The 52,225-nt window shown below is 42.1% G+C and carries 39 protein-coding genes; 13 read left to right on the top strand and 26 right to left on the bottom strand.

Going from position 1 to position 52,225, the window contains the following annotated elements; genetic code table 11:
* Positions 1-333: 333 nt before the first annotated feature.
* The 3 genes from ygfZ to gap form a co-directional block, all read right to left on the bottom strand.
* A complete protein-coding gene (ygfZ, locus tag IM462_RS07510; protein ID WP_287701510.1) occupies positions 334-1,347 on the bottom strand; it encodes a CAF17-like 4Fe-4S cluster assembly/insertion protein YgfZ in 1,014 nt (337 codons plus the stop codon).
* Complete coding sequence (locus tag IM462_RS07505; protein WP_008200332.1) at positions 1,344-1,712, bottom strand: hypothetical protein; 369 nt, start codon at positions 1,710-1,712, stop codon at positions 1,344-1,346. Before IM462_RS07505 ends, ygfZ begins: the two co-directional genes overlap by 4 nt.
* Before the next feature lie 260 nt (positions 1,713-1,972).
* The gene (gene gap, locus IM462_RS07500) at positions 1,973-3,007 is read right to left on the bottom strand and encodes a type I glyceraldehyde-3-phosphate dehydrogenase (protein ID WP_002739710.1); all 1,035 of its coding nucleotides are present in this window, start codon (positions 3,005-3,007) and stop codon (positions 1,973-1,975) included.
* 550 nt (positions 3,008-3,557) lie between these two features.
* Here gap and IM462_RS07495 point away from each other — a divergent pair.
* A complete protein-coding gene (locus tag IM462_RS07495) occupies positions 3,558-5,978 on the top strand; it encodes a phosphoketolase family protein (RefSeq protein ID WP_287701508.1) in 2,421 nt (806 codons plus the stop codon).
* A gap of 372 nt (positions 5,979-6,350) precedes the next feature.
* On the opposite strand, the gene IM462_RS07490 is transcribed toward IM462_RS07495, so the two are convergent.
* The 3 genes from IM462_RS07490 to dnaB all read right to left on the bottom strand — a co-directional run bounded on the left by IM462_RS07490 (position 6,351) and on the right by dnaB (position 11,096).
* Positions 6,351-7,667: a family 10 glycosylhydrolase gene (locus tag IM462_RS07490; protein ID WP_287701506.1), complete on the bottom strand. Its 1,317-nt coding sequence runs from the start codon at positions 7,665-7,667 to the stop codon at positions 6,351-6,353.
* Positions 7,668-7,759: 92 nt separating this feature from the next.
* Positions 7,760-9,337, bottom strand: coding sequence for a glycosyltransferase family 39 protein (locus IM462_RS07485; protein ID WP_287701504.1), 1,578 nt, complete (start codon positions 9,335-9,337; stop codon positions 7,760-7,762).
* 1 nt (position 9,338) lies between these two features.
* Positions 9,339-11,096: a replicative DNA helicase gene (gene dnaB / locus IM462_RS07480; protein WP_287701502.1), complete on the bottom strand. Its 1,758-nt coding sequence runs from the start codon at positions 11,094-11,096 to the stop codon at positions 9,339-9,341.
* A gap of 239 nt (positions 11,097-11,335) precedes the next feature.
* Here dnaB and cobM point away from each other — a divergent pair, with 239 nt between their 5' ends.
* On the top strand, positions 11,336-12,124 hold the full coding sequence (gene cobM, locus IM462_RS07475) for a precorrin-4 C(11)-methyltransferase (RefSeq protein WP_287701500.1): 789 nt from the start codon (positions 11,336-11,338) through the stop codon (positions 12,122-12,124).
* A gap of 371 nt (positions 12,125-12,495) precedes the next feature.
* Here the strand turns inward: cobM and IM462_RS07470 are convergent, their stop codons facing one another.
* The 6 genes from IM462_RS07470 to IM462_RS07445 all read right to left on the bottom strand — a co-directional run bounded on the left by IM462_RS07470 (position 12,496) and on the right by IM462_RS07445 (position 16,893).
* On the bottom strand, positions 12,496-12,963 hold the full coding sequence (locus IM462_RS07470) for a TspO/MBR family protein (RefSeq protein WP_046661703.1): 468 nt from the start codon (positions 12,961-12,963) through the stop codon (positions 12,496-12,498).
* A gap of 9 nt (positions 12,964-12,972) precedes the next feature.
* Positions 12,973-13,314, bottom strand: coding sequence for a translation initiation factor (locus tag IM462_RS07465; protein WP_287701496.1), 342 nt, complete (start codon positions 13,312-13,314; stop codon positions 12,973-12,975).
* Between the two features lie 115 nt (positions 13,315-13,429).
* Positions 13,430-14,944: a cryptochrome/photolyase family protein gene (locus IM462_RS07460; RefSeq protein ID WP_287701494.1), complete on the bottom strand. Its 1,515-nt coding sequence runs from the start codon at positions 14,942-14,944 to the stop codon at positions 13,430-13,432.
* Between the two features lie 2 nt (positions 14,945-14,946).
* A complete protein-coding gene (locus IM462_RS07455; protein ID WP_287701492.1) occupies positions 14,947-15,105 on the bottom strand; it encodes a hypothetical protein in 159 nt (52 codons plus the stop codon).
* Between the two features lie 161 nt (positions 15,106-15,266).
* Positions 15,267-16,400 (bottom strand): HetZ-related protein 2, encoded by a 1,134-nt coding sequence (locus tag IM462_RS07450; protein WP_287701490.1) that lies wholly within the window; start codon positions 16,398-16,400, stop codon positions 15,267-15,269.
* A gap of 352 nt (positions 16,401-16,752) precedes the next feature.
* Positions 16,753-16,893 carry a hypothetical protein gene (locus IM462_RS07445; protein ID WP_002740097.1) on the bottom strand — a complete coding sequence of 47 codons (141 nt, stop codon included), beginning with the start codon at positions 16,891-16,893 and terminating at the stop codon, positions 16,753-16,755.
* A gap of 373 nt (positions 16,894-17,266) precedes the next feature.
* Here IM462_RS07445 and IM462_RS07440 point away from each other — a divergent pair, with 373 nt between their 5' ends.
* Positions 17,267-18,478, top strand: a complete 1,212-nt coding sequence (locus tag IM462_RS07440) for a hypothetical protein (RefSeq protein ID WP_287701488.1) — start codon at positions 17,267-17,269, stop codon at positions 18,476-18,478.
* 72 nt (positions 18,479-18,550) lie between these two features.
* Positions 18,551-20,110 carry a GUN4 domain-containing protein gene (locus IM462_RS07435; protein WP_287715021.1) on the top strand — a complete coding sequence of 520 codons (1,560 nt, stop codon included), beginning with the start codon at positions 18,551-18,553 and terminating at the stop codon, positions 20,108-20,110.
* A gap of 67 nt (positions 20,111-20,177) precedes the next feature.
* On the opposite strand, the gene IM462_RS07430 is transcribed toward IM462_RS07435, so the two are convergent.
* The 3 genes from IM462_RS07430 to IM462_RS07420 form a co-directional block, all read right to left on the bottom strand.
* Positions 20,178-21,176: a hypothetical protein gene (locus IM462_RS07430; RefSeq protein WP_287701485.1), complete on the bottom strand. Its 999-nt coding sequence runs from the start codon at positions 21,174-21,176 to the stop codon at positions 20,178-20,180.
* Between the two features lie 549 nt (positions 21,177-21,725).
* Positions 21,726-22,835, bottom strand: coding sequence for an iron-containing alcohol dehydrogenase family protein (locus IM462_RS07425; RefSeq protein WP_287701483.1), 1,110 nt, complete (start codon positions 22,833-22,835; stop codon positions 21,726-21,728).
* 19 nt (positions 22,836-22,854) lie between these two features.
* Complete coding sequence (locus tag IM462_RS07420) at positions 22,855-23,412, bottom strand: Ycf51 family protein (RefSeq protein WP_287701481.1); 558 nt, start codon at positions 23,410-23,412, stop codon at positions 22,855-22,857.
* Between IM462_RS07420 and IM462_RS07415 the strand changes: the two genes are divergently transcribed.
* Positions 23,389-24,006, top strand: coding sequence for a 7-carboxy-7-deazaguanine synthase QueE (locus tag IM462_RS07415; protein ID WP_287701479.1), 618 nt, complete (start codon positions 23,389-23,391; stop codon positions 24,004-24,006). The two genes, IM462_RS07420 and IM462_RS07415, sit on opposite strands and share 24 nt — an antisense overlap.
* 24 nt (positions 24,007-24,030) lie before the next feature.
* Here the strand turns inward: IM462_RS07415 and IM462_RS07410 are convergent, their stop codons facing one another.
* Positions 24,031-26,667, bottom strand: coding sequence for a M1 family metallopeptidase (locus tag IM462_RS07410; protein WP_287701477.1), 2,637 nt, complete (start codon positions 26,665-26,667; stop codon positions 24,031-24,033).
* A 4-nt stretch (positions 26,668-26,671) separates the two neighbouring features.
* Between IM462_RS07410 and IM462_RS07405 the strand changes: the two genes are divergently transcribed.
* Positions 26,672-27,109 (top strand): DUF4079 domain-containing protein, encoded by a 438-nt coding sequence (locus IM462_RS07405; RefSeq protein WP_194015147.1) that lies wholly within the window; start codon positions 26,672-26,674, stop codon positions 27,107-27,109.
* 102 nt (positions 27,110-27,211) lie between these two features.
* Positions 27,212-28,315, top strand: a complete 1,104-nt coding sequence (locus IM462_RS07400) for a CobW family GTP-binding protein (protein WP_287701475.1) — start codon at positions 27,212-27,214, stop codon at positions 28,313-28,315.
* A gap of 270 nt (positions 28,316-28,585) precedes the next feature.
* Here IM462_RS07400 and IM462_RS07395 read toward each other — a convergent pair whose 3' ends face one another.
* Positions 28,586-29,506 carry a metal ABC transporter solute-binding protein, Zn/Mn family gene (locus IM462_RS07395; RefSeq protein ID WP_287701473.1) on the bottom strand — a complete coding sequence of 307 codons (921 nt, stop codon included), beginning with the start codon at positions 29,504-29,506 and terminating at the stop codon, positions 28,586-28,588.
* A gap of 134 nt (positions 29,507-29,640) precedes the next feature.
* On the opposite strand from IM462_RS07395, the gene thrS reads away from it, so the two are divergent.
* Entirely contained in the window at positions 29,641-31,440 is a 1,800-nt protein-coding gene (thrS, locus tag IM462_RS07390; protein ID WP_287701471.1) for a threonine--tRNA ligase, read from the top strand.
* Between the two features lie 190 nt (positions 31,441-31,630).
* Here the strand turns inward: thrS and IM462_RS07385 are convergent, their stop codons facing one another.
* A complete protein-coding gene (locus IM462_RS07385; protein ID WP_002776576.1) occupies positions 31,631-31,927 on the bottom strand; it encodes a DUF7219 family protein in 297 nt (98 codons plus the stop codon).
* Positions 31,928-32,265: 338 nt separating this feature from the next.
* Between IM462_RS07385 and purC the strand changes: the two genes are divergently transcribed.
* Both purC and coaE read left to right on the top strand, forming a co-directional pair.
* A complete protein-coding gene (purC, locus tag IM462_RS07380) occupies positions 32,266-32,991 on the top strand; it encodes a phosphoribosylaminoimidazolesuccinocarboxamide synthase (RefSeq protein ID WP_277882335.1) in 726 nt (241 codons plus the stop codon).
* Between the two features lie 61 nt (positions 32,992-33,052).
* Positions 33,053-33,634: a dephospho-CoA kinase gene (gene coaE / locus IM462_RS07375; protein WP_287701467.1), complete on the top strand. Its 582-nt coding sequence runs from the start codon at positions 33,053-33,055 to the stop codon at positions 33,632-33,634.
* Between the two features lie 9 nt (positions 33,635-33,643).
* Here the strand turns inward: coaE and IM462_RS07370 are convergent, their stop codons facing one another.
* Positions 33,644-34,474 carry an energy-coupling factor transporter transmembrane component T family protein gene (locus IM462_RS07370; RefSeq protein ID WP_158201088.1) on the bottom strand — a complete coding sequence of 277 codons (831 nt, stop codon included), beginning with the start codon at positions 34,472-34,474 and terminating at the stop codon, positions 33,644-33,646.
* 200 nt (positions 34,475-34,674) lie between these two features.
* Positions 34,675-36,843: a lytic transglycosylase domain-containing protein gene (locus IM462_RS07365; protein WP_287701464.1), complete on the bottom strand. Its 2,169-nt coding sequence runs from the start codon at positions 36,841-36,843 to the stop codon at positions 34,675-34,677.
* Between the two features lie 211 nt (positions 36,844-37,054).
* Between IM462_RS07365 and cysC the strand changes: the two genes are divergently transcribed.
* Positions 37,055-37,600 (top strand): adenylyl-sulfate kinase, encoded by a 546-nt coding sequence (gene cysC, locus IM462_RS07360; protein WP_287701462.1) that lies wholly within the window; start codon positions 37,055-37,057, stop codon positions 37,598-37,600.
* A 330-nt stretch (positions 37,601-37,930) separates the two neighbouring features.
* On the top strand, positions 37,931-39,658 hold the full coding sequence (locus IM462_RS07355) for an ABC transporter ATP-binding protein (protein WP_287701460.1): 1,728 nt from the start codon (positions 37,931-37,933) through the stop codon (positions 39,656-39,658).
* A gap of 442 nt (positions 39,659-40,100) precedes the next feature.
* Here IM462_RS07355 and IM462_RS07350 read toward each other — a convergent pair whose 3' ends face one another.
* The 5 genes from IM462_RS07350 to IM462_RS07330 all read right to left on the bottom strand — a co-directional run bounded on the left by IM462_RS07350 (position 40,101) and on the right by IM462_RS07330 (position 47,709).
* Positions 40,101-41,048, bottom strand: a complete 948-nt coding sequence (locus tag IM462_RS07350) for an NAD-dependent epimerase/dehydratase family protein (RefSeq protein ID WP_287701458.1) — start codon at positions 41,046-41,048, stop codon at positions 40,101-40,103.
* Between the two features lie 419 nt (positions 41,049-41,467).
* Positions 41,468-42,532, bottom strand: coding sequence for a uroporphyrinogen decarboxylase (gene hemE, locus IM462_RS07345; protein ID WP_149973305.1), 1,065 nt, complete (start codon positions 42,530-42,532; stop codon positions 41,468-41,470).
* Positions 42,533-42,622: 90 nt separating this feature from the next.
* Positions 42,623-44,842 carry a heavy metal translocating P-type ATPase gene (locus tag IM462_RS07340; RefSeq protein ID WP_287701456.1) on the bottom strand — a complete coding sequence of 740 codons (2,220 nt, stop codon included), beginning with the start codon at positions 44,840-44,842 and terminating at the stop codon, positions 42,623-42,625.
* Positions 44,843-45,252: 410 nt separating this feature from the next.
* Positions 45,253-46,455, bottom strand: a complete 1,203-nt coding sequence (locus IM462_RS07335) for an S-layer homology domain-containing protein (RefSeq protein ID WP_287701454.1) — start codon at positions 46,453-46,455, stop codon at positions 45,253-45,255.
* Positions 46,456-46,485: 30 nt separating this feature from the next.
* Entirely contained in the window at positions 46,486-47,709 is a 1,224-nt protein-coding gene (locus IM462_RS07330) for an NAD(P)/FAD-dependent oxidoreductase (protein ID WP_287701452.1), read from the bottom strand.
* Between the two features lie 151 nt (positions 47,710-47,860).
* Here IM462_RS07330 and IM462_RS07325 point away from each other — a divergent pair, with 151 nt between their 5' ends.
* On the top strand, positions 47,861-49,048 hold the full coding sequence (locus tag IM462_RS07325; protein WP_287701450.1) for a glycosyltransferase: 1,188 nt from the start codon (positions 47,861-47,863) through the stop codon (positions 49,046-49,048).
* A 162-nt stretch (positions 49,049-49,210) separates the two neighbouring features.
* Here IM462_RS07325 and IM462_RS07320 read toward each other — a convergent pair whose 3' ends face one another.
* The gene (locus tag IM462_RS07320) at positions 49,211-51,892 is read right to left on the bottom strand and encodes a CHAT domain-containing protein (protein WP_287715018.1); all 2,682 of its coding nucleotides are present in this window, start codon (positions 51,890-51,892) and stop codon (positions 49,211-49,213) included.
* Positions 51,893-52,225: the final 333 nt, after the last annotated feature.

Genomic DNA, 52,225 nt, shown 5'->3' with positions numbered 1-52,225 from the left:
TATCAGTTATCAGTTATCAGTTATCAGTTATCAGTTATCAGTTATCAGTTATCAGTTATCAGTTATCAGTTATCAGTTATCAGTTATCAGTTATCAGTTATCAGTTATCAGTTATCAGTTATCAGTTATCAGTTATTAGTTAAGTATCTAAGCAAAATTAATTACACATTTCGATAAAGCTTTTGCCTTTTGCCTCCTGCCTTTTGCCTATCCTAACCAATAAATTAATTTTGCACAACTACTTATAAGATGTGAGTTATCAGTTATCGTTGATTGGTGATTGGTCACTGATTACTGATTACTGATTACTGATCACTGTTTACTGATTACTGTTCACTGAAAGGGGTATTCGTGAGAGAGGAAGGGTAAGGGGATTAATTCTCCTGTTGCCTCGCCGATTTGTACTTTTAAACCCTCTCCTCCCGCTTTTGTTTTCACATAACCCAAGCCAAAATCCTCCAGCACACTGGTGAGTAAACCGACTTTTTGCGCTTCTAAAATAATCGGGGTATTGCTGGGGACGGGTTGGCTAAGTTTTATGCCCCAAAGTCTTTGTTTTACGCCTTTATAGGTGTTGAGACGGGCGATAGTTTCTTGACCAATATAACAGCCCTTATCAAAAACGATCGCTCGCCATAAACCGGCCTCTAAAGGGTTATAATCTTCAGTTAATTCTCGATCGACTGCCGGTCGTCCCTGATGGATTCTCAGGTATTCCCACACCTGTTCATCGGCGGGGGTAACGCCATTTTTAATTAAATTTTCCCAGAGAGAACCCGCTTCGGCGGCGGCAACGATTAAAGTGTATCCGGGTAGGTCTAAGCCGGTGCCGACGGCCACTCTCAGGGGGGGGTCAGAAAGGAGATAATGACTATGCTGCACCCCCGTTAAAATCTGCTCTGGAATGGCGATTTTTTGCAGGTATTGCCCGCTTTCAGTACCAATTAGGGTGAAAATGGCAAAATTATCGGTTAAGTCGCTAATTTCCACCTTATCGAAGGGGAAAATATAGCGATCAATCAATTCCAGTAAAAATTGACGACGTTGGGGAGAAACGAGGATGAGGAGGGAATCATCGCTGGCGTAAACTGTGACAAAATCGAGAGTACGACCGGTAGAGTTAAGGAAAATTGTCTCACAACCCTGACCCGGTTTCAGGCGATCGATCGCGTTACTGGTTTGATTGTGGAGAAAACGCAGTCGATCCTGGCCTTTTAATTCTAATAAACCCCAATCGGAGCGATCGATTAAAATTGTTTGGGATGCTAAACTTTGGGGATCATTGTGGTAATCTTTGAGAAAATTAGCGGCATACTCTGCCTTGATCGTGTCTAAATCTGCTTTCATTGGGGTAAATTAGCGAATAATCGGTTAATAATGCGCTCGGTTTTCGTTTCCAAACTCTGCCAATCTAGTTCACCGGTGGGGTCGAGGAGACTGGTATCGATGGTGACGCTCTCTCCTTCATCGGTGGGATAATCGAGAAAACAGACTTGAAAACAAAGTTCCCAAATATTTACAGTAACGGAGCGATCGAGATAAGTCAAACAGAGCAGATAACTGGGATAGGGATCTTGAATTTCTGTATAAGTTCCTTTCCAGAGGGAATTTTCTAACTGTTTACGCAGATTATCCAGCACCCGAATAAATGCCGGCTGCATTAATAATTGTGCCTGTTCCCAAGCGGTAATATCTTTAAATTTTGGATTCATCTTATCAGTTATCAGTTATCAGTTATCAGATTTGAGTATTAAGTGGGTATATCCCCCCTGCCCCCCTTGATAAGGGGGGATCTGACAATTTTTAACACCCACCTACTTATTAAGTGAGCAGTATTAAATAGACAAAGACATACATTTCAGCCATAGAACTATTTTGTTTAACTCTTGGAGATGTCTAATGGCATTAACAGTGCTGTCTTTTTACTGTTCACTGGTTACTGATAACTGGTTACTGATAACTGATAACTGATTTAGGCTGTTACTAGGGTTGCTTCCTTAGCTGCCATCATTTTCATCAGGTCTAACATCCGGCAGGAGTAACCCCACTCGTTATCGTACCAAGAGACGACCTTAAAGAAATTGGCATTAAGTTGAATGCCAGCTTTAGCATCAAAGATACTGGAACGGGGGTCAGTGATAAAGTCACTCGATACCACTTCCTCATCGGTATAACCGAGGATACCTTTCATCGGACCTTCGCTGGCGGCTTTCATAGCGGCGCAGATTTCCTCGTAACTGGTGGCTTTTTCGGTTTTAAAGGTTAAATCCACCGCCGAAACGTTGGGAGTTGGCACACGGAAGGCCATACCGGTTAATTTGCCTTTTAGGGAAGGAATAACTAGGGTTACTGCTTTGGCTGCTCCCGTGGAGGAGGGGATAATATTTTGACCGGCGCCGCGACCACCGCGCCAATCTTTTTTCGATGGACCATCGACGGTGGGTTGAGTGGCGGTCATCGAGTGTACCGTGGTCATTAATCCTTCCGCTAGTCCGAAGTTATCGTTAATAACTTTGGTGATCGGGGCTAAACAATTGGTGGTACAACTAGCGTTAGAGACGATCAGATCCTTAGCGGGATCGTACTCATTGTCGTTAACGCCTAGTACAATGGTACGAATTTTGTCGGGATCTTTGGTGGGTGCGGAGATAACCACCCGTTTGGCCCCGGCTTCTAGGTGTTTTCCTGCCCCTTCCGCGGTGGTAAATAAACCAGTGGACTCGACCACATAATCGGCCCCGGTTGCACCCCAGGGCAGTTGAGCGGGGTCTTTAATGGAGTAACAGGGGATAAACTTACCATCCACGACGATGCCATCTTCTTTTGCTTCTACCGTACCCTGAAAACGTCCGTGGGTGGAGTCGTATTTGAGCAGATAGGCAATATTATCGGAGGGAACCAGATCATTTATACCAACAAACTCGAAATCAGGATTTTGGATACCCGCCCTAAAAACGAGGCGACCGATACGACCGAATCCGTTGATGGCGACTCTTACTTTTGTCATGAAAAAAACTCCTTTGCAGCTGCGATAAGCTTAGGCACGATCAAGAAAAAACAATCCGAGAATTGATTAGCCTGTAGAGAATCACTATATATGCTAATCAGCTTTTATCGATCGCTAGATGAAGTATAGAAAGATTTTAAGTTTCAGTGCTTCCAAGATAAAAAATAATAAATTTGCTACCCTAGTCGTCCCCGCCACCGGCATCGAGAAAACCTGATTAGGCCTTTGTCAAAAAAGTAAAATATGATTATATAGCCTTTTGGGAAAAGTTGACATTAAAAAATCATTAAAAGCTTTCTGAGAATTTGTGGATCCCTAAGTTAAGAACATATTAATATGCCTTTAAAAGCCATTTAAAAACCCCGCCCGACTGACATAAATTCCCCTAGCCGGATTGGCAAAATATAGCTTATTTTAATAGTTTTTTACCCTCCGAAAGGTTAGACTCTTGATTACAGTTTGAAAACTGACCGAGGGTTAACCCTCTCGATGGAGAAATTGTCTATCAACTCTCTTAATCTCATCCTTCATAGATATTGGAGAAATATTCATGGTATCCGCACCAGAAAGACCCTTAACAGAACAAAATCCCCTTTCTCAAGACGAACTCTACAAAACCCATGCCTATTGGCGCACTTGTAACTATTTAGCTGTAGGTATGATTTATCTGCGCGATAATCCCCTGCTTAAAGAACATCTTAAACCCGAACACGTTAAGTATCGTTTACTTGGTCACTGGGGAGCAAGTCCGGCCTTAAGTTTTACCTACGTTCACCTCAACCGTTTAATCAAAAAATACGACCTCGATATGATTTTTATGGCCGGTCCCGGCCATGGGGCGCCGGGGGTACTCGGTCCGGTTTATCTAGAAGGAACCTATTCGGAAATTTACCCCGATAAAAGTGAAGACGAGGAAGGATTACAAAAATTCTTTAAACAATTTTCTTTTCCCGGTCACATCGGCAGTCACGTCACCCCCGAAACCCCTGGTTCTATCCATGAGGGCGGCGAACTAGGTTATAGTGTTTCCCATGCCTACGGTTCTGTTTTTGACAATCCCGACCTAATTACGGCCGTGGTGGTGGGTGATGGGGAAGCAGAAACCGGCCCCCTTGCCACCGCATGGCACTCGAATAAATTCCTTAACCCGATTCGCGATGGTGCGGTACTGCCAATTTTAAACTTAAACGGTTATAAAATCGCTAATCCCACCATTCTCTCCCGTATTTCGACGCACGAGTTAGAAAGTCTCTTTGTCGGTTACGGTTACACTCCCTACATCGTCGAATGTAAGGAAGATGAAGACCTGCTGCACTGCCATCAAAAAATGGCCGCTACCCTAGAACACTGTATCAATCAGATTCGCTCCTATCAACAGGAAGCTCGCAGCACGGGTATTGCTAAACGTTACCCCTGGCCGATGATTATCCTCCGGTCTCCCAAGGGTTGGACGGGCCCGAAAAATGTTGATGGTCATAAAGTAGAAGGATTCTGGCGCGCTCACCAAGTCCCCATGGGTGCTATGCAGGAAAACCCCGAACACTTGAGAAAATTAGAGGAGTGGATGAAAAGCTATAACCCGGAGGAATTATTTGACTATACCACGGGTAAATTTAAGCCAGAATTTAAAGAACTGGCTCCTAGGGGTCATCGTCGCATGAGTGCTAACCCGCACGCTAACGGCGGATTGGTGCGTAAAGACCTAAAAATGCCCGATTTTCGTCAATATGCCGTAGATGTCACCCACCCGGGCCAGGTGGAAGCGGAAAACACGGGAGTGATGGGGGTATTTTTGCGGGATGTAATGCGAAATAATATGACTAATTTTCGCGTTTTTGGTCCCGATGAAACTGCTTCTAATCGTTTAGCGGCTCTCTATGAAGTGACTAAAAAAGCTTGGTTAGCCGATACCTATCCGGAGGATTTAGATGGTAGCCAATTATCTCCCGATGGTCGGGTGATGGAGATGCTGAGTGAACATACTTTAGTCGGTTGGTTAGAGGGTTATTTATTATCCGGTCGTCACGGTTTATTTCACTCCTACGAGGCTTTTGCTCATGTTATTGATTCCATGTTCAACCAACACGCTAAATGGCTCGATATCTGCAAAAATCATGTGCCTTGGCGTGCTTCTGTTTCCTCTTGGAATCTGTTATTATCCTCGGTGGTTTGGCGGCAGGATCATAATGGTTTTAGTCACCAAGACCCCGGTTTTATCGATTTAGTAACCAATAAAAGTGCCGACGTGGTGCGGGTTTATCTTCCCCCCGATGGTAACTGTTTATTAAGTGTGGCTAACCACTGTCTCAAGAGCAAGGATTACACTAATATTATCGTTGCTGATAAACAGAAACACCTGCAATACTTGACCATTGAAGAAGCAATTAAGCACTGCACCAAAGGTATCGGTATTTGGGATTGGGCTAGTAACGATGATGACGGAATCAATCCCGATGAACCAGATGTAATTATGGCTTGCTGTGGGGATATTATCACTAAAGAATCTTTAGCAGCAACGGCAATTCTGCGGGAGGAATTCCCTTACTTAAAAGTTCGCTTTATCAATGTGGTTGATCTGTTTAAATTACAGTCTGAAAGTGAACATCCTCATGGTTTATCAGAACGGGATTTTGATAGTTTATTTACCCCTGATAAGCCAATTATCTTTAATTTCCACGGTTATCCTTGGCTGATTCATAAACTTACCTACCGTCGCAGTAATCAAGAACGTATTCATGTGCGCGGTTACAAAGAAGAAGGGAATATTAATACTCCCCTAGAATTAGCGATTCGTAACCAAGTTGATCGTTTTCATCTAGTAATTGATGTGATTGATCGCGTGCCAAAATTAGGTTCTGCTGCCGGTCATGTGAAAGAACGAATGAAAAATGCCATTATCGATAATCTCGATTATGCTTTTACCAATGGCATCGATAAGGACGAGATTACTAACTGGAAATGGCCCTATTAATTAGGCTAGAAAGTGGTTTAGGTGATGATAATTTATTAGTTTATCGATAAATTTCATCTTCCTATTCCACCTAAATAAAATATTATTTGAGTTTAATTATGGTGCAATTAATAGAGTTTGTATATAGCGGTTTTCACAGAAGTGAGTCCCGATTGAAACACTGAAATGCCTATCTATCAAGGGATTTACCATAGCAATTCAGTTTGAGATGTCAATGCGGAGAATGAGTAAGTCTAACTCATACCAATTCTCCAAAATCTGACTAAAAAAATTTTCATCCCCCCAGCATCTCCATCCCTGTTAAAAAAAAGGGAAAAAGGGGGACTTAAATTCGATGATTTGATCTGTAATTTCTCTGGGCAAAAATTGCTATTAACTACCCGGAGGGGGAATTACAGGAATTTCGATACCGTCCGGCGCTAAGGGGGGAGGTGTGGGGGTTAGTTCTGGCTGGTCAACAGGTTCAGGTGTACTAACTAAGGGGATATTTTCCACCACGGGAAGACGGGGAGTGATTGGTTGGGAAAACAGCGCTTGAATTGCCGCTTTTCTGGTTTCTGGAGGTTCCAAAGCTTGCTGCCAGAGACTTTCATAAAAGAAGAAAATCACCCCTAAACCCCGTTGACGAGCAGCCAATACCTTTTCTTCAATAAAGGGTAGGGCAATCGGTCGATTGCGTAAACCGGTTAAAACCCCCACACCGGTGGGGATAGTTTGCTGGGTTTCTTGAATTTCGGGACGCTCTAATTGTTTGAGAAAACTGGGCAGATCGGGACGATAAACCTGTACGATTAACTCATCGACTAATCCTTGCCGCACCCAAGCGAGCCAATCCTGTAAATGACCATTATAGGCGAATTCGTAGGGATTAGGGGCGATCGAAAGCAGTATATTCGGTTTAATTGCCTGAATTGATTCTTTGAGATTAGCCAGAAAAGCGGTGATTTTATCGGCCCGCCATTTTGTCCATTCGGGATCCCGGGGGTTAGCCGGGGGCGTTTTTTCGGTTTCCTGTTGATAAAGGGCGATAGTATAGGGATCATAGCCGAATTCGTTGGGTAAACTCAGATGATCGTCGAATTGGATGCCGTTAATATCGTATTGTCCCACTACTTCCAAGACTAATTCCCGCAGAAAATTCTGCACCTCGGGACGGAAAGGGTTCAACCACACCACCTCACCGGCTGCCCCCACCCAAGTGGTCCCTCCGTCGCGTTTTTGGGTTAACCAGTCTTGATGTTTTAAAGCTAATTCTGAGGTGGGAGGAGCCATAAATCCGAATTCAAACCAAGGAATGACTAATAATCCCCTGCCACGGGTTTGTTCCACCATTTCTGCCAAGATATCTTGTCCCTGCGCTCCCGTAGGCACAAAAGGCTGTATTCCTTCCCGTTGAGCAATCGCACTCGGATAGAGAGCATAACCGGAATTCCAGACCACGGGATAGATAGCATTAAAATTAAGATTAACTAATTGCTCGATCGCCTGTTGTCGTTTATCCCTGTCCATCAGCATGGCTGTGTCGTTGGTGGTAATCCAAACACCGCGGATATCGCCATCCCGACTTTGAGAGAAAGCAGCAGAAAAATAGCCTAAGAGTAGGACTATTAGAAAAGATGCTAAAAATAGTAGTATGGGGAGCTTTTTAAGAATTTGCCGCCAAGCACTGGTCGGAATTAGAAAAGTCATTTCTTTAAGGTGAAGATTAACGGTTTTAACTGGCTATAATACCAGCTTTGCTCAACTCTTTCAGGCTAGATTGACCCAAAATATATATTTACCTATTTCTTCACTCGCGACAATTGACCTTGACGATAGAAATCATCACGACGAACATCGAATTGCTTTAAGGCAAGTAATAACCGATTGGAAGGACGAAAAAGAAATAAGTTGACCCCTGGAATTTCTAGGACTTCTTTTAACTTATCGGTATCGGGGTTAGTGGTAGTCAGAAAGTATTGTACATCAGCATTAAGACGATAATTAAGGGAAAGCAAATCACCTAAGTTAGTCCAGTCATTACCTTCGTCGCTGATAATAATGGCATTGGGTACAGCATTGATTTTTCTGGCAACTTCGCCATTCCAATAACTAGGAACTTTTGCCCAACTGGTTTCGGAAAGAGCATTATTAAAGTTCGATATTATACTAGCAGTTAACAAAAAAGTCAAGATAATTTTACCTAAAATTTTACCTTGATTAAGCAATTGTGACAAGAAAAAAGCCACAGTTATATAGATAGTGGGAAAGGTGGCAATTAGATAACGGGTGACAGTTGATCTAGTGGTGGTCAAAATTAGATCGGGAATGACTAAAGCTAGGAAAGGTACTAGGGTTGAGGTAATCAGAAAAGTAAAAGCTATGGGGTTATTGTAGCGATAAACTCGATAAAAAGCATAGATAGTTAAGATTAAAAAAAACAGTCTATATATATAGGTGAAGATGTTATTAAAACCAAAATCGCTATCGCTAAATGGAGAAGTAAAAGTTAAGAGCCATAATTTACCGAACAATCCCCAATCGAGATAGTTAACGGCAGCCCAACTGGTGGAGTTAAAGGCCCTTTGAGAGTTAGTTAAAAAAACCCGTAACCAGGGTATATATAAAATTATCATTGTTAACCCAGATAACAGGAAAAATATCAAGTTATTTTTTCGCTCTGGTTTCATAACAAGATACCAAATTATCAAGGTTGCTTGAGCAAATAAGTTGAGAATAAAAAAGAGATGGGTGTAGAGTCCGAGAGTATTAGATAAGGTATATAAAGACCAATTAACAAGAGTTCTTTTTTTGAGGCATTTTAACAGCATTAATTGACTGATTATCGTTAACAAAACTAAAAGACTATACTGACGAGACATTTGAGCAAATATTATATCAACTGGAGAGAGTGCCAATAAAATTACTGCTAAAATTGCCGTTAACTTTGACGCAAATAATTCTAGGGATAGATAGTAAATAAATGGCAGGGAGAGAAGACTAAAAACAATCGCTAAACTGCGGGAAGAAACGGGAGAAAAACCGAATATTTTTTCCCAATAGCGAGAGATCATAAAGTATAAAGGTGGGTGTTGAGGGTCTTCTTTAGCGAGAGATTTAATCGTATCAAAAACATTGCTTTCGGGTTTCAGTTGTTGAAATTTTCCTAATTCTGTGGTAGATAAAAGACGGTTTTGAAAGATAGTATCGGCGATTTCCTTTGCTTGATAACCAGTGGTTCTAATGGTGGTGTAGGATTCATCATGCCAATAGATTTTTTTATCGATATTTGCGAAACGAAAAACCACACCGAGAGTTAGGATAATTGCCAAAAGTATTAAGAGCCAATTGGGAGTTTTATAATTAATATTTGCTTTCATTTTAATAATTAGAGCGACTTTGTTTAAGATTGAGAAACTTGGTAAATTCCGGTTGAAAAAGTAGCTTAATTGTGCCGGTGGGACCGTTACGGTGTTTAGTAATAATTACTTCGGCCACACCTCGATCGGGACTATCGGGGTTATAATATTCATCTCGGTATAACATCATAATTAAATCCGCATCCTGTTCGATACTATTATGGACGATGATATTATTGGCAATAAAGTTATGCAATTTATCTACTGTTAAATCATACACTTCTGTCTCTCCATCCGCTTGAATTGCCATAACTTCATCCCAATTAAAAGTTAGGTCTGAATTACTCAGAGAGCGAGGTAAAGCGATATAATTACCAATATTTAATTCATCTAATCTTTGCCAACCGTGGACAGTCAAAAATTTATGATTGGCTGTAGTTCTAATCGTGCGACCTAAACGAGTTGTTAATCGAAAAACTGGCTTAAATCCTGTGGAAAAGACCTTAGTTACCAGTGCTTTTTCTAATTTCATTGTTTCCTCATTAAGAGCAAAAACCGTAAAATTAGAGCAATTCACTAACTCACAAATTGGCACTTTAGCACGAGGATCGGCTAACTCAACTAAACTATCACCCGCTAAACATCCCGACTCGCGTAAATCGGACATCATCGGTCTTTTATTATTGCGAGATTCCACAGCGCGACTTAACTGAGAAAGAGCAATTACTGGAGCATGAATTTCTCTCGCTAAACCCTTAAGACTGCGGGTGATTTTAGAAATTTCCTGAACGCGATTATCACCTCCACCTTCCATTAATTGCAGATAATCGATTAAAACTAAGCCCATTTGTCCCTTTTTTTCTGCCTGTAAACGCCGCACTTGGGAACGCATTTGAAGCACACTTAAATTGGCACTATCATCGATATACATGGGCAAATTTAATAACTTTTCTAGTCCCCCAAGAACCTTCTCTAAATCATTTTGTCCTAAACGGCCCGAGCGAATCCGATTACTTTCGATTTTAGCCTCATTCGATAACAAACGTTGGGCTAATTGTTCCTTGGACATCTCCAAACTAAAGACAGCCACAGGTAAATTCTGTTGAGCGATATTATAGGCAATATTAAGAGCAAAAGAAGTTTTTCCCATGGAAGGCCTACCGGCGATAATAACTAAATCCGAGGGTTGTAAACCACTGGTCATCGCATCGAGATCATAAAATTGAGTTTCGATACCGGGTAGAGTGGTCGTCTCCTGCATTTTCTCAATTTCATTAAAAGTTTCAATTAAAGTATCCCCCAGAAAAATTAAACCCTCCTGGGGTCGTTTTTGGGTGAGACGAAAAATCTTTTGTTCCGATTCATCGAAAACATTTTCTAATTCTAGCGTCGTATCCCTGGCTAACTCGATAATTTCTCCCCCCGTGGAAATTAACTGACGACGCATATATTTATCCATCACTAATTCAGCATAGCGATCGATGTTGGCAGCCGAGACAGTGCGCTCAATTAATTGTAACAATCGCGGCATTCCCCCGATTTCTTCCAGCAGATGATTATCCTGTAACCAACTGCTAACCGTCATTAAATCCGTCGGTTTTCCCTTCCCTTGTAAGGCAAGTGCCGCACGATAAATATCTTGATGGGTTTTCACATAGAAAGCTTCTGGAATTAAAAAATCACTGATTCTACCTAACGCTTTTGGATCTAGTAAAATACCACCTAAGATAGATTCTTCCGCTTCAATATTTTGGGGGGGGAGGGATTGATCGCTAATCATTGTCAATGCTGACCGTGCTTTATCATTAATTATAGTCAGTTTCACCCTAATTAAATACAAATGTTCAGGTTAATGATAGGATTCAGTATTCAGGAGTCAGGAGATTGTTTTTATTTATTCTCCCCACATCCCCACATCCCCACATCCCCACACCCCACACCCGTTCGGACCTCGGCGTGAGCTCGGTCGAACGCTGAGCTCACGGCCGAAGCCCACACCCCTTTTAAACAGGATTTAGTATGACTTTAATTGACTCCTCGGCGCTCTCCCCGGCCGTTTACTTTATTGGTGCGGGTCCCGGAGATCCCGAATTATTGACGGTAAAAGCCTATAAAATTCTCCAAAAAGCCGATGTTATCCTCTTTGCTGATTCCCTCGTCCCCAAACAGATTCTTGAGGATACCCGTAAAGATGCCGAGTTAATTCCCACCAGTAGCATCACCCTAGAGGAAATTATCCCTTTAATGATCGATCGCGTGCGTCGGGGTTTAGCGGTGGTGCGACTGCAATCGGGGGATTTAAGTCTCTATAGTGCCATCCAAGAACAAATTGAGCTTTTGACAGCAGCAGATATCCCCTTTCAGCTAATCCCCGGAATTAGTGCCTTTCAAGGATTAGCGGCCAAATTGGCCCTAGAATTAACGATTCCGGAATTAGTCCAGACAATTATTCTAACCCGGGTGGAAGGAAAAGCCTCTCCCATGCCAGAAAGTGAAGAATTAGCCTCTTTAGCCGCTCATAAAGCCAGTTTATGCCTATATTTAGCCGCCCGTCACGTTGACAAAGCCCAGGAAAAACTCCTAAGATACTATCCGGCAGAGCAACAGGTGGCCGTTTGTTTCCGTCTCGGTTGGCCCGACGAAAAAATCTGGGTTGTCCCCCTGTCAGAGATGGCCCAACTAACCCATCGAGAAAATTTAACTAGAACTACCCTTTATCTCATTAGTCCCGCTTTAAACCAGATTACAGGAACTCGATCGCAACTTTATCACCCGCAACACTCCCATCTTTTCCGTCCTCATTCTTAGGTATTTTCTGGGAAGTCTATCGAAAGAAACACTAGGTTTCTACCTAAAGATAGATTTAAAGAGCGGCGATTTTGTTTAAAATCGCAGTAGGAGGTAGGACAATTTTAAAAACGTTTAAAATTCGTCTAACAATCCATGCACAGCTGCCCTATGTGTTCGGGAATTACCCTTCGTCACCTTGTGGTTGGTCGTGCCTACTGGTATTGTCCTCACTGTCGTCAGGAGGTTCCTAACTTCCTTGATTGCTCTAGTCCTGCCAAGGTAAAGGTAGAGCGAGTTAGAGCGAGAAAAACAGTCTAGATTTTCAAGTTGGTAGATGGCAATAAGACCTGTGGGATGTGTTAATTTTTAACCCATCCCACTTTACCTATCTATACATCCCGAGGATTGAGATGGCTCATTTCCCAAGTCACATAGGTACCGATCGGACTCCAAATCAGGTAGGGTAAGAGTAGGATGCCCGCCCAAGAAGAAACAGGGAAAACCAATAGCGCCAGAAGACAACCCAAGAAAAAACCCGTACCTCCGATAATCGTTCCCGCTTTGAGACTGCGTAGTTTACAGGTGACGGGAGTATAGGCAGTAATAGTCAATTCCACCAACAGATAAAAAGCCATCAAAAACCAGCGATTAGCCGGTTGAGCTTCCCAGACTAAATAAGCAGAAATTGCCCCACAAATATAGATAATTGTCCAGATAAGAGGGATTAATCCTTCAAAGGTTAACCAATCGGGACGACGCAATCGCGCAAACCAACGCACATCGCGAGAATTGAGTAATCCCCCAGCTAACGCTACCAAAAATCCGACGACACCGATAAGCAACCAAGAGGGAATCATCATTTTTAGCTATCCTCCGCTAATTTTGGCTTTGTAACCCGATTCAACGAGAATTTGTAGGATCTTTTGGCGATGATCTCCTTGGATCTCAATGGTATTTTCTTTAACTGTACCACCCGTCCCGCAAGCAGTTTTTAACTGTTTTAACAATTTCGTCAGAGTTTCGGTTTGGCATTGAAAACCTGTAACTATGGTAACGGTTTTTCCCGCCCGACCAGATCGGGAGGTTTGTACTCGCAAATTCTGCTGATTTGGGGGTAATTCGGGAATGGAACGCTCAAAAGCTTGAGAATTGCTTTTATCTCCAAATTCCTGATAGGCAATCCGGTTTTTTTCTTTTGATTTACTCATATAGCAATTATCATACTGGGTTTGGGGTTTGGGGGTTGGGGGTTTTTCAGTGATCAGTAAACAGTAATCAGTGAACTGAAAACCAGCATCTGATAACTGATAACTGATAACTGATTCAAAGCTGACTGCTGATAGCTCTTAATTGGTTGGACTGGCAGCGCATTTGATTAAGTTCAGCTGCCGACATTCGATCGAGATGACCTAAAATCATATTAACTCGACCTTGGAATTTTAATTTTTCTCGATGTCGTGCCAAAAAATCCCAGTAAAGAAAGTTAAAAGGACAGGCAAACTCCCCGACTCGTTCATTTTTTTTATACAGACAACCCCGACAATAATCACTCATTTTATCAATATAGTTGGCCGAGGCGGCGTAGGGTTTGGAAGCGAGAATTCCCCCATCGGCAAATTGTCCCATTCCCAGTACATTAGTCTGCATTACCCAATCGTAGGCATCGATAAAAACACTATGAAACCAGTTTTCAATCTCTTGGGGAGAGCAACCAAAAATTAAGGCAAAATTGCTCAAAATCATTAATCTTTGAATATGATGGGCATAACCGGTATTTTCCACCTGTGATAATACTTGTTTGAGGCAATTCATCTCGGTTTGGTTACTATCCCAAAAGAAAGCCGGTAAGGGTTGTTGATGCTCAAACCAATTATGATTAGCGTAATCTTCTCCCAGATAATGATAAATACCCTGCATATATTCCCGCCATCCCAACACCTGACGGATAAATCCTTCGATGCTATTTAGGGCTAAATTATCTTTTTTATAGGCAATTTCTGCCCTTTGAATCACTTCCAACGGCGTTAGTAATCCTAGATTCAGATAGGGGGATAATAGGGAATGCCAGAGGGTTTCTTCTCCCGTTACCATCGCATCTTGGTAGGGGCCAAAGTTGGGCAGACAATTAGTAATAAAATGCTCCAAAACCTGTAAAGCTTGTCTGCGGTTTACTGCCCAGCGAAAAGGTTTGATTTTTCCATATTTAGGAATATCTAAAGCTTCCACATCAGCGATAACCTGAAGGGTAATTTCATCGGGTTCAAACCAAAGAGGAGCAGTAGTTTTTAATCCATCTTTGGGCGGTTTGCGGTTTTGTTTATCAAAGTTCCATTGTCCTCCTATGGGTTGATTATCCTCGATTAAAATCTGCCATTTTTTGCGACTTTCTCGATAGAAATCCTCTAGTAATAGTCTTTTACGAGATTTAGCCCAATTATTAAAATCTGTCCTTGTCCAGAGAAAGTGATTATTATCAATTAGGGTTATAACACAGTCTAAATTAAGATTTTTGATTAATCTAAGAAAAGGTAAATCATTAGGCATCATAATCTGTAATTCTTTAATGCCTAATCGTTTAATCCAAGCAGATAAAATCGGTTCAAAATCTTCAGCAACTTCGTAGGTGACAGACCATCCTAAAGTTTTTAATTCTTCGGCAAAATGACGCATCGCCGACCAGATTAAAACTAATTTTTGCTGATGATAGGGTCTTTGTCGAATATGATTGTGGGATTCAATTAAAATAACTGGTGTTTCCTGTGAATAGGCTTGACGATTAGCTAAAGCCGCTTGTCCTGTCCATAATTGATCCCCTAAAATCCAAATACCAATGGTCATAATTATCTCATGGCCTCTACTATTCCGCCGTATTTTTTAGCCATAATATCCGCCATTTCCCGAGCAGAAAATTTACTGGCTTTGTCGATGCTGGGGGTAAATATACCCGTAGGGGTTAAATAATGGGTAAATACCCCGACTTTTTTGCTAATAATCCACATATTTCTGGAAGTCAAAAATCAAAAAGGGGATGGGAAGTGGGGTGTGGGCTTCGGCCGTGAGCTCAGCGTTCGACCGAGCTCACGCCGAGGTCCGAACGGGTGTGGGGTGTGGGGAGTTTTCTCAGTGAACTGATAACTGATAACTGATAACTGATAACTGATTAGGTTTTTGTCCTGAGACTTTGGGCGCTTAGATAAAGTTGCGTCCATTCTTTGACCACTTGTGTGCGTTTACAGTTTAATTCGCCAGCGATTTCCTCAAGGGTTTTACCCGCTTTTAAGCCATCGATAACGCTTTTACCCGTGGGAGAAAGGCCAGCATAGTAACTTTGCCATTGACTGAGAGTTAAGCCAAAATTATGCTCTTTCGGGCTGATTTGTAACCATTCAGCGATTAATTCTGTCCCTTCCTTGAGGGCAAAAACCTTAATCGCATGATAGCCAACTTTTTCCCGGATACGATAAATCCGTTGGACGGGAATATTCATCGCTTTGGCGATCGCATCTTGGCTTTCGCCCCCTAGATAGAGGTTAAACCAAGTCACCGCCTCCGGACTAACATTTTCCTCTAAATACTTAGCAAAACTCTCTTGAACTTTTACCCGGAGAATTTGCGCTTCTTGGGAAGTGCGTTGATCTTCGTAGGTAGCGATCGCATTTTGATCCAGTAAACTTAAGCTAGTTTCCCCCTCATCGCCACTAATTTCATCGGAGAGAATCCTGATCATTTCTTGCCGCGGCACATTAGTGATACCGCTCCTCGATTGACGACGGAGATAATTAACAAAACGATAGGCTAACAGGGGTTGATTGCGGATCGGACGCAGAGCGTATTCCTCTAGGGTGGCTAACAGCAGCTGATCACGAGTAGCTTGATCGTTGGTACAACGAGCGATCCATGCTAACTGGGATTGCAGATAGCGATCGCTATTTAACATCTCTTGAATAATTTCCTGCAAGACATCGGCCACCGCTTGCTGACGATCGCGACTTAAGGAAACCCAAGTGCGAATTTTTTGCCGGAGAGTGACACAAGCACCGAGACGATCAATCAGGTTACGATAGGCGCGGGTGGGATTAACTTTCAGATAGCGTTGCCGCAGAATTTGCCAAAGATAGACTAATCCCCGTTTAGCGATTTCTAAATCTCTCTCGTCTAAATTTTCCCAACGTTGGCTATCTTCACCGAGTAACCAATTGATAATGGTATCCCGTTGGCGATCGGTTAAGGAATCCTCTGTTTGAGAGAGGCGATCTTGCCATTGTTGCCTTAACTCGTCGATTATTGTCGTCATCGAAAAATTGAGTTCCAAACCCCGTCTTTTTAGGACGGCTTTAGTTTGAATATTAGCGCATTTACACGATATATGCTAAAACCTGAGCCATGGAGAAAGCCGATCGCACCGATTTTACCCAACACCCGACTAGAACGAACTAATCAATTAAGTCTTTTGCCAGATAAGGATTTAGTCGATTTATGCCCCCCGATCAAACCATACCAAGTAACGAAGAGCCACCCTAAAGCAAGCCCTGCAAACCTCGAACTCGGCAATCTAACATCCGAAATGGGATTTCCTCCTTTGGCAACGTTTGGAACTGGATGTGAAGAATAGAATCCTCGGATTAGAGTACAATCATCGCATCGGCTCAAATCGGATCGAGGGAAAGTTCCGATGGTTTGAGTTTCGCCATCATGACAGTCTCTTTCAGCAGCCAACTGGCGAAGTTGCCTGAGAAATGTTCGGCGAGGAATCGGCAAGTGTTATATAAGAAGCGAATTATAGTCATTTCAGATAAGTCTGATACACTCTAGACCAGTTAAACCCTTATGAACTCTGGCATTAATATTCTCAATCTTAATTGAAATGACTATAGAACACAATCTTCGGTGTAAGGACTTGATCGCTTAGGGGGTGATGGAATATTATAAGGATAGGTTTTTTCAGTGAGCCATTCATGCGGATGCGGAGGTTAAGTCCTTAAGTTTGATTACGGTTCGACCGAACGCTCAGTAACGTTCTTCTCGGCGATTTGTGACAAAGGGTATTGTGAACAGTTTCTTGGGTAACTAAGCCATGAAAGCCTTGTCCAGACTCCATTTGAAAAGCTATAGATCACAAGAAACCCAAGAAAGCTAAATTGATTCGCATCTGGCTTAAATATGAAAAAAACACTAAGATTACTGACTATTTTATTCATCTTCATACTGTCGCTAGTTATAACTGCGTACCCTGCTTTTGGACAACTAAAGGAAGGTAATTTAATTTGGACGACGAAAAAAGAAGACATATTTTATATTTTAAGAAGTAATAACACTGAACCATCTATATTTCTTGATATTCCAAAAACATTTAATATTGAGGAGAAATATGAGACAGGAATCAATCTGGTTAGTAGTGGGAAATCTATTTTTTGGCTGGATTATGATTATGAGTTTAAAGAAGGTAATGACAATAACATTTCCATGTATGTTTATAAGATGGACATTGATAGTTCTAAACCATCTGTTGTTCTTGATCTTTCTCAAAAAGCCGGGTCTCAAATAGTACGATGGCTTCCTAGTTCTTTAACGACAGACGGGAAGTTTCTTTTTTGGTTAGGACAAAATTTAGAGGGAAAGCCTTTTATTTATAGATCAGATATCAACGGGGAGAATTTTTCCATGCTTTTTGAATTTCCCGATAAATCTACAAAGCAATCTACAATACCAAAACGTTTAACAACCGATGGGAAATTTATTTATATGCATATTGATGATGGTGTTATACGTAATGAATCTGGAGGGATAAAAACATTAACGGAATTGCTCGTAAAAATAGAAATAAGCAATCCCGTTTTATTAGCCATTGATGCACTGTCGATTTTACGAAACTGGACAGGTGAAGGAGTTTTGTCCATTAATAATTATGAGGATACTTTATTAACAGATGGTAAGTTTTTATACTTTACTATTGGTTTACTTAATCCTAATTATGGCGACGGAATTGTTCGTTCTGATTTTGATGGACAAAATCCATCAATGATTGCTGAGCCTAAATATGGGACTGGTGTAACCAGTATGACTAATAATAAGAATTCACTTTTTTGGGTATTGCGATATTCTAAATTTTTCCAAATTAATCAATCAGCTTTTGATGGCTCATCAAAGTCTGTTTTAATTGAGGTTCCTGTTGAGGATAGTCTCTCTCATCATAGAAGTTATAACATACCATCAAGTATTGCTTTTGTCTCGAATAATTATCTAAGCTCACAACTAATAATGGGAGTCGTCATTTTCTTGATAAGTTTGGCAATAATCTTAGGTTTATTATGGATTTTCTCAAAAAACCTATCAAACTCTGACAGAAAACAGGAGGCTGAATCAGAAGCTTAAAGTAATCTAATTCGTTATCTGTTAACAATTCTTTTCTAATTAAGTCATCCAGAATCATTTATGAAAGAGACTATGAAAGACGTATTTATTTGTCATGCTAGTGAAGACAAACTCCTGATTGTGGAACCTTTAGTTTCAGGCTTAGAAAAAGCTGACATTACTTTTTGGTATGATCGGGCTGAAATTAAATGGGGAGATAGTATTACAGCCAAAGTAAATGAGGGTTTAAGAATCTCTCGTTTTGTAATCGTTGTCTTGAGCGAAGCTTTTTTAAACAAAAATTTTCCTAAGCGAGAGCTTTTTGCCGTCCTCAATCAGGAAATTTATTCCGACCAAACTAAGGTACTTCCCTTATTTTCAGATAATAAACAAAAACAAAAGGTATTAGAAAGTTTACCGTTACTCAATGATAAACTATACCAAACTTGGAACGGCAATGCAGATACAATTATTGAAGCTCTTTTACCTCACTTGTCAGAAAAAACAACGCTTAAATTTAAAGATCAAAAAAGCGTAGATGATTTTTTAAACAGAGATAAGTTGATTTCTGATAAAGGGGTTAGCTATAGCAAACTTCGCCAACTCCTAGAAGCACAAAGTTGGCTAGAAGCTGATCAGGAAACGATCAGGCTTCTTTATAAAGCTACCGATAAACCAGAATTTACATCAACCTCTCATTTTTCTGTTGTAAAAATTCCCAATGAGGCCTTATCATCAACTGAACTTAAAAGAATATCTGATAATGACTTAATTATTCTTGATAATCTTTGGAAAAAGTATAGCCACAACAAATTTGGTTTGTCCACTCAAGCTCGTATCTATGAACAAGAAGGGGAAGATTACTATGCTTTTGCGAATCGTGTCGGATGGCGAAAAAATGGGCGGTGGTTAGGTTACAATGATCTGACTTGGCATTTGGACGCTCCAATCGGTCATTTACCTTGGCTACAGGGGAAAAAAGCATATCCCACAGAAAAGCAAATGAGAGACTTCCATTTTAGTGCTTGGACATTGAATTTAGGTGACAAACATTTTGCCGAAGATACTTTTATTTCAGTTCTCCACCAAAAAGTAATCAGTGATCGCATCACTAAATACTTAGTAAAAGTCAACCCAAAACTTATCAGTCAAGGTTGCTCATCCATTTACAATGATATTATCTATGATGGCAAAGTTTTTAAACAAGTAGCTAAGGCAGCTAGTTTTAAAACATCAATTGGTGGTCTGCCAATGAGAGGAGAAGCTTTTTTTATCTTTTCCTATTTTTCTTCTGTTAATGATAACTCATTAAGAGAGTTTGCAACGAATTGTTTCAATTACGCCAAAAAAAACTCTAACTTTTCTGGTATTTCACAAACTGTTTTTAACTTGAAGATACCTACAAATATTTGTTTTTCTATCTCTATGACAACCTTCATAGATGAGAAAACAAAACAACAAATTACAGAGACAAATCCCTTTGAAGAAACGGTAGATATTCTATGGTATATCGTACCAATTGTTTACACTCTTAATGAAAAGCAAGTTTATTTTTACGAAGAAGTGTTAGAGTCTAAACCTTGGGAGTTTTTGAGAGGTGAAATGGTATGGAAAGAACTCAGGAAAATTATCGAACAAACTTTAAGTGACTGAGATAAACAGTTAAACCATAATAAGGTAGAGAACTGGAGTTTCACTGGCACGATGGACTCCAGTACACTTATTGAGAACTTGATAACGTTTTATTATAAAATTCGGCCTTAACATTATCATTAAATTCAGGACTTTCTAGATAAGAACTAACTTCAATTACCCCAACTTTATTAATACTTTGTGGAACGTTTTCAAAAGTAATAATAACCTCAATTGGAGTATCTTTAATCAAAATATTGTCGGCTTGATAAGTGCCAGAATTACTGCCAAAATCCACTTTGTTTGCAATTAGTTCTTTACCATCCTCAATGATTCGACTTCTATTGTTAGAATTATAATTTCCGTGTATATAGAGCTTGTTTTTATCTTGTGTACTTGTCACCAAAAGAGAACACTTAATATTTTGAAGTGTTGAAGAAATTGCTGATCTTTGACATTCTTTGAACTGAAAAATTAAAGATTGGACTTTAACAATCTTATCCGTATTAAAAGAAGACGGCTCTGACACAGTTTCATTATCAGGTGCGAATGAAGCCGAGGGACTGGGTACATTTGAACCTTTTAAAGATTGATTTTCATCTTCAAGCTCTTTTATTTTTCTTTGCAAATCTTTGTTTTCCGACTCAAGTGTATTTAATTTTTCTGATAACTGAACTAAATCGGAATTGCTAGATTGCTGAAAAAAACTGGAAATCCATTCCTTAAATTTATAGCCGCCAAAAGCAGATAAGGGAATAGTTAAAACTAATAAAACAGAAGCAAATATTAGGTAATTTTTTCTTTGTTGTTTGTTAAATTCTTTATTCACTTGTCTGCGAACCTCCTCAATGTCATTATCCATTAATAAGTCAGATAATCCTAGTTCTTGAAGACTCTCTTTAACAGCATCAAGAGTGATAACCTCTTGATTATACTGTTTTCTATAGGAAAGTCGTTCAATCAATTTTTTAAACTCATCATCACTTAAACCATCCTTCAAAACCATAAGTTTTACCCTAAATTGTAATAAAAATAAATGTCCGTCATTATTTTGTATAACACTTTCTACGGTAACGATATGGGTCAACTTTCTGTATATCCATCTATTTTAGTGCAATCGCAAGAAAAATTTCCCCATATCATACCCAAAAGCGTGTTAGCCATAGCACATTGCCAAAAACCTTGTTTAACTAAATTCCTGACAATAGGCTGAAATAACACGAGTTTTCTGGTGTTATAACAACTATTCTTCAATCTGACCGCACCTCTTGACAAAAATTTACAATTATTCAACTCTTAGCGATCGCTATCGGGAGATAGAATGTGCGTGGTGCGTTACCCAAAATCGATCGGTGGAGCAGTAGGACTTGCATTAGGGAACGCACCCTACGGCTGCAATTCAGAGAGTTGATTTTCATTGGATGCCAAGCAAACAGTCTTCAAGGCCCGCACACCGGCATTTGCAATTTCTTGTGGTACTGGTTTTAGTTCCATAGATAGGTCTTCTTAAAAATACTTAATAGGGTGGGTTTTCTATACCACTACAATCGTAGCACAAAGCCGTCCTAAAAGGACGGGGTTTTAAACCCAAATTTTCGATAACCTTCATTATCAATAAATCCCGAAAATATTCCCGTTAATTAGCTTTAACTTTCTGCCCCATTGTATCGGCAGTGGTAGTGGAAACCATGGCCGCCATAACTTGTTCGGGGGAAACCGTAAAAGGCAGACGATGAATGTCCGAATTAGGCTGACAGGCAATTGCCGCCGCGTGGCGCAACTGGGATAGGGAAACATCTCTTAATCCTAAATCCTCTAGAGATTTCGGTAAACCAATTTGTTCATAAAACTGGATTAGTTGCCCCCGGGCCGATACTGCCAATTGATTGCCCAAAACTATTTCCTCTAGACGCAATTGGGCGAGAATGCCGTAGGCGACTTTTTCCCCGTGCAGGGCATGATGGCAAGCGGGAATATGGGTTAAACCATTATGAATTGCATGGGCGGCCACGGTACGACAATTAGCGCCCCCTAAACCACCAATTACTCCGGCTAATAAAACGGTGGCATCTACCACCTGTTTCCAGTCTTCCCCGCCGATATTTTCCAGAGCCTGCGGGGATTTTTGGAAAAGGATATCCCGCAAAACCCGGGCCTGTTGGACAGCGGCAATGATCAGGGTTTCTGTGGAATGACCGCTACTGACGGAGGCCTCGTACCATTTAGCGATCGCATCGCCAATACCGGCGATTAAGGTTCTTTTCGGGGCAGTTTGGATAATACCGTAATCGAGAATTAATAAATCCGGGCAACGGGCTAGGGACAGATCGTAAAGAAACGCCCCCGCATCGGAATAAACGTTAGATAGGGCTGTCCAAGCGGCACAGGTAGCGGCGGAGGTGGGAATCGTGGCGATCGGCAAATGGCACTGATGGGCGAGTAATTTGGCCGTATCGAGGGCCTTGCCGCCACCCACACCGATGATAAAATCTGCCTCATGACTCTTGACAGATGCCTTTAAATATGCTAAGGAATTTTCCGAACAATCGGGGGCGTAACTGTGATAGCTAGGAGTGAGATTTTTCAGGGGAGATGACAAAAAAGCTAAATTGCGATCGCCGCCAACCACGAGGGGACGTTTACCCAAATCCCCTAACTTGCCGGTGGATTCTTCTAGGGCATTGTCACCCCGAATCACTTGTGCGGGGGCGATTAACAGGGGCAAAACAGCGACAGCATTGGACATTTTTTGACAACCTCAAGGATTATTGGCTAAGTTTAGCGAAACTTTCGGGAAAAAGCTGTAGTTCAGGAGTATTATCCCCCGGGGCGGAGAAGGATTTTTTAATCTGTCCTAAGTACAAAGGAGCAGATAAACCGGGCTGAGGATGAACGAGAGTGCGAGCGCTAATGATAAATTGATTATTACCGCCAGCACCGGCGCGACCGGAGGAAAACAAGTCACTAGCGGCTTGTTTTAGGGTTGCTTCCACCTGCTCGGGAGTAACAGTATTGGGCAGGGAGATAACAGCTTGATTAGCTCCGTTATCATAGACAAGGGAGAATCTCACCGCCCCCGGAATTTCGGTACGGGTAAATAATCCTAACCCAAGACCGAAAATCCCCACCGTCAACACAGCCATAAAGCTAGTGATACCGACGAGACGAAAGCGGATTCCCCAACCGACGAGAAAAGCGATAATCGTAAGTACCAAAAAAACCAGCGTGGCAATGCCAGACCATTGGATGTATTTGGCAAAGTTCAGGGGAATGTCCATATTTTCTATAATACTGATTCTATGAAAACGGTTAGCATAAACCATTGTACCTATCCTGTGGTCGAAACTTTCCATTCCGTCCAGGGCGAGGGCTTTTGGACGGGAAGCAATGCTTTTTTCCTCCGTTTGGGAGGTTGCGATGTCTATTGTCCTTGGTGCGACCAAAAAGAGTCTTGGAATGCCCACCGTTATCCCCAACAATCCCTGGGGGAATTGGTAGAGATGGCAAAAGGGGCTAACCCCGCTATGGTGGTGATTACCGGCGGTGAACCTTTAATGCACAATCTTGATCCTTTAACCAAGGAATTAAAAAATCAGGGTTTACGGGTACATTTAGAAACTTCTGGCGCTCATCCTTTTACGGGGGTTTTTGATTGGGTGACTTTTTCTCCTAAAACTTATAAAATGCCCGATCCTAGTATTTATACACGGGTGAATGAGTTAAAAATTGTCGTGGCTAATCCAGAGGATTTAGAATGGGCAGCTATGCAGGAAAGTAAGTTATCGGAAGGGGTGATCAAATATCTACAACCCGAATGGAATACAGCAGAAAGCAAAGAGTTAGTCTTTAATTATGTTCTTCGGCATCCCCAATGGCGTCTCAGTCTCCAAACCCATAAGTTTTTAGGAGTCCGCTAACTGATAACTGATAACTCAGGTTAACTAACTATTTTTCGCCTCTAATTTGGTCAAACGACTTTTAAGTTCCTGATTTTCCTGTTTCATTTTTTCTAATTCCTCGCGAATTTCCTGAATTGCTTTGTCGGAACCTAATTTTTTCTGGACTTTTTGTACTGCTTCCTCGGCTACACGACGGACACGACCATCGGGAGTTCGATCGCTCAAAGCTTGTAAAATAGCGATAGCTTTGGCATTTTCTATCTGTCCTAAAGCGTTACACACTGCCACCTGCGTCAAGAAAAAAGTTTCCTTGGCAATAGTTTCTAAACGTTCCAAAATTACGGTTAATTTGTCGGTGGTTTGTCCCGAAGAAATCGCTCCCAGGGCGCGGATAGCCCCTAATCTCAGGGGTTGAGGCGTGCCTAAAGCCGTGTAGGTCAAAATTGACTCCAAAGCCGCCGGCGAGGTTTTTAACTGGCTTAAACCGCCAATTGCGCCCGCTCTTACTACCTCATTCCACCCCTTTCTTGACTGTAAAATCTGATTGAGCAGGTCAATAATTTCCCCTTCTTGATTTTGCAATTGTCCCACGGCCATGCAGCCTAATCCTCGTGCCGCGGCCGCTTCCACATAATAACTAGCATCTCCAGTTTCTAATAGGGATTTAAGCGCATTATAACTATCTAAGGTTTTAATTTCACTTAATCCCTCGACAATTGCCCGACGTACTTGTGCTTTTTCATCTTTTAACCCTTTAATTAAAGCAGTAACTGCCTGATCTAAACCAAGAGTTGCTAACTGTTTAGCCACCTCCACACGCACCCCCCAAAAAGGCTCATTTTCTAGGGATGTCCCTAAAGCTTCGATCGCTTCTAAACCGCCTTTTTTAGCAATGGCTATGGCTGCATAGATACGGGAAATCGGGTCGGGATCCTGTTGTAATTGCGCTTTTAATTCACCGATGGGATACTCAAGAGTGACGGTTTTGAGGAAATTATTACCCCGATCGAACTTGACAAAATCGGGCTTTTGTGCTAGGGGAAAATAGAAACTTTGTTCTTTTTGGTGAATCCGCAGATTGTAGGTAATATCCTCAGAGTTGAGATAGGCAAAAGCGACGGGAATTTTCAAGTCGAATAGTTCCTTTTCGTCTTGGGTTTGGGTGACAGTTAATTGGGCTAAATTATTCTGATTGTCCCAACTGTAGGCCACCTTATAATCGGGATGACCACCGCGATAAACATACTGATCAAAGAGGAATAATAAATTGTACCCGGTCGCTTTTTCGATCGCCCGTAATAAGTCCACAGTTTCCACGGTTTTATGGGCATTATCTCGCACAAAAGTATGAATCGCTTTTGCGAATAAATCTTCCCCCAAAATAGAGCGAATCATGTGATAAACACAAGCACCTTTTTCGTAGAGATGACGATCATAAAGTTCGATCGCTTCTCGATAAACATGAGTAACAATCGGACGACGATAGCGGGAAGCATCTTCTTCTAAATAACTTCTTGCTTCCCCTAATAAATAATAACTAGCAGCTGCTTTTCCGTATTCCGATTCTGTCCATAAAACCTCAGAATAGGAGGCCATTCCCTCTTTAATCCAAGCGTGAGACCAGTGTTTAATCACCACTAAATCACCGAACCATTGATGAGCTAATTCATGGGCAACTAAGCTTTCTGTCCAAGTATGATCAATGCTGGCTCTTTGATCAATTAAACAGCGATCGGTTAAAATTGTGGTGGAAGTATTTTCCATCCCACCAAAAATAAAATCATCTACACAAACTTGCGCGTATTTGGGATAGGGATAGGGATAACCAAACTTTTGGCTAAAAAACTCGATCATGCGGGGAGTTTTACCCATACTTCTTTGGCCCTCTTCTTCCCGTCCTTTTTCCACATAATAAGTGACAGGAACACCATTCCATGAGTCGCATAATTCAGCAAAATCTCCCACCGCAAGAGTCATTAAATAGGTAGGATGAATTTGCTTTTGTGACCAGTGATAAATTCTGTCCTCACCCACGGGTTCCACCGAGATTAATTCCCCGTTAGAAATAGCGATATAGGGTTGGGGAATTTTAACCCGAATTTCGGAGGTAGTTAATTGACCGGGGTAATCAAAACAGGGAAACCAAAAGCGAGAATCTTCATCTTCTCCCTGGGTCCAAACTTGCATCGGTTTATCGGGATAATATTCATCAGGTCCGATAAAATATAATCCCCGTTGTGGTTGCTTAACCTGATAGTTAATCGTCAGGATAATCGGTTTATCGGTGGTGGGTTGTAACAGATGAATGGTCAGGAGAGAACGATCATAGTCAAAGGGTTGACTGATACCTTCAATGAACACAGAATTAATATTTAGATCCACCGCATCCAGAGTTAAACTGCTAATTCCCTGACGAATGGGGGTGAGGGTAATCTGACAGCTGCCCTGAAAACTTTGTTGGGGAATATCAATAATTAAATCGAGAAAAATATGATTAACTTGTCCGGGTCGATCGGGGTTATAATGGGGTTTAGCCCCCGGTAATTCAAAGGGTTGACGCTGATTATTTTCCGTGTCGATGGTGAGATGAGACATATTAGCCCTAACTTGCTGATTTTTGTCCAGTAAACTTAAATTAACACGATCGGTCGTCCCTTTCCTTGCTAATAATAATCCCACCCCTATGAATCTCCCCTCCTTTCTCTGGTTATGGAAAATTGCCGCTTGGTCGATGGGATTTACCCTCTTTGCCTATTTTTTACTGGCAGTTTCGGGGGTAAACATGGGTTATCGACGACTTGCGGGCCAATCTCGACCGAAATGGTTAAGACCCTTTCATCTCCTCAGCGGCCTGATCATGGTTGCTTTGGTCTTAATTCTGCTGGGAATCGGATTAGTGGGAACAATCGGTCATTATGGCAGTTTAGGCCACTCTTCCCACCTGATAGCGGGTTTATCGGTGGTTTTTCTGGTTTTTGTTTCGGCAATTACCGGCCTGAACATTACAACTCGTCCACCTCTAGTGCGGTCTCTCCACATCGGCACTAATCTTTTATTGTTTCTGGGTTTTCTTTTTGTTACCCTAACAGGATGGGATGTGGTCCAAAAATATCTACAATAAAAATAGTCGGCGATCGAGTGGAGACTGTTTGATCGAGAAAAACTAGCCATCTCATCCCGAAAAATCGCTTTTTAGTGACAGAATACTCACCCCCAAATCATTATGCAAACCGTCGAATCACAAGCTATTAACACGATGTCAGTGCCAAAAAAAGGGCTACCGGTAACAATTATTACTGGGTTTCTTGGTAGTGGTAAGACTACTCTTCTTAATCATATTCTCAGCAATCAACAGGGGTTAAAAACTGCTGTTCTTGTCAATGAATTCGGTGAAATCGGTATCGATAACGAACTGATTATCAGCAGTGATGACAGCATGGTAGAATTAAATAATGGCTGTATTTGCTGCACGATTAACGAGGATTTAATTCAAGCGGTTTATAAAGTTCTCGAACGTCCCGAAAAAATCGATTATTTAGTCGTAGAAACCACGGGATTAGCCGATCCTTTACCGGTAGCTTTAACCTTTTTAGGTACGGAATTACGCGAAATGACCCGTTTAGATTCCATTGTCACTATGGTGGATTGTGCCAATTTTAGTCTTGATTTATTCAACTCGCAAGCGGCCTTAAGTCAAATCACCTACGGTGATATTATTGTTCTCAATAAAACCGATCTAGTGGATGAAGCGGATGTGGATTCTTTAGAAATAAGAATCCGGGACATGAAGGAAGGAGCGAGAATTATTCGTACTAGCAAAAGTCAGGTTCCTTTACCCTTAATTCTCAGCGTCGGACTATTTGAATCGGATAAATATTTCGACACAGAAGAAAAACACCACGACCATCATCACCACGACCACGATCACGACCATTGCGATCATGATCACGACCATGATCACCACCACGATCACGATCATGATCATCACGACCATTCCAATCATTTAGAGGTGGATGGATTTACTTCTATTTCCTTTGCTAGTGACCAACCTTTTTCGATTCGGAAGTTCCAGTATTTCCTCGATAATCAGTTACCAGAAAGCGTTTTCCGCGCTAAGGGTATTCTCTGGTTTGATGAAAGTCCTAAACGTCATATTTTCCACCTCAGTGGTAAGCGTTTCACTCTCGAAGATGACGAATGGAAAGGTAGTCCGAAAAATCAGCTAGTTCTTATCGGTCAAAATCTCGATCATGAAACCCTAAAAGAACAGATTAACAATTGTCTCAGTTTACCTGCTGTCAATCGCGGTAAAGGATTTGGGAAATAAACCCCGCTTTGTAAATCTACTAAGTTGGGATTTTTAAGGGGAAACTCTCTGCTAAAGTCGGGCGTTACTTTCGATTTTTTCCCTCAATCCAAGCTTTTGGGGGGTTCTACCCCCCAAACCCCCCGCGCATTAGCTTTTCGGTGGGATGCTTACAGGCAGCTGCTGATCCATTTGTCATCATCTAAAAGTCACCGATAATTGCTGATTGTCGGTATTTCTGCCTTCCTAACTCCTGACTCTAAGGACAATTTTTTGATTTTTACAAGAGGTCTATTGACCTTCTTGAGGTACTTTTCCTCCTAAAGATTCCACGATCGATCGAGTATTTTCTTTCAGCATTTTTACATAACTATCGCCCCCAGTACCCACCGCACCGATCGAATCAGAATATAATTGTTGTGGTGCTAATTTCACCCCCGCTTCTTCGGCTACAGTGGTAATTAAAGCGGGATTAATAGTCGTCTCGGCAAAGATAGCAGCAATCTGGAGATTTTTAATAGCATCGGCTAGATTTTTCACCGTTTGGGCGCTAGGTTGTTCTTCGGTACTAATGCCAATTAAAGTTCCTGCAACTTTTAAACCGTAGGCATGAGCATAATACTGAAAAGCGTCATGAGTGGTGACTAATTGCCTTTGGGAAGAGGGGATAGTTTCAATAGCCGCAGTAATCCAGTGATCAAGGTTTTCTAATTCCCTGATTAATTGGGCGGCATTTGCAGTAAAAATCTCTTTATCTTCGGGACTTAATTCAATCAATTGATCTCGGATTTTTTCCACCATGATTATCCCATTTTTCGCCGAACCCCAAACGTGGGGATCGGGGACTTTCTGTCCTTCTTTTTCCATTTGTAAAGGCTTGATTGCTTCTCCCACGGCCACTTTTTTAGCTTTAATTCCCGTAGAATTGATCATTTTAATTAACCCCGGTTCCAGATTATAACCGTTATAGAGAATTAAATCGGCTTTTTCTAAAGCCACACTATCGGAGGGAACCGGTTCATAAACGTGGGGATCATCCCCCGGTTTTAAAATGTCTTGATGGTCAATTTCTTCACCGCCTACTCGTGCGGTTAAATCGGCGATAATTGTGCTAGTGGAGATTACCTTGGGTTTTTGGTTATCGGTGGTGTTAACCGAGGAATTACAAGCAACCAATCCCAAAAATAAACAGGATAAAATTAGTTTTTTCATCGAGAAATAGAGATGAGGGTTTAGAGATTAGAGATGAGGGGAAATGGCATTGATATCTATCTTGATTTTTTTCCTGACTAAAGACTCCTTTTACCATTAAAATAGAGAATAGAGAAGGTGTAAATTCAAAAGACATGGATAACCAAGCCCCGATTAAACTACCGAAAACCAGCGAATCCGACCACCTCAAGCGCATTCGTCACACCACCTCCCATGTGATGGCCATGGCGGTGCAGAAATTATTTCCGCAAGCCCAAGTTACTATCGGGCCTTGGACTGAAACCGGATTTTACTACGATTTTGATGTGCCGGAACCTTTTACCGATAAGGATCTCAAGGACATCAAAAAAGAGATGGTCAAAATTATCAATAAAAAACTGCCGGTGATTCGCGAGCAAGTTTCTCGGGAAGAGGCGGAAAAGCGCATTAAAGCGATTAATGAACCCTATAAGCTGGAAATTCTGGCGGGAATTCAAGAACCCATCACCCTCTATCATCTTGGTGACGCTTGGTGGGATTTGTGCGCCGGTCCGCACCTAAGCAATACAAGTGAACTAGAGCCGAAAGCGATCGAATTAGAGACGGTAGCGGGTGCTTATTGGCGTGGGGATGAAAATAAAGCCCAATTACAGCGCATTTACGGCACAGCCTGGGAAAATCCCCAACAATTAGCCGAATACAAGCGCCGTAAGGAAGAAGCACTGAAACGAGACCATCGGAAATTAGGCAAAGAATTAGGTTTATTTATTTTCTCTGATTCTGTCGGTCCTGGATTGCCTTTATGGACCCCCAAAGGAACTTTAATTCGTTCTTTGTTAGAAGATTTTCTCAAAAAAGAACAGTTAAAACGCGGTTATTTACCCGTAGTTACTCCCCATATTGCTCGCGTCGATTTGTTTAAAATTTCCGGTCACTGGCAAAAGTACAAAGAAGATATGTTTCCCATGATGGCAGACGATGAGGAATCTGCTAGTAAGGAAATAGGATTTGTTCTCAAACCGATGAACTGTCCTTTTCATATTCAAATCTATAAAAGTGATTTGAGATCCTATCGGGAATTGCCGATGCGTCTGGCAGAATTCGGTACAGTTTACCGTTACGAACAATCGGGAGAATTGGGAGGATTAACTAGAGTTCGCGGTTTTACCGTCGATGATTCCCATTTGTTTGTCACTCCCGAACAATTAGACAAGGAATTTTTAAGCGTTGTTGATTTAATTTTGACGGTGTTTAAGAGTTTACAATTAAAGAATTTTAAGGCGCGATTGAGTTTTCGTGACCCCGAATCGGATAAGTATATCGGTTCCGATGACGCTTGGGAAAAGGCACAATCAGCGATTAGAAAAGCGGTGCAAACTTTGGGGATGGATTATTTTGAAGCCCCCGGAGAAGCGGCTTTTTATGGTCCAAAATTAGACTTTATTTTCCAAGATGCCCTCGAAAGAGAATGGCAGTTAGGAACGGTACAGGTAGATTATAATTTACCCGAACGTTTTGAGTTAGAATACGTTGCTGAAGATGGTAATCGTAAACGTCCGGTGATGATTCATCGCGCACCTTTTGGTTCTTTGGAACGTTTAATCGGTATTTTAATCGAAGAATACGCAGGCGATTTTCCTCTTTGGTTAGCCCCTGTCCAGATACGATTATTACCGGTTAGTGATACTCAATTGGATTACGCTAAAGAGGTGACAGCGAAAATGCAATTGTTAGGAATTCGCGCCGAAACCGATACCAGTGGCGAACGTTTGGGTAAAATGATTCGCAATGCTGAAACCGCAAAAATCCCCGTGATGGCAGTGGTGGGGGCAAAGGAAATGGAAACTAATAGTTTAAGTATTCGCACCCGTGCAGCGGGCGATTTAGGGGTAATTAGCGTCGAGGAAGTGGTGGCAAAATTAGAAACTGCCATCCAAAATCACGGTAATTTTTAAGCGTTTGCTCATCTAATTCTATGGGGACAGAAAATATTTCTGTCCCAGTATTTTTGATAAGTACCTAAGCAAAATTAATTACACATTTCGATAAAGCTTTTGCCTATTGCCTCTTGCCTCTTGCCTATCTTCACTAGGAAATTTATTTTGCACGACTACTTAAAGCGAGGAGATTTTTCCTGATTATCCTTTAGGTATCATCATCTTTTTTAAAGGGATTTTCCCCAATGCCTAGGCCTTTTTTGCTCTCTTTTAAGTCTTTCCAGAGGGCTTTAATTTTCTGGTAGGCTTCTAGAGAACTGATTTTGCCCCCGGTTTCCAGATTACAAATAAAACTGACTTTTTGGGCAAATTCCTGTAAATTGGCGTTAAATAGCAAGTTTTCTGGCTTAAATTCCCCATAGTAGGGGGCGCGAGGATAGAGAAAATTCTCCTTGCGGCGATCGGGGAGATTTGGGTTATCATCGTTAGGAGGATTCTGATTCATAGGGCGACGGCGGGTAATTTTGCGGAATTTCTTTAGATTTTTCGGTAATGGTAATGGGAGATAATATCAGTTGTTGGCTATCATTGAGGATTTAAGTAAAAACTTGACTGATTCGCCAAAAGTTGACCCTGGGGATCGTGACACTTTTTGGTTATAGGTTAAGGCTCGGTCTCAAAATGCTGGCAGTTATCTTTAAGCAGCAATTATACATTATTTTTTCTCAACAATCATCTCCCTGATGATCTAAATTTTTTATCTAGGTTGATCGCCAAAATTTACTGCTGCCGCTATCTGATTAACCATCGATTTTCGTTTATCAATTGCCGAGGATGATAACTATGGAAAAACTCTATGAAGGTAAGGCCAAAATTCTCTATCAAACCGATGATCCCGATATTCTCCTCACTTATTACAAAGACGATGCCACCGCTTTTAATGCCCAAAAACGCGGGCAAATTGTCGGCAAAGGAGAAATTAACTGTACTGTCTCCACTGCCCTATTTCAATGGTTAGAATCCCTAGGAATACCTACCCATTATATCGATCGCCCTAGTTCTAGGGAAATGCGCGTCAAGGCGATTAAAATCATTCCTTTGGAGGTAGTAGTCAGAAATATCGCCGCCGGGAGTTTGTGCAAGCAAACGGGATTAGAGGAGGGGAAAGTTTTACCTTTTCCTCTTGTAGAATTTTACCTCAAGGATGATGCTTTAGGCGATCCTTTGTTAACAACCGATCGCATAAAAGTGATCGATATTGCCAGCGAGGAGCAAGTCAATCAGTTACGAGATTTAGCCCTGCAAATCAATCAATATCTGCAAGAATTTTTCGATAAGTGCCAGATTATTCTCGTCGATTTTAAGTTAGAATTTGGAGTTGATAAAACGGGCAAAATTTATCTAGGTGATGAAATTAGCCCCGATACCTGTCGTCTCTGGGATAAAACCCAAGAGGATGCCCAAGCGCGCATTCTCGATAAGGATCGTTTTCGTCGCGATTTAGGAGATGTGGAAACTGCCTATCAACAAGTACAAGCAAGAGTTTTACAACAGATAGAGAGTTTATAACTTTAGGGTGTGTTAGCGAGCGCGTAACGCACCTTAATTGAGATTAGCAATTTAATAATTTATGTCAAGAAGAATTATCGGGTTAACAGGGGGAATAGCCTGTGGTAAATCCACGGTTTCCAATTATTTAGAAAATATCTACAAAATTCCTGTCCTTGATGCGGATATTTATGCCCGGGAAGCAGTGGAAAAAGGTTCGGCAATTTTAGAGAGAATTTTTCAGCGTTATGGCAGAAAAGTTAAAACTGAGGATAATTCCCTTAATCGCCAGCAGTTAGGAGAGATTATTTTTAATAATCCCGAGGAAAAAATCTGGTTAGAAAGTCAGATTCATCCCTACGTCAGAGAATGTTTTAATCGGCATTTAGAGCAGTTAGAAGCCCCGATAGTTGTTTTTTCTGTTCCTTTATTATTGGAAGCCAAACTAACCCATTCAGTCACAGAGATTTGGGTGGTTTCCTGCGGTTTAGAGCAACAAATTCAACGCTTAATGACTAGAAATAACTTAACTAGGGAACAAGCGATCGCTCGGATTAATAATCAAATGCCTTTAGCCGAAAAAATTGCCTTAGCTGATATTGTTTTGGACAATTCTGGGGATTTAGAAGCTTTATATCCCCAGATCGATCGAGCTATACAATAGGGATTAATTTTAAAACAACCAGGCAAATTTTCCCACCCCGAATTTTACATAGAGAATAATTGCCAAAACCAATAAAAATAGAAAGCCAATAATTAATAAATAGTCTTTATTGGTTAAGATTGATTCCTGTAAAAATGTGCGATTAGGATCACCAGAGAAAGCCTTAGCTTGTAAAACTACCTCTAGTTTTTGCGATTTAGCCATAGCATTTAAAATTAAAGGTACAGCGATGGAAGCATAAATTTTTCCTTTTTGCAGCCAACCCATTTTTTCTATTGCTAATCCTCGTAATCTTTGAGCAGAAATAATCGATCGAGATTCTTCTACTAGGAGAGGAAATAAACGCAGGGTAGAGGAAAAAATAAAGACTATTTTGTAAGGAATTCTGGCTTTAGTTAAACTCACCATCATCTGATTTATATCGGTGGTAAAAATAGCGAGGGGAATAATTAAAACCATCGTGAGAGTTTTAAAGATAACATTTAAACCGTAGAGGGTTCCCTCCACAGTCATTTTAGTAGAACCGACAGTTAATAAGGGAGTTAATTCAGTTTTTCCCGTTAAAGCTTTTACCTGTTCCACATTAAAAAATCCCATGGTAATTAATAAGAATAGATAAAAGGGAGCCATGAATTTTAAAATAGTGAGGAGATAAGACCATTTTACCCCCGCCCAGAGACAAGCTAAAGCGACAATAAGAGTTAGAAAACCGCCAGCGAGAGGACTTTCCCAAGTAAAAGCGATGAGAGTAACCACGATCATCATGGTTAATTTTGTCCGAAAATCTAGGCGAGTAAAAGGAGAATCTCGATCGACGGTTTGCCAGTTAAATGATTGCATAATCAAGAAAAAAGTTAGTAAGTAGCTAGGTGTTAAAAACTGTCAGATGCCCCCTTATTAAGGGGGATCCCCCCGCCTATCGGCACCCCCCTTATCAAGGGGGGCAGGGGGGATCGGCACACCCTTATTAAGGGGGGATATATCTTCAATTTAATTATAACTTTAAGGGAATGAGTTAATTACCCATCCCCATCAATCCCCTAGGAAGGGTTAGTAATTCTCTTCATTTGCTCTTGAATTTCAGGGTTATAAATCTGGAGATAATTCCAATAATTACCAAACACCGATTCTATATAACCCTTAGTTTCCCTAAAGGGAATATTCTCAACAAATTCATCGGGATCGCTAAAATCAAAACGCTGTTTCCATTTAGAAACTGCCCCAGGTCCAGCATTATAACTAGCCACGGCAAAAAGTGAATTTCCGGCGAATTTGCCGTGGGTATAATCGAGATACCATGTCCCCATCATAATGTTATCTTCGGGATTAGTTAAAGAATAACTTTTATTGCCAGTATTACCCGCGATATATTTACCCGTATCGGGCATAATTTGCATTAATCCCACTGCCCCCACAGGAGAACGAATTTCTTTTTCAAAGCGGGATTCTTGCCGGATTAAAGCCGTCACTAGCAAGGGATTTAATTGTCTATCTTTTGACCATTCCAGGATAGTATTGTAGTAGGGAAAGGGGAATAAAGCGTGCCAGTATTTATCATTTTGTCGCAGGGCTTTCCATGCTTCCCTTTCCTCCGGGGTATCTCTTTCTCGCAAGCGCCAAATCAGGTTAATTCCTTCTAAATTTTGATTGCGAGAGAGTTTATAGACACCGAGGTTAAATTGTTCATCAACGCTTAAATTCCAAGGATCGACAATTTCTGCTTGAAAGAGATTCCAAGCGTCCGTATCTTCACCAATTCGATATAATTCCTTGAAAGCTTCCGAACCAGCGGGGGGATCGTTACGAGTGGCGGGTTTGACGGTGGTAGGATTATAGGAGCGGACAGTGGTAAAATCCCCCACGTCCCAACCTAATAAGACCGCCGAGCGCCAAGCATAATAGGAATGGGGATGACGAGAAATAGTGTAGGTAAAAGCTTGTTTTGCTTCTTGGTTTTTGCCGAGTTTTTGCGCCCATTTTCCCACCCAAAAGGCCGCTTTCGGGGCAATTTGACTATCGGGATTATTAACCGCAATTGGCTGCGCCCACTGCCACGCCTTGGCGTAATCACCGGATTTAGCAGCTCTTTGGGCCATTAACCAGCGATAATCGGCGGCTTCGTCGGATTTTGGGTATTTATTTAATAGAGTCTGCCATGTTTGACTAGCGGCCTGAGCATTAGTTGATTCCAGTAATTTGGCTTTCGCTTCCAAAGCTTCCGGAGCGCGATCGGGAAATTGCTTGACAATGCGATCGAGATATGCTATGGCATCGCGGTTAGGAGAAATTTGAGCGAGTCGCAGTAATCCCAAACCGGTTTCTGGGGCCTGGGGATAGGTTTTAATTAATTTTTGGTAAGCGGTGCGAGCTTCTGGCAGTTTTTTGGCAATTTGTAGCCCGCGGGCGTAACGATAGGCTTGTTCGGGGCTAGGAGTGGCTTTAGCGTAGGCTTTATAGGCTTTTTCGTACAATCCCGACTGCCAATAACCCGCCCCAATCATTGCCCAATCCGCCGGAGTTAACTGCTCGGCGTAGTCTTTCACCAAACGATCGCGGGCTTGATTGAGGGTAGGATCAAAAGGATTAGCCTTGGCTAACTGCAACCATAAGGGAAATTGATCGGGATTTTCTTGAAGACGTTGGCGAATTAAAGCCAAAGTACGCGGGTGTCGGGGGTATTCCTTGAGCAATTTTTCATGATAACTGGGGTCGTATTTGCCCAAAGAGTAGTAAGCTTCCGCCACTACGGGCGATTGGGGATAGGTTTCCAGTAATTTTTGCCAAATTTCTCGCGCTCTTTCACTATCATTGCTTAATTCGTGGGCGCGTCCCTGTTTGAGGAGAATCTGGGGAGCGAGGACAGGATATTGTTTTTCTAAGCCTTCTAATTGTTTTAAAGCCGGACCCCCTTCATATTTTCTCAATAAATCCATAGCCAAGAGATAGCGGGCGCGACTACGATCTAAAGAGGGCGCGTTGGCATCAGCAACATCTTTTAACTTGACATCTCGCTCGGTTTGTGGTAGGGAAGCGCTATCAACTACGGCAGAGGGTTGGTTAGGATCTTGGCTAGGAACCGAAGCACTATTGCGATCGAGCCAAGCGAGAATTTTCGGGTGAAAGAGAAAGAGACTGGTGAGAGTAAAAAGGGCAACCCCAGAACCTAGTCCAAGAATGAGCGGGGTGTGAGGGGGGAATTTCTTAAACATTACCTTAATTCAAGACAGCAACTCAACATACATTATCAGTGATCGTGGTGACAGGTTGTTTGTTTCAATCAGGTTGGGGGGTTGTTCAGTTATCAGTAAGCAGTAATCAGTAATCAGTGAACTGAAAACTCCCATCTGATAACTGGTAACTGATCACTGATCCCTGAGATATGGTACGCTAAACAGGATTTAAGTATTATTAATGATTACTATGAAACAGCGCGGCGTGACGGTTTGGTTAACAGGATTGAGCGGTGCGGGGAAAAGCACGATTACCGAGGCATTACAGGCAAAATTAATCGCTGAAGGTTATTCCATTGAAGTTCTCGATGGCGATGTAGTACGGACGAACCTCACCAAAGGTTTAGGATTTAGTAAAGAGGATCGCGATGAAAATATCCGTCGCATTGGTTTTGTGTCTAATTTGCTCACCCGTCACGGTGTGATTGTCCTAGTTTCGGCTATTTCTCCCTATCGTGAGATTCGCGACGAAGTACGGGGGAAAATCGGCAGTTTTGTCGAAGTTTTCGTGAATGCGCCCTTAAGCGTCTGTGAGGATCGCGATGTGAAAGGATTATATAAAAGAGCGCGTGCTGGCGAAATCAAGTCTTTTACGGGAATTGATGATCCCTATGAACCACCTTTTAACCCGGAAGTGGAATGCCGCACCGATTTAGAGACTTTAGAGGAAAGTGTCGCCAAAGTCTGGAACAAATTGACGGAATTAGGCTACATTCATCAAGCGGTGGCGGTTTAATCCCAGAATAACTTTGTATTATTGGAAAACATCGTAGGGACGTGGACTACAAACGTCTCTACCCCCCGATTAACCCCTTAAGCAAATTTGTTAGTTAATCTCCTTTTCTTCAGTACCTAAGCCAAGTTAATTATACCTCTCCCTAACCAAACAGTAATCAGTGATCAGTAAACAGTAAACAGTAAACAGTGAAAAGACAGTAGGAAACTTCTATTTAATACTGCTCACTTAAAACTAAAATCTGATAACTGATAACTGATAGCTGTCTCCTATCTCAACTAGCAAATTAATTTTGCAGGAATACTTAATATTTAAAGGTGCTAAATTATTTTGAAATCTCGCTCTAGTTATTGGAACCTCATTCCCTATCTCCGTCCCCAAACCCAAACAATTATTTTGGCGTTTATCTGTACGATCGGATTTACGGTATTTTGGCCGATTTTAGCTTGGTTAGCTGGACAAATGGCCAGATATATCGGTGAGGGAAATGTGCAAGCATTGGCGACACTTTCGGGGGTGGGGGCAGTGGTTTTTTTACTGCGGGGAATGTCTCAGTATGGACAAGATTCCCTGATGGCAAAAGCTTCTTTAAAAATTGCCCTGGAATTAAGAAAAAAAGTTTATGCACACCTGCAAACCCTCGGTTTAAATTACTTTGAAACAGCAAAAACCGGTGATTTATCCTATCGTTTAACGGAAGATATCGATCGCATTGGGGAAGTAATTAACAAATTTTTCCATGATTTTATTCCCTCAGCCTTACAGTTAATTGTCGTCTTTGCCTATATGTTTATTGTTAACTGGCAATTGACGATCGCTGTGATTATTATCGCTCCTTTGTTGGGAGTTTTGGTGGGATTTTTTGGTGAAAAATTATTACAATATGCTCGTCGCGCCCAAGCGAAAATATCTAATCTTTCTTCGTTATTAACCGAAGTTTTTGGCGGTATTCGTGTGGTGCAAGCTTTCGCAGCTGAAGATTATCAAACCCAGCTTTTTGCCCAAGAAGCGGAGGAAAATCGCCGCGCTCAATACCTATCAGAATCCACCAAAGCTTTACAATACGTCGTGGTGGGATTCTTACAAGCTCTCGGTGTCATCTTTTTATTCTTTCTCGCTGGTTGGCAAATTTCCCAAAAGAATTTAACTGGAATTGACTTTGTTAGTTATGTGGCAGCGGTGGCAATGTTAATCGATCCCATCGCCCATATTACCAGTAATTATAATCAATTTAAACAGGGGCAAGCCTCCATGGATCGGATTTTTGAATTGTTAGCTATTCTGCCAACAATTACCGAAAAACCGAATGCGATCAATCTGCAACCCCATAGCAAAGAAGTTGAATATTGTCAAGTAAATTTTTATTACAACCAGGACAGACAGGTTTTAAAAAATATTAATTTTACTGCGCACGCTGGCGAAATGATTGCTTTAGTGGGAGCATCGGGAGCGGGAAAAACCACTTTAGTTAATCTTTTATTGCGTTTTTATGACCCCACTTCTGGCAAGATTTTAATCGATGGGGTGGATATTCGTGATGTGACTTTAAAAAGTCTCCGGCGACAAATTGGCGTAGTTTTGCAGGAGAATATTCTCTTTTCTGGCACTATAGCCCAAAATATCGCTTTTGGCCAGGTAGATTTTAATCTACAAGAGGTGGAAAAAGCGGCAAAAATTGCCAACGCTCATCAATTTATCGGTGAACTTTCCCAGGGTTACTATACCTATGTGGGAGAAAGGGGTGTTAATTTATCGGGTGGACAAAGACAAAGAATCGCCATCGCGCGAGCGGTTTTATCTAATCCGAGAATTTTAATTTTAGATGAAGCGACTTCAGCGCTCGATTCGGAATCGGAAGCTTTAGTGCAGGAAGCTTTAGAAAGAATTATGACGGAGCGCACAGTATTTGTTATTGCTCACCGATTAGCAACTGTCAGAAAAGCTAACCGTATTTTAGTTTTAGAAAAGGGTGAAATTATCGAGGTGGGTAATCACGAGGAGTTATTAAATCTTAATGGTCGTTACGCTCAATTTCATGCTAGACAATTTCAAGATTAGTCTATTTGGCGTTAAGAGTTGGGCATTATTTCTGATTTTATCATTCAAGCCAAGTTTTTGGGGGGTAGAATCCCCCAAACCCCGGAGCGCATTAGTTTTTCGGTGAGATGCTTACACGCAGTTGTTCATATATTTGTACTAATTTAAGAGTCACCGATATAGCAGTTATCTTAATAGTGAGGTAGGAAGTTTTCGTTTTGGGGAGTCAGTCGCGGAATTAGGTGGCTCTCTTATCTTTGTGTGATAACTTATATAGTAGTGATCGATCTTTGTGTCCTTTGTGTCTCTGTGGTTCGTTCCACTCACTCGCCGGCAACACTGTATCTTAGAATACATTTTACCCACCAAACCTAAGAGAGACATTAGGTTAGACTTCATCTTTAGGGAAACGCTGTAAGTATCCAGACAGAATTAATTACACATATTTTTCCGTCCCCTCTACTTAGGGTTTTTTTCGGGGAATTCCTCGCAGGGTTAAAACATCATCGAGGGTGGAACAATAGTTTTTTAAACCAAAATCAGCAGGAGTATAGGTTTTAATGTGGGTGAAGTGGCGATAATTCATGGCAAAGCGGTCCCATGCTTCCATCTGCAAGTTAAAAACTTTGATAAAAAAGTTAGCAATGGTTAAAGATAAAGGAATCCGAAAATAGATTTTTTTGTTTAAATAAGTACAGATTTCCTCCACTGCTTGGTTAGCTGTTGTGCGTTGATTGCCTAGGACAATTTTGCTTTCTGGTGCGGGATTTTCGATTAAATAATTCACCACTTGAGCTATATCTTTGGCATGGATAAAATGAAAACTGCCATCAGCTTGAAACCAACGCACTAAACCGATATATTTCAACACATCTGGTAAACCACCATAGATATGAGAATAGGGTTTATTTTCGTCACCACCTAAGACAAAAGTGGGGTATAAAGTGATAATTTTATCGGCAATTTCTAGGTCAGTAAATTTACTATAACAAATATATTTAGTGCGGATGTAATTAGTTCCTATCTCCCCAGCTTCCGGTAAAGGTTGATTATTTTGATTGAGAATGCTTGCAGTAGAAAAGTAGAGGACTTTCTCGCAGATTTGAGCATCTAAATAACTAATTAATTCTAGGGTTTTTACCACATTAATCTGATAACTTTCCTCCTCTCCTCCCCAACTGGTAGCAATTAAAACCGCTATATTCATTGTTTTTAAAAGCTCCGCATATACCCCAATATTTTCCATATCGCCTAAAAGTATATGAACATTTGATCGCCCTTGGTAAGCAAATTTTAACTTCTCTGGATTACGCAATAAAAAATATAATTCATAGTCGGGATTTTCCAGTAAAATTTCGGCGATATAATGCCCAATACAGCCACTCACACCCGTTAGAAATATTTTTTTCATTATTTTAATTGATCCAGCAGAATTTAGGGGACAGTGTGAAAATAAAAAGTGAGTCACGGGTTCGGATTTTGGAGAGCTGCATCTAAACTTTGCAGAAATATCAAAAATGAGTAATGGTCAGTGACTCTTAAATTATTACAAATATATCAGCAGCTGCGTGTAAGCATCCCACAAAAAAACTAATGCGCGGGGGGTTCGGGGGAGGTGCTTCGTCCCCCGACGGGGGGTTTGGGGGGTAGAACCCCCCAAGAGTCTGGATTGGAAACAAACAACCTAGAAAGCACAGTTTTTTAACAGAAGTTATCAGAGAATCCCAACTTAGTAGATTTTAAATTATGGGATGCACTCTTAGGTGTTGGGTGTTACAGACGATTTCCTTACCTCCTAACCCCTATTCCCTAAACCTTGATCACGACATCCTAGGCGTGAACTGCTAATAATTGATCCGCTTGTTTAGCGGTTTCAAAGAAGAAACGCACGTTATCTTCAGGAGTTCCCACCAAAACACCATGACCTAAATTGAGAATATGACCTTGATTACCCGCTTTACGAATAGTATCAAGAATCCGCTCGCGAATAAAGGACTGGGAACCGAATAAAACCCCCGGATCGATATTACCTTGAACCATCATCGATTTACCTAAACGCTGTCTCGCTTCCGCCATATCGACGGTCCAATCGACGCTAATAATATCAACCCCCGATTTACCCATTCTTTCCAAAACGCCGGCGCTGCCACTAATGTAGAGAATTAACGGTGTATCGGGATGGGTTTCTTTCACCAAACGAACTACTTTTTGTTGATAGGGTAAGGCAAAAACATCGTAATCTTGGGGAGTTAATTGACCCGCCCAAGAGTCGAACATTTGTACCACTTGCGCCCCACAATCGATTTGATAACGGACATAGGTGGCGATCATATCCGCTAATTTATCTAAAAATTGGTGCAGTACCGAAGGTTCCGAAAAAGCCATCCCTTTAATCACAGAATAACTTTTAGAACCTTTCCCTTCCACTGCGTATGCTGCTAAAGTCCAAGGCGCTCCGACAAAACCGAGGACAGTGGATTTATTTCCCACCTCTTGACGCAGGGTTTTTAAAATCGTTTTGATAAAAGGTAAAGACTGATCGGGATCGAGGGGATTAAGTTGGTCCACCTGCGCTTGAGTACGAATGGGAGAATCGATAATCGGCCCCTTACTTTCGATAATATCAAAGGGAATACCGATTCCCGCTAGGGGAGTGAGGATATCGGAGAACATGATCACCCCATCCGGTTGAAAAGCACGCCAAGGTTGCAGGGAGATTTCGATCGCTAAATCGGCATTTTCCGATCTTTCCCGAAAACTGGGGTATTTATCCCGCAATTCTCGATAAATCTGCATATAACGTCCTGCTTGTCTCATCATCCACACGGGAGGACGGGGTAAGATTTCTCCTTTGGCAGCGCGTAATAAATAAGGTATTTCAGGGGAGTCAGTCATATCAGGATGATTATTCTATTGCCTTTTCTACGGTATCATCCCCCGTACAGCTAATTTTTCTGGTTTTTCCTTAAGAATTGTTAACGAAAATTATCCCTCCACCCTGGGGTGAATTCGACGCAATCGCAAGGCATTCGTCACCACGGAAAGGGAACTTAAAGCCATGGCAGCGCCGGCAATAATCGGATTGAGCAGAAAAGGATAGAGGACTCCGGCAGCGATGGGAATGGCAATCAGGTTATAAATAAAAGCAAAAAAGAGATTTTCTTTGATATTTCGCATTGTTGCCCGACTTAACTCAATAGCGGTCACAATTCCCTGTAAATCTCCCGAAATTAAGGTTATATCGCTGGCGGCGATCGCTACATCGGTCCCTGTGCCAATGGCAATACCTAAGTCCGCTTGCGCCAATGCGATCGCATCATTGATGCCATCTCCAACCATGGCGACTATTTTCCCTTTTTTCTGCAAATATTCGATTTTTTCGGCTTTTTGTTGGGGACGGAGTGCGGCAAAAAAACGCCGGATACCCAACTCGCTGGCGATCGCTTCTGCGGTTTCGAGGTTGTCCCCCGTCATCATCATCACCTCTAAGCCCATTTTTTTGAGCTTGGCGACCACTGAAGAAGAAAAAGGTTTTAAAACGTCGGAAATGGCGATAACCCCCTCTAAACCACCGTTAACCGCTATCCAAGCCACGGTTTTTTTCTGCCATTCCCAATCGTGGGCGACTTTTTTAAGAACTTTTGTTTCGATCCCTTGACTTTCTAACCATTGTTGTGTACCAATTTGCACGAAATCTGACCCGACTTTTCCCTGCAATCCTGACCCGGTTATTGAGTCAAATTCGCTTACTTCTAGGGTTTTAATGGCGTTTAACCGCCCATATTTAACTATTGCTTCTCCTAACGGGTGTTCAGAATGATTCTCCACCGATACGACTAACTGCAGCAGCGATAATTCCCGTCCATCCCCCACCCCTTCGCGAGTCAAGAAGTCCGTCACCGTTGGTTTACCCTGGGTGAGAGTTCCGGTTTTATCTAGAACAATAGTAGTAATGCCCTGGGCTAATTCTAAACTTTCGGCATTTTTAATTAAAATTCCCTGTTTTGCTCCCTGTCCTGTTCCCACCATAATCGAGGTGGGGGTAGCTAATCCTAGCGCACAGGGACAAGCGATAATTAAGACTTCCACCATTGTAATCAAAGCGAGGGTGAGATTACCCGTGCGGAGAATCCAAAACAAGAAAGTTATTACCGCAATAATCATCACCACTGGCACAAAATAAGCGGTCACTCGATCGACTAATCTTTGTATAGGTGCTTTTGATGCTTGTGCGGTTTGCACTAATCGGACAATCTGAGCTAAAACCGTATCTTTTCCCACTCGTAACGCTTGCATTTGTAGGCTACCGGTTTTATTAATTGTCGCCCCGATTACCTGTTGATTGACGGTTTTTCGCACGGGTAAACTTTCCCCTGTCACCATCGATTCATCAATGCTAGAACTGCCTTGGATAATTATGCCATCGACGGGAATTTTTTCTCCCGGACGCACTAAAATTATATCTCCTACTTTTACCTCTTCGATCGGTAGATCTAGCGTCTGTTCTTCCCTAATCACCCTAGCAGTTTTTGCCTGTAATCTCATTAATTGTTTAATAGCGGCGGCCGTTTCTTTTCTGGCACGTTTTTCGAGGAAACGACCGAGTAAAATCAGAGTAATGACGATAGCTGATGCTTCGTAATAGACATGGGAATTAAACCCCTGTTTTTCGATAAAATCGCTCCCGAAGGTTAAAAACAGGGAATAAAAATAGGCGGCACTGGTTCCCAAAACTACTAAAGTGTCCATGGTGGCAGTGCGGTTTTTAAAGGCTTTCCAAGCATTTTTATAAAAACTTTGACCACACCAAAATTGGACGGGAGTAGCGAGAATTAATTGGAATAAGGGAGCGTGTAACCAGTGGGGAATAAAAGATAGAGATAAACCCGTCATCATCGGCAAAGAACCGATAAAAAGTATAATGCTAATAACAATAGCGATCGATAGTTTAGTGAGAAGTTCTTTTTCTGGCCTGGATTCGAGATTAATTTCCGTTATCGGTGTAGCCCGGAAACCGGCATCCCTAACTTTTGCTTGAATAGTGTTAAGATCGGTACGCTTGGGATCATAGTCCACATCCACCTGTTCCATGCCAAAATTAACTTGACATTGAATCACTCCGGGGATAGATTTAATTATCCGTTCGATCGAATCAGCACAACCAGCGCAACTCATCCCAGCGAGTTTGAGAGTTTGATGGGTCATAATTTTAATAGCAGCGGAAGTCAGCAAGAAAATCCCCCGCAGCAGAGTTATATCTTTAGCATAAAATATTCCCCTAGCTGCCGGGTCAAGAATCCTTTGTTAATTTTTCTGAATAGATATGAAGAAATGTCAAAAAGAGTGCTTGTATTTTCCTAACACACCCTTAATTTTTATGGACAAATTTCAATTAGGGCTTGCTGAATAAATCTAAAAACCTTGTTGGGTAAGACTTTTAGACTTTTTGTCAATCAAAAAGTACCGGATATGCGAGTGATCGGGGGGAAAATTCCTGGACTTTTTCCCTGAAAATTAGGTAATTGACCCCCTCAAAATCGGTAAAACCCTACACCCCACACCCCACACCCCACACCCCACACCCTGCCCCCAGGAAAAACTTTTTGCCGCAAACCCTAATTAACCCCACTCTGTTGCGTATCTTGACCCTGCAAAGCATCGGCAGCAGAAACACCATCACCCTGAAAACCAAAATACCATAAAGTAGCGGCAGCTTCAGCGCGATTTACCGGTCTTTTTGGCTGAAATAGGGTAGTAAAACCAAAAACTCGCCGAATATTGGCTTGTTCGGCATTTTGAAAATCGGCATAAAGAGCGCGCACCAGCTGCGGGTTAATTTTATTAGTATCCTGAAAACCCCAAGTATTTTTAATCGTATCAAGATTGGCACTCGGTAAAGCTTTTCTAATATCTAATGGCACTTTCCACGCGATTAAATCTTCCCGGGTTAAAGGAGCATTGGGACGGAATAAAAGGGCGCTACTATCTCCCGTTAAAGGAGAGGGAATTAACCCTGCTTCCGCTAATCCTTGAATATAAATATAATCGGGATCGTTATTTTTAACATCACTAAAAGCTGGGGAACTATTGGGAGTAGCTAAACGGATTTGTTTACCCGCTACATTGGCATAAATGGCATTATTAGCCTGTAACAACCAGCGAGCAAATTCTCGGCGCGTTATTGTATCATTAGGGTTAAACTGATTGTTATTACCTGTTAATACTCCTAATCTAGCTAAGTCTTGAATGTGGCTTTTTAAGGGATTAGGTAAGGATTCGAGATCGTTAAAACTGGTGGGATTAAGATTGGGTAAGGGGGAAGAAGTAGGGGAGGGACTAGGGGAAGCAATCGGGGTTCCCGTTGGACGATAATCGAGGCTATATTCCGTATTGGGAGAAGTGGCAGTTATGGTGATAGTTAATTCTAAATTATCTCGACGGGCCGTTAGGGTACTATTGACTCCTTCCCCAGAAAAGGGAGTGATAATTTCCCAATTATTATTAACTAATTCCTGTTGATAAAAAGCCTCAATCGCATTGCTGGGATCGTTGGATTGCCAACGGGTTTGTCCACCAGTATTATCAGGATTTGTCTGCACGGATAATAATTCTGATTGACTATATCGAGGAATTTCTGCGGGAAAATTTGCGGGTAATTGCTGGTTATTAGGAGAGTTTTCTGGTATGGGATTTGTTTGTAGATTAGGATCGGCAGCCAGACGATTTTCTAGGGCAGGATTGCCACTACAGGCTGCTAAAATACCCAGCAGGGTGATCATTGTACTGTAGCGAATAAACTTACTCACGGTCTTTACCAATATTGTTTCCTTAGCTTTATCCTAGCCTATTTATCCGGGGTTTTGACTAGGGAAAATTCGGTGCCACCATTGACGTAATTTCCCCAGCAGAAATCCTCCTAACCCTTTTGTGTATTTTTCAAATTTGTAATAAAATAAAATGTCGATTATATCCTGAGTGGAAAGATACTTGAGATAGGATACTCCTTGATCTATACGCACATCACTATATTCTAAATAAACTTTGCGACTGAGGCGATCGGATAAATTCCATTTTGGTTGAAAATATTCTTGCATCCTCTGTTGATAAGGGGCAAAACTACTCGATTTTCCCTGTAAATATTCTTCCATGTATTGACAAGCAATTTCGGCTCCTTTCATAGCATAGCGAATACCTTCCCCTCCTAAAAAGTTAACCGTAGAAACAGCATCACCAATCGCTATAATATTCGGTTCTTGATAATAAATATCTTGCAGATTGAGCGAATATTCTAAAATAGACCCATGAATGTCGATTATATCATATTTAGAGAGATTTATGTAGGTTTGAATAATTTGTGTAATATAACTTTTTAAAGGCTTAACTTCATCAATATAAGGATGTTCTCCCTCTAACCAAGCCGCTCCTATTTTTAATTGCTGGTTATCCATAGGAAAAATCCAGCCATAACCTTTAGGACTCCATTTATGACCTAGAAAAAACACTAAATTATCTTGATATTTTTGATAATATACTTCTGGCACAGTAATTAAATATTCAATGCCCACTGCTTTTAAAAAATCAGGTTTTTCTCGTTTATGTTTATACATAACTGCTCTAGCGTATCCCGTGGCATCAACCAATAAACGAGTAGTAACTGTCTCGATTTCCTCGCCTTTTGATTTCAAGAAAACAGTTAGCTTATCCTCCATCTGTTGATATTTCAGATAACGACAACCTAAACGAACTTCTCCCCCCAAACGCAGCACTTCTGCGGCTAAAAACTCTCGCAATTTGGCAAAATCAAAAACTACCCCTAAAGGTTGCGGTGATGACCAAAAATGATGTATGCTGGTGGAGATGATTTCGATATTTTTCCAAAACCTAGCCACCACGGTTTCGGGGAGATTGAATTGTTCTAAAATTTCTAGAGGAGAAGCGGCACTAGAAAAATTATTATCTTGCCAACTAGAATGTTGTTCCACCAAAAGAACACGATAACCTTTTTCACTTAATAATCTACCACAGTGACCTCCCGCCGGTCCACCCCCAATAATTACGACATCATAATCCATGATTTACGCCCTCGCCTAATCTTGCTAACTTGCTTCTATTTTACCCTAAATGCCCTCTGTTAAACCCCAAACTGGTTAAGCTGTTGTGCATCTAAATTTGATACTCTTTTTAAACTGTTCCCCATTCTCTCATCAAAAGGCGGACTAGCTTATGACATTTTTCTTATTATTAGTTACTTCCCTATCGCTGATAATTTGGTTATATTTAATCTTAGCCAGGGGACAATTTTGGCTATCTAACCAAAAAATTAATTCTGTCACTTCTCCCTTAACAAATTATCCAAAAGTCTCGGCAATTATCCCCGCACGAAACGAAGCCGACGTTTTACCTATCAGTTTAACCTCCCTCTTTAAACAAGATTATCAAGGCGAATTTTCCATTATTTTAATTGACGATCAAAGCAGTGATGGTACGGGAAAAGTTGCCCAAGAAATTGCCCAGCAATCTCATAAATCTGGACAAATAACTATTATTTATGGACAACCTTTAGAGATAGGATGGACGGGTAAATTATGGGCAATGAAACAGGGAATAAAAGAGGCTACCGAGAAATTCGCTCCCGATTATTTTCTCTTCACCGATGCCGATATTGCCCACGCAGCAGATAATTTAACCCAATTAGTCACTAAAGCAGTACAGGAAAAACAAGCTTTAGTTTCCCTGATGGTGTTGCTACGCTGTGACAGTTTTTGGGAAAAATTTCTTATTCCTGCCTTTGTTTTTTTCTTCGAGAAACTCTATCCTTTTCCCCTAGTTAATAATCCTAATTCCCCGATAGCAGCCGCCGCCGGGGGTTGCATTTTAATTCGCCGAGATATCCTAGAAAAAATTGGCGGTATTGAGATTCTTAAACAAGCTTTAATTGATGATTGTTCTTTGGCGATTGCAGTTAAAAAATATCTGCAAAATCACCCAGAAAATAACGAGAGTTCCATCTGGTTAGGATTAACAGAAAGCACCTATAGTCTCCGTCCCTATCCAGATTTAGCCAGCATTTGGAATATGGTAGCCCGCACCGCATTTACGCAACTAAATTACTCAACACTTTGGTTAATTGGCACAATTTTCGGGATGTTTTTAACCTATTTAGCCGCCCCCTTGGGCTTAATCTGGGGATTGGTCTTAAAAGAAACATCAATTATCATAATTAGCGCCGTCACCTTATTACTAATCGCCCTCTCCTATAGCCCGACTTTAAGACTATATAAATTATCCCCCCTGCGGGCTTTAACTTTACCCCTAATTGCCCTCTTTTATAGTTTAATGACCGTTGATTCTGCCCTGCGTTATTGGCGCGGTCAAGGGGGAGGTTGGAAAGGGCGAGTTTATCCTAATTAGGGTCTGCTGAATAATGGTAAAACCCTTTTAAAATAGGGCTATAGATAAGAACTCTTGCAAATTAATTATACCGCACAGAAAACGGGTTTCTCCGAGAAACCCGTTTTCTGCTCATGCAATAGGTGTGGTGCGTTACTTGCAACAAGGAAATAATTCCTAATTTTAAGGAAGTCCCAGACAATAGAACGCCCCCCAGTAACGATAATCCTGAAAAGGCACTGCATCGGAAGCAAATTCGTCAAGCCACTTGATCAATTCGCCGATTTTCTGATAATTGGCTTGAGCAGTATTGACGTTCGGGTCCTTGGTTTGGCGCATTTGTTGCCAAGTCTGGAAAGCCTGCTGATAATCGGCTGTCAAACGGTCCCGCCAGTCTTTTTGGCAAGTCTCCCGCATCGCTTGACGAGCCTGATGTAGAGCCGTTAAGCGTTCCTCTCCGGCCCGCCGTGCGCGATGGTACTCCCGGGAAAACAGCGCCGTCGCTAGATCAGTCACCGCCCAATGACTACTAATCACAGCACGAGCGCCCCCCAGCAGAAAGCCTGTACCTAAGCTGAGGGGTTCGTCCAGTAATTCCCGTCGCAGGTTTCCCTCTTGATCTCGGGAAGTGGCAAAACTGAGACCGGTTTCACAACAGGAGAGAAACACTTCCAACAATTCGGGAAAACGCCACAGGGGACTAAGTAAATCCCGGAGGGTGACTTTTTGCTCTTCGGCTAGGACGAGGTGGGAGTTGAGGGGATCATCGGCGCGGCTGGTGGCGTGGTGGCTGGAGAGCAACGCCTGCACTTGTTTGAGCAATTGCAGATAAGAGTCGGGGGTGACTGTGCGCCCCTGTAGCCGCCGTTGGCGAGGCACGTTCCAGGTTTGGGCGACCCACTCACACTCTAGGGGAGTATAGGGCAAATCCTCTGTGGTGTTTTCCACAATCCCCAGGGTGTCGGGAGTCGGTTGCGATCGCTCTTGGCACAGTCCGAGAATTTTCGTACTAGGGACAAACTGAAGGCGAAAGCGATCGCCCAGTAGTTGACCTTGGGCGGTGGGTAGAAGGTCGAAGGGAATTTGGTGCAGGAACAGGTGGGGAATCAGAATTAACTCAGTGATGCCCTGGAGGTGCTGTTGGATGAGGGTGTCGAATTGCAGGCGGGTTGCCAGTTCTTGCAGACGAGTGGCCATTGCTTGGTGCCACTCATGCCGACGCTGCTGGCGGGATTGGGCGGTCTCTGCTTGATTAATCTCAATGTAGGGGATAACCCAGTTGTCGATCAGCCAGTTTTGCAGGTCGTTGGCGGACTCCGGGGGATTGGGAATAGTGTGGCAGTTGACCCCTTCCCCGCCATCCCGGGAGGGGCGACGCAGGACAAAGATGTGGGTATGGGTGGCGGTGGTGTAGAAGCTGAGGAGGGCAGTCTGGGGGGATGGAAGCAGCGCCGTTAGTTCATCGAGTCGGGGTTGGGGTTGGGGTTGCTGAAGTTGGGCGGTGATGGCATCAAAGCGGTAGAGAGCGTCCCAGGCTTGATGTTCAGCGGCTTCGGCGGCCTGGAGTTGTTCCGTGGCAAAGCTGGCGCGGGTGTTACCGATGGGGTAGAGTTGGGGTTTCTGGGTGAATCCGGGCTGGTCGAGGGGTTTTTGACGGAGTTGGGATTGGATCTGACGGCTATCCTTAACCTGCTGGTACCAGGCTTGGATCTCTGGGGGAACGCGCCCATCGGCGTAGAGGTCGCCCACAGCGATCAGGTCGGCGAGGCGTTTGGAGCGGGAACGTTCGACGGTTCGCAGCGCCAGGGAGAGGTCGCCTTGGTTAACGGCGGCTTGGATTAGGTTTTCATAAACACCGATGGACTCGCGGACAATCTCTTGGCGAAGGACTTCACTCGTTGCCCAGGCCCGGCTTTGTTCAACGGCTTCCACGGCGGCGGTGTAGCCTTCGATGGCAATGTTCCACCAACCCTGCTGGAAACCGATATCGCCTAAGTTGCGCCCAGTTCTCAGGGTGTCAGCAGGTAAGAGAGCGGGGTTGAGAAAGGAAAGTGCTTCTCGATAATTGGCGATCGCCCGTTCTAGGTTGGCTACCGGCTCTTTCCCTAGTTCGGCCTGGGTGCGGTAGGCTATGCCCAGATTATTGAGGGTTTGGGCTAAATCCCTTTCTAATCCGGGTTGGCGGCGGATGGTGGTGGCTTCGGTATAGGCGGCGATCGCCCGTTCTAGGTTGGCTACCGGCTCTTTCCCTAGTTGGGCTTGGGTGAGGTAGGCATTGCCCAGATTATTGAGGGTAGAGGCTAAATTCCTTTCTAATCCCCGTTGGCGTTCAGTTGCAGCACAAAACTCGTATCCATAGACGGCAATGGCTAGGTTAATGAGTGGATTACCTTTAGGAAATTCATAAATGGCATCAGCAAGACGATAGAGGAGTACCCCTATTTGGTAAGTTTCCTCTGGACTGGCTTGTTCCTTGGTATCATTTCCCCAAGCACGGAGGAGGTTAACTAAGTTTTCATCTAAGAGATGGAGGTTATTGTCGAGCAGGGGATAAATTGCTTGGGGGTTTCCGCGACTTTCTGCGATAGTTTGCAGTAGGGTTTGTAAAAAACTGATGTAGAGGTCTTGGTTGTCTCTTGGTGGGTCTAAAATTTGCTCTAACTGTTGCGCCATATTCAGCAACCATCTCCCGTTATTGCTTTGTCCTTGCTGTTCTAAGAAGCCTGCATACTGCTTCATCACAGCGACTAAGCCTGCATCAACTAATTCCGCGTTAGCCTCTAATAGCGCTGGTTCCTGACCATTTTCGCACTGGAGGAGCGCTTGGATTAGGGCTAAGTAAGCTTCTATTCTTGCTTCGTTCATGATTGGTTTTAGTAGTAGTGGTTCTAATTAAATTGAAGATAGATTTTGGGTTCGATCCCCCCTTAGTCCCCCCTTGATAAGGGGGGTGTTGATCCCCCCTTAGTCCCCCCTTGATAAGGGGGGCATCTGATAATTTTTAACGCCTACCTAATCAGATAAGAACTCTTGACAATTAATTATATGTTATGACGAAGTTAAATTAATGATAGATGTGGTGCGTTACGACGGATTGTTAGATGATTGAGTAGGGGCGAAGCATTCGGACAATAACCTATTACTGAAACCCTAGATTTCCTATCCGAATGCTTCGCCCGTACCCCGAATTTTTCTCTA

Origin of the sequence: Microcystis sp. M144S2, from assembly GCF_020246065.1 — a bacterium.
Lineage (GTDB): Bacteria > Cyanobacteriota > Cyanobacteriia > Cyanobacteriales > Microcystaceae > Microcystis > Microcystis ichthyoblabe_A.
The sequence above is the reverse complement of the archived record's forward strand: the minus strand, read 5'-3'. Positions and strand labels throughout refer to the sequence as shown.

Excerpts from the sequence above, each read along its gene's own strand:
- ygfZ (WP_287701510.1), bottom strand. The coding sequence starts at position 1,347 with ATGAAAGCAGATTTAGACACGATCAAGGCAGAGTATGCCGCTAATTTT.
- IM462_RS07505 (WP_008200332.1), bottom strand. The coding sequence starts at position 1,712 with ATGAATCCAAAATTTAAAGATATTACCGCTTGGGAACAGGCACAATTA.
- gap (WP_002739710.1), bottom strand. The coding sequence starts at position 3,007 with ATGACAAAAGTAAGAGTCGCCATCAACGGATTCGGTCGTATCGGTCGC.
- IM462_RS07495 (WP_287701508.1), top strand. The coding sequence starts at position 3,558 with ATGGTATCCGCACCAGAAAGACCCTTAACAGAACAAAATCCCCTTTCT.
- IM462_RS07490 (WP_287701506.1), bottom strand. The coding sequence starts at position 7,667 with ATGACTTTTCTAATTCCGACCAGTGCTTGGCGGCAAATTCTTAAAAAG.
- IM462_RS07485 (WP_287701504.1), bottom strand. The coding sequence starts at position 9,337 with ATGAAAGCAAATATTAATTATAAAACTCCCAATTGGCTCTTAATACTT.
- dnaB (WP_287701502.1), bottom strand. The coding sequence starts at position 11,096 with ATGATTAGCGATCAATCCCTCCCCCCCCAAAATATTGAAGCGGAAGAA.
- cobM (WP_287701500.1), top strand. The coding sequence starts at position 11,336 with ATGACTTTAATTGACTCCTCGGCGCTCTCCCCGGCCGTTTACTTTATT.
- IM462_RS07470 (WP_046661703.1), bottom strand. The coding sequence starts at position 12,963 with ATGATTCCCTCTTGGTTGCTTATCGGTGTCGTCGGATTTTTGGTAGCG.
- IM462_RS07465 (WP_287701496.1), bottom strand. The coding sequence starts at position 13,314 with ATGAGTAAATCAAAAGAAAAAAACCGGATTGCCTATCAGGAATTTGGA.
- IM462_RS07460 (WP_287701494.1), bottom strand. The coding sequence starts at position 14,944 with ATGACCATTGGTATTTGGATTTTAGGGGATCAATTATGGACAGGACAA.
- IM462_RS07455 (WP_287701492.1), bottom strand. The coding sequence starts at position 15,105 with ATGTGGATTATTAGCAAAAAAGTCGGGGTATTTACCCATTATTTAACC.
- IM462_RS07450 (WP_287701490.1), bottom strand. The coding sequence starts at position 16,400 with ATGACGACAATAATCGACGAGTTAAGGCAACAATGGCAAGATCGCCTC.
- IM462_RS07445 (WP_002740097.1), bottom strand. The coding sequence starts at position 16,893 with ATGACTATAATTCGCTTCTTATATAACACTTGCCGATTCCTCGCCGAA.
- IM462_RS07440 (WP_287701488.1), top strand. The coding sequence starts at position 17,267 with ATGAAAAAAACACTAAGATTACTGACTATTTTATTCATCTTCATACTG.
- IM462_RS07435 (WP_287715021.1), top strand. The coding sequence starts at position 18,551 with ATGAAAGACGTATTTATTTGTCATGCTAGTGAAGACAAACTCCTGATT.
- IM462_RS07425 (WP_287701483.1), bottom strand. The coding sequence starts at position 22,835 with ATGTCCAATGCTGTCGCTGTTTTGCCCCTGTTAATCGCCCCCGCACAA.
- IM462_RS07415 (WP_287701479.1), top strand. The coding sequence starts at position 23,389 with ATGAAAACGGTTAGCATAAACCATTGTACCTATCCTGTGGTCGAAACT.
- IM462_RS07420 (WP_287701481.1), bottom strand. The coding sequence starts at position 23,412 with ATGGTTTATGCTAACCGTTTTCATAGAATCAGTATTATAGAAAATATG.
- IM462_RS07405 (WP_194015147.1), top strand. The coding sequence starts at position 26,672 with ATGAATCTCCCCTCCTTTCTCTGGTTATGGAAAATTGCCGCTTGGTCG.
- IM462_RS07400 (WP_287701475.1), top strand. The coding sequence starts at position 27,212 with ATGCAAACCGTCGAATCACAAGCTATTAACACGATGTCAGTGCCAAAA.
- IM462_RS07395 (WP_287701473.1), bottom strand. The coding sequence starts at position 29,506 with ATGAAAAAACTAATTTTATCCTGTTTATTTTTGGGATTGGTTGCTTGT.
- thrS (WP_287701471.1), top strand. The coding sequence starts at position 29,641 with ATGGATAACCAAGCCCCGATTAAACTACCGAAAACCAGCGAATCCGAC.
- IM462_RS07385 (WP_002776576.1), bottom strand. The coding sequence starts at position 31,927 with ATGAATCAGAATCCTCCTAACGATGATAACCCAAATCTCCCCGATCGC.
- purC (WP_277882335.1), top strand. The coding sequence starts at position 32,266 with ATGGAAAAACTCTATGAAGGTAAGGCCAAAATTCTCTATCAAACCGAT.
- coaE (WP_287701467.1), top strand. The coding sequence starts at position 33,053 with ATGTCAAGAAGAATTATCGGGTTAACAGGGGGAATAGCCTGTGGTAAA.
- IM462_RS07370 (WP_158201088.1), bottom strand. The coding sequence starts at position 34,474 with ATGCAATCATTTAACTGGCAAACCGTCGATCGAGATTCTCCTTTTACT.
- IM462_RS07365 (WP_287701464.1), bottom strand. The coding sequence starts at position 36,843 with ATGTTTAAGAAATTCCCCCCTCACACCCCGCTCATTCTTGGACTAGGT.
- cysC (WP_287701462.1), top strand. The coding sequence starts at position 37,055 with ATGAAACAGCGCGGCGTGACGGTTTGGTTAACAGGATTGAGCGGTGCG.
- IM462_RS07350 (WP_287701458.1), bottom strand. The coding sequence starts at position 41,048 with ATGAAAAAAATATTTCTAACGGGTGTGAGTGGCTGTATTGGGCATTAT.
- hemE (WP_149973305.1), bottom strand. The coding sequence starts at position 42,532 with ATGACTGACTCCCCTGAAATACCTTATTTATTACGCGCTGCCAAAGGA.
- IM462_RS07340 (WP_287701456.1), bottom strand. The coding sequence starts at position 44,842 with ATGACCCATCAAACTCTCAAACTCGCTGGGATGAGTTGCGCTGGTTGT.
- IM462_RS07330 (WP_287701452.1), bottom strand. The coding sequence starts at position 47,709 with ATGGATTATGATGTCGTAATTATTGGGGGTGGACCGGCGGGAGGTCAC.
- IM462_RS07325 (WP_287701450.1), top strand. The coding sequence starts at position 47,861 with ATGACATTTTTCTTATTATTAGTTACTTCCCTATCGCTGATAATTTGG.
- IM462_RS07320 (WP_287715018.1), bottom strand. The coding sequence starts at position 51,892 with ATGAACGAAGCAAGAATAGAAGCTTACTTAGCCCTAATCCAAGCGCTC.